Here is a 57,671-nt window from a genome sequence, read left to right as displayed (position 1 = left end):
GGCCGCTACTTCCTGATCAGCGAGGACCACATCGCGCGGTCCGACCGGTTTTTCGCGCGCCACGGCGAGATCACGATGTTCGTCGGCCGGCTGATCCCCGTCGTCCGCCAGCTCATCAGCCTCCCCGCCGGCGTGTGCCGCATGAACCTGCTGAAGTTCACGTGCTATACCGCCCTCGGCGCGGGCATCTGGGTGACCGTCCTGACCTGGATCGGCTACGAAGTGGGCCGCAACCAGGAACTCCTCCACCGCTACCTGAGCGATGCCACCCTGATCGCCCTCGGTGCCGTCGTCGTCATCGTGTTCGTCTACATCCGCGTCCAGAGGCGGCGCGCCCGCCGCTCGACCGCAGCCGGAGACGCCGACTGAGACGCCCCCGCGTCCGTGCCGACCGGCCCGCGCCTTCGGGCTTCGCCTGCGGTATACTGACGAATGCCCGCGGGGCACCATCCGAAGTGGAGGATGAGGACCATGCTATCGGCAGAATCCGGAGAGACGCTGCTGCAGATCGCCCGCCGGACGGTCGAGGCCGTTGTGCGCCGGGAGCGCGTGCCGGAGTTCGCCGTGGACGATCCCGAACTGGCCGGTGCGCAGGGCGCCTTCGTGACCTTGAAGACCGACGGCCGGCTGCGGGGCTGCATCGGGTGCTTCACGGCGGAGGAGCCGCTCTGGCAGGTTGTGCAGCAGAAGGCCATCGACTCGGCGACCAGGGACCCGCGCTTCCTGGGCACCCCGATACGGCCGGAGGACCTGCCCCGCCTGGAGATCGAGGTCTCCGTCCTCTCGCCCCTGAAACCCGTCCAGGACCCGATGAACGACATCGTATTGGGCACCCACGGCATCTACGTCACGGACGGCCGGCGCTCCGGCTGCTTCCTCCCCCAGGTGGCCACCGAGACGGGGTGGGACAAGCTGGAGTTCCTGCGACACTGCTGCGCCGGCAAGGCGGGCCTGCCGCCGGACGCTTGGCGCGACCCGCACGTGCAGGTGTCGGTCTTCACGGCGGAGGTGATCTCGGAGCAGTAGCCGCGGTGCAATCCTGCGATTGCACCATGTGCAGTCACGCAACGGCAGTGGCGGCCCCCGGCACCCGCTGCTCGGGCCCGCGCGCGGCCGCAAGTCCTCCCGGGATCACCGCATGCAGGCTTTCCCCACCGGACTGGTCATACGGCACGCGATTTGATGTATCACGTCGAATGCAGAGGAAACGAACAAGAATGACCTGGCGCAAGCACGCACCCTCGATCGCCACCCTGGGCAACCTGGCCGCCGGCGTGACCGCCTGCATGCTGGCCACGCGGGGCCGTGTCGAAGCCGGCGCGCTGATGGTCCTGGCGGCCGTGCTCCTGGACTCGCTCGACGGCGCCCTGGCGCGCACGCTGTCGGCCGAGAGCGATTTCGGCGCCGAATTGGACTCCCTGGCCGATGTCGTCTCCTTTGGCGTCGCCCCGGCCGTCCTGGCCGGGTCGCTCCTGCCGGAGGAGTTCGCCGGGATGGGCTGGCTGCTGCTGTTGAGCCTCCCGGTCTGCGCGGCCGTGCGGCTGGCGCGGTTCAACCTGTCCGTGGACCGGGGCGAGCACGTCGGGTTCGCCGGCCTGCCCTCCACCGGCGCGGGCGCGGGCGCCGCCAGCGCCATCCTGCTGCATTCCCACCTGCACCAGATCGGCGTGTTCGGCACAGGGGCGCTGCTCCCCTGGGCCATGCTGCTGCTGGCGGTCCTGATGGTCTCCCGCGTGCCCTACCGGCACGCCGGGCAGATCGTCGGGCGGCTGGGCCCCGTCCCGCTGGCGCTGGTCACGGCGACATTCATCCTGGGGTCGGCGCTCTGGCAGTACCAGTACCTGTTCGCCGCCCTCACCTGGGGCTACGCCCTGGCCGCCCCGCTGCAGGTGGCGCGAGAGAAGATCCGCGCCGTCCACCACGCCTGAGACGCATCTCGGCGTCACTCGAGGATCACCGCCGTCCCGTAGGCCAGCAACTCGGCGGCACCCGTTGTCACCGTGCTGGTGGCGAACCGCACGCCGATGATGGCATTCGCCCCGAGTTCCTCGGCGTTCTGTATCATCCGGTCCAGTGCCTGCTCGCGCGCCTCGCCCAGCAGCTTCGTATACTCGGGAATCTCGCCGCCGACCACGTTCCGCAGCACCGCCGTGATGTCCCGCCCGATGTGACGCGCGCGGATCGTGTTGCCGCGCACGATCCCGAGCGTCTCGACAACCCGCCTGCCGGCGACTGTCTCCGTGGTCGCAACGATCATCGTTTGACCCTCGTGGAATAGGGATCGGACCTGCAGACGGCCAGACGTTCACGCAGCACGGACACGAACAGTACGGCCAGCCCCCCCGCCAGGGCCACCCCGCCGATCTTCAGCACGAGCACCGGCCAGGAATCGCCGTCCAGGCTGTCGATCAGGCAGAACACCGCCCCCAGCAGCGCAACGGTCGCTCCGGCGGCGATCAGCACCCAGCCCAGGCGCCGTTCGAGCCGGTTGTACACCCCGCACCAGTAGCGGTCGAGTTCCTCGTCGGACGGCTCGCGAAACCCCATGTGGGCCAGCTCGTTCGTCAGCCGCATCAGTTGATCCATCTCCCGACGGCACCGGTCGCACCCGGCCAGATGCTCGTCCAGGGCGCGCTGTTGTTCCGGGTCGAGTTCGCCATCGATGGCCCCCGTGATGAAGGGGCGTGCATCTTCGCATTTCATGGCGCATCATCCCTGAGCGTCTCGCGCAGGGCCAGCCGGGCGGTGTGCAGCCGCGACATGACCGTGCCGATGGGTATCTCCAGCGCCGCCGCCATCTCCCTGTACGACAGCTGCTGGAAATGGCACAAAACGATGATCTCCCGATGGTGCGGCTTCAGAGCCATGACGGCCCGCCAGACCCGGTCACGCCGCTCGTTGCGCTCCGCCAGGAGGACGGGGTTCGCCTCGCCGGCCCCCGGGTGGTCGTCGGGAAGCTCGTAGGTCGGCCGGCGGGTGCGGCTCCGCAGACGACTCAGGCAGACGTTCCGCAGGATGGTCGCGTACCAAGGGTAGAAGGGCCGGTTCAGGTCGAACCGCTCCATGTGGCGCCACGCGCGCACGAATGCCTCCTGCGAGGCGTCCAGCGCGTCCTCATGGCTGCCCAGCAGCAGCAGCGCCGCGCCGGTGGCGCGCCCCGCGTATCGCCTCACCACAAGGCCGAACGCGTCCTTATCGCCCGCCTGGCAGCGCCTCAGCAACGTGCTCTCGCCCATCGCGTCAGGGGTATTGTCCGCTTGTCCCTCCATCAGACTTATACTCCCCGGGCGTGCGTCCTATTTGGCCCCATCTGTGCACAGCGCGGCTGCTCGGGCAAAATGCTACGCATTTCGGCGCGAGGTTTCAACACCCGCGAGAGGCCGCCGCAGGCCCTGCAGCCCCGCCGTGCGCACCGGCCGTCACTTGACGTGCATGCGATTCTCCCATTTAATGTCTCAGCTAAGGCGCGCGATCTTCGGGCGGCGGGAGCACGATGCTCGCAAAACTGCAAAGCATGGGCGTGTTCGGAATCGACGCCTTTCCCGTCGAGGTCGAGGTCTGCGTGACCCGCGCAGCCATGCCCCGCTCCACCATCGTTGGCCTGCCCGATGCCAGCGTCAAGGAGAGCATCGACCGCGTCCGGGCCGCCCTGCGCAGCACCGGCCATCTCCTGCCGCCCTCCGCCATCACCGTCAACCTGGCTCCCGCCGACCGCCGCAAGGAGGGCCCGGCCTTCGAGCTGCCGATCGCCCTGGGACTGCTCTCCGCCATCGACAGCGTCAAGCTGACATCCACCGAGGCCTACGCGGTCGTCGGCGAGCTGGCGCTGGACGGACGCGTCCGGGCGGTCAACGGCTGCCTCTCGATGGCCCTCCAGGCGCGCGCGCAGGGGTTCCGGGGCATGGTGGTGCCGGTGGACAACGCCAGGGAGGCCGGCGTCGTCCGCGGCCTCGACGTCATCCCGGTGAACCACCTTGCGGAGGCGGTCGGCTTCCTGTCCGGGGCGCAGGCACTCCAGCCCGTCCGCACGGACGTCGATCGCGTCTTCAGCGACGGCCCGTCGTACGACGTGGACCTGGCCGAGGTGCAGGGCCAGCACCACGCCCGGCGCGCCCTGGAGGTGGCGGCCGCCGGCGGGCACAACATGCTGATGATCGGGCCGCCGGGTGCCGGCAAGAGCATGCTGGCGCAGCGCCTTTGCACGATCCTGCCGCCGCTGACGCTCGAGGAGTCCCTGGAGACCACGCGCGTCTACAGCATCTGCGGCCTGCTGCGGCCGGGCACCTCGCTGATGACCGTGCGGCCCTTCCGCGCGCCGCACCACGGCGTGAGCAACGCGGGCCTTGTGGGCGGCGGCACGCATCCCCGGCCCGGCGAGATCAGCCTGGCGCACCACGGCGTGCTGTTCCTCGACGAGTTGCCGGAGTTCGCCCTCTCGGCGCTCGAGGCCCTGCGCCAGCCGCTCGAGAACGGCACGGTGACGATTGCACGCGTGCAGATGACCATCGCCTACCCGGCCCAGTTCATGCTCGTCGCCGCGATGAACCCCTGCCCGTGCGGCCACTACACCGACCCGCGCCGGCAGTGCCGCTGCACGCCGCGGCAGGTCCACAACTACCGCCGGCGCCTCAGCGGCCCCCTGCTCGACCGCATCGACATCCACGTGGACGTGCCGCCGCTGGAATACCGGGAACTGGCCGCCGCGCGGCCGGGCGAGCCGTCGGCTGCCGTGCGGGCGCGCGTGGTCGCCGCCCGGCGGATTCAGATCGAACGCTTCGCCGGCGACGGCGTCTACGCCAACGCGCAGATGCCCCGCCGCCAGGTGCGCGCGCACTGCGCGCTGGACGACGACGGCCGGCTGCTGCTGCGCCAGGCGATGGAGACGCTCGGCCTCTCGGCACGCGCCTACGACAAGATCCTCAAGGTCGCCCGCACCATCGCCGACCTCGAAGCCTCCGACCGCATCCTCCCCCAGCACGTCAGCGAGGCCATCAACTACCGGACCCTCGACCGCCGGCTGGAGTGAGCCGCCCCGCCGGCCGGCCGAAGATGCGGGCGGGGCCGAAATCGGGAACTGCGTCAGGACGAGGAGGCGTGCGATGCACGGCCGAGCGACCGGCAGGGGCTGCGGGCTGCTGATCGGGCTGCTGATCGGCGGGCTGGCTCTGGCGGCGGAGCGGGCGCCGGACCCGGTCCGCGTCTACTACGACCAGTCGCGCTCGGTCCGCTTCGCCACGTGCAAGGGCGCCAGGGAGTACTTCGCCGACGCCGTGGACCTGTCGCTGGCCGCCGTCTCGCCGGCCCGGATCGCCCCCTATGACGTCGTCGTCGCCTGCGAGCACCCGGAGCGCCGCTACGCCGCCGGCGAGGTCGAGGCCCTGCGCCTTTTCGTTGCGAACGGAGGCGGGCTGCTCATCTGCGGCACCGCCTCCGCTGCGCTGGCCGGCGCGTTCGGCATCGAGTTTACGGATGCGGCGGCGGTCGCGCCGCTCTCCTTCCACCTGTCGCCCCGCACACCGGACCAATGGACGGGCGCCGGCGCACGCATCGCGCCGCGCTTCGGCCAGCATCCGGTGATCGTCGACGCCGACGGGCAGCCGGTCGCCGTGGCCCTCAGCCCGGGCCGGGGGCGCGTCCTGGCCCTGAATGCCGACGGCCTGGCGCATCGCCTGCCGGACGCGGCGCACGCGGCGGCGCGCGGCCGGCAGCTCCAGGCCATGGCGGCATGGCTCGGGAAGGCGCGCGCAGGCGATCGCCGCCTGCCCCGGCCGGCCACCGGCCCCTTCGGCCTGCATCCCGGCGAGAGGGGAGTCACCTTCGGCGCCTTCCGCGTCCGCTACTCCGAGGTTCTGCCGGTGGAGACGGTGCAGATCATCGTCCGGACGGCGCCGCGCATCTACGCCGTCCTGGCGCGCGAGTACGGACACGGGGCGACCGAACCACGGACCATCTGGGTGCTGCCCTGCGCGGGCAGCGGCTTCACGTCCGGCCGCACGGTCGGCATCGGCGGTCTGGGCTCTCCGGAGGCGGTGGAGGCCGTGCTGATCCACGAGCTGTCCAATTCCCTCTGTGTGGACGCCCCGGTCTGGCTCGGCGACGGAGGGTTCTCCCGGATCATGCATTCACGAGTGCGGCAGCAGCTCGGCGGCGAGGCGGCCGAACGGGGCCGACGGGAGGAGGAACAGCTTCTGCAGAGATGGAGGGCCTATGAGGCCGAGCACGGCAACTACGACATCACCACGGGCACGAACTACCCCGTCGGCGCCGGCAAGCTCCTGAACGCCCTGAAGGAACTGGAGGAGTTGCACGGGCGCGACCTTCTGGCGAGGTACTGCCGGGCCGCCCGGCAATGGCAGGCGCCGCTCCGCGCGCGCCAGGTGGCGGCCATCGACAGGATGGCCTTCTACTTCAGCATCGCCGCCGGCCGCGACCTGTCCGGCTTCTTCGCCGCCCGGGGGTTCCCCGTGAGCCGGGCGTCGATGGCCGCCCCGCCGGGACTTCCCGGAGAGGCAGGCAACGCCCTTCCCAAACGCCCGCCGAACGGGTAGGATGCCGCTGCACGAGATCAATGGACAACGAGGAAGGATCCGTCCCGGCCGCGATGGCGACTCGGGATCCGACTGACCGCCCCGTGCGGCGGGGCGCCGGCTTCCGTCGGCCCGGCGCAGTACCGACCTTGCTGGCGGAGAGGAAGACGCATGGGAGCAACCCCTTTATGGCTCAGGAGATTGTGGAGGTCAGAGGACACCTGATTGACTCTCGGATCCTGCCCGGCATCCTCGACGTGATCATGGCCCACGAAGGACGCTTTGAGGTCCAGAGGTTCGACGTGGGCGCCACGGCCGAGGACTCCAGTTTCGCGCGGCTGCTGCTGACGCACGACAGCCCCAAGAAGCTGGAGACCATCCTGCAGGCCGTCGCGCGGCTGGGCGCCCAGCCCGTCGAGCGCCGGCCCGTCACGCTGAAGCCCGCGCCGCGCGACGGCGTCTTCCCCGAAGGCTTCTACGTCACAACGAACCTGCCGACCTCCGTGTACCTGGGCGGACGGTGGGTGCGCGTGAAGAACCCGCAGATGGACAGCGGCATCGTCGTGTCGGAATCCCCCCGCAGTGCGCGCACGCTCAAGATGGCCGATGTGCGCAAGGGCGACCGGATCGTCGTCGGGCGCGGAGGCGTGCACGTGACGCCGCCGGCACCCCGCCGCGGCCCGGGCGAGTTCGGCTTCATGACCAGCGACGTGTCCACCGAGAAGCCGAAGCGGGTGCTCATCGCCCACGTGGCCGCCATGCTACGCCAGGAGCGGGAGGCGGGGCGGCCCGTGCTCTGGGTGTGCGGGCCGGCGCTGGTGCACTCGGGCGCGGGGCCGCTGTTTGAGAAGCTCATCGCGGCCGGCTACGTGCAGGTGCTTTTCTCCGGCAACGCGCTGGCCGTGCACGATGTCGAGTGCGCGCTCATGGGCACCTCCCTGGGCGTGTCCATGCGCGAAGGCGCCGTCACACGGGCGGGCCACGAGAACCACCTGCGCTCGATCAACGCCATCCGCCAGGCCGGCGGCATCCGGGCCGCCGTACGCACAGGTCTCCTGCACAGCGGCATCATGCACGCGTGCGTCACGCATGGCGTCGACTTCGTTCTGGCCGGCTCGATCCGCGACGACGGCCCCCTGCCCGACGTCATCACGGACTCCGTCCAGGCCCAGCATCAGATGCGCCGCCGCTGCCGCAAGGTGGGCCTGGCCATCATGGTGGCGACGCTGCTGCATTCGGTCGCCACCGGCAACATGCTGCCCGCCTCGACGCGGGTCGTGTGCGTGGACATCCAGCCGGCGGCGGTCACCAAGCTGGCGGACCGCGGCACGGCCCAGGCGCTCGGCATCGTGACGGACGTGCAGCCGTTCCTGCAGTCGCTGCTGCTGGAGCTGGGTTGAGCGGTCCGGGTAATCCTGGCCGGGTTCCGGGCACGGGCGCCTCACGCCGTGGAGGGGCATGCTCCGTCGTGCCCGCCCGCGCATGTGGCCGGCCCGGCCATCCCCGGCCGCGACGGAGCACGGCCCTCCACGTGCACGCGCAGCCCCGGCCGCCGGACAAGGACGCCCGGCGCTACGCTTCTGGGGGGAGCGCACGACTGCCCTTGACAGGCCGACGGCCGCCGAAGTAGCCTGAGGCGAGGCCGGCGTCTCCGGCTTGATCCTGTGAGGTCCGCGACTGCATGGTCGGACAGCATCTCTTGCCTGCACGGAAGGAGCCTGCGATGAGGGCATTCGGCTCGGCTCTGGCCCTCCTGGTGGTTCTGGCCGGATGTTCGGCGACCGGAACCGTTCAGACGGCGCGTCGTCAGACGGGGCATTTCACGTTCGAGGAGAGAGGGGAGGTTGTCGGCCGGCTCTACCGGCTGGGACTCGAGAACGACCCGCGGCACATCGCGACCTTCTGCGAGGCCCTGCGGGACCGCAATCCTGGGGTGCGCGAGGCCGCCATCGCGCAACTGGTTTTCACGCACGACGAGACGGCCCTTCCGGCGGTGATCGAGGCGATGACGGACAGCTCCCGGCCGGTGCGGCGGTGCGCGATCGCCGTGCTGGAGCGGATCGGCTCTCCCGAGGCCATTCCGGCACTCACGGAGGCTCTGACCTACCGGCCGGCAGACTATGGGCCGAACGAGGACCTTCGCTTCGAGGAGCACTTCAACCGCCTGGCCGCCGCCCTGGCCCTTCACCGCCTCGGCAGCGAGGCCGGGCGGGCCACCGTCGTGGACTGCCTGGAGACCGCCGACCACAAGATGGTCCGGTCCATGGCCCTGAAGGCGGCCCTCTACATGGACCTCAAGGAGGCCATCCCCGCCTGCATTCGCATCGCCCGGGAGCAGGAGTTCTTCGGCGAGGACAGCCCGGGCTTCTTCGCCCTGCGCGCGCTCTGGCACATCGGCGACGAGCCCTCCCGGGAGGAGATCGTCCGGGTGGCCCTCGAGAAGAACGACGCCATCGGCATGCACGCGCCCATCTGGACGTTGGCGCTGCTGGTGAAGTTCGGCGATGAGCGGGTGGCTGAAGTCTTCAAGGAGTCCCTGGCGACCACGCGCGACCACGAGCATCAGTACCAGTGCGTGCTGGGCCTGGCGAAGTTCAAGCCCGAAGGCGGGGCCGAGATCATCGTGCAACGCGTCCTGCCCCCGAAGGAGTATGACGAGGAGACCGGGGCGGTGCAGTGGGAGCGCGAGTACAAGGTGTTCCAGATGGCCTGCGAGGCGCTGGGCGCCATCGGCGACAAGTCGGTCATCCCGGGGATCAAGCTCTGGTATGAACGCTACAGCCGGCCGCGCGACCACTTTTTCTTCCGGCTCCACCTGGCGTCCGCGCTGGCACGGCTGGAGGACCCCGAGGGCCTGGCGCATCTGCAGGAAGCCCTCCGCCACGAAGACGCCGCCGTCCGGCGCCTGGCCGCGCAGCTTCTGGCCGATCTCGGAGACCCGAGTTCGCTGCCGCTGCTGGTGGCGGCCATCGGCACGGAGACCGAGCCGAGCACGTTCCGGGCGATACGGTCCGGGATCGAGCGGTTCGGGCCCCTGCCGGCCCCGGTCGCCGCGCTGACCGAGCCCCCGGCCCCGCCGGTCCCTGAGGACACCTACGGGGAGTTCCGCTACCTGCACGGCTGGTTCGACGACTGCGCGACGGTCGAGGCGATGGAGCGCATCGCGGGCCTGGTGGAGGAACTGGCGGCCGAGGACGTGCGCTGGGCCTTCACGATCTACTACGCTCCGATGTCGCGCCACGACCACGAGTATCACCGCGTGCTCGTGCAGCGCTGCTTCGACCGCGGCGCCGAAGTCGCGAACCACACCATGTACCACAACCCGGACGGCCGGACCATCCGCGCCATGACGGATGACGAACTGCGCGCCAACTACGCCGGCTGCAACAACTGGCTGCGCGCCTACATCCTGGGTCTGGACAAGATCTATGGGTTCAAGGGCGGCGGCGGCGGCTTCCAGCGCCCGGGCGACGTCGTGCGTTCCCGGCGCGACATGAACCAGATTCGCAGGGAGGCGAACTTCAGTACGGACATCTCCACGCGCGTCAACGTCCCGACGTTCGCAGGCTGGGACCTGATGGCGCCGCCGTTCCATCCGGGTAGGGGTTACGGGGACTGGGCCGCCGGCATCGAGGCCCACCTGGCCAGCCCGCGCGCCGCCGGCGATCTGCGCTACGAGTATGACGCCGCCGACCCGCAGGAACGCATCGACGCCTTTGCCGCCAGCATCGAGTACTGGTACTTCCACCAGCCGACGACCGTCGTGCGGCTGTCCGGCCACGACTGGCCCAACAGCCCCTTCGCCGATCGTCCCGGCAACGAGGTGCACTGGGAGGTCCTCAGCGGGGCCATCCGGGAGGTGCTGCTGAACCGCCGGGAACGCTACCCGTTGCTGCGGGCCGTCAGCAACCTGGAACTGGCGCATATCTTCAACACGGGGGCGGACCCCTCGGACGTCCTCGCGCGGGAAGTACACCTTCAGACGATGCCCAGGTGAACGACGCATCCGGCACGGAATCGGGCGTCGCGTGACGCCGCCCTCCGCGCCCAGGTATGCTTTACATGGAACCACCGCATCGGCCGCGGGAAGGGCCCGCGGCCGGTGCGGGCAACCACACGGGTGGAGGATTCTGCTGTGCCGCAGAACAGGCGGACGCTTTTGATCGCTGGATTGGCCCTGGCGCTGTCTCTCCTGGCCGCTCCGGGCTGCGCGTACCTGGGAGATCGCTGCCGCGACGCGGCGCAGATCGCGGACCTCGGCGTGATGGTCTCTTCGGATCCCTATGCCGCGTTCTACGTCTGCGGCGCCGGCGTGGTGGCCTTCGGAGCCGGCAAGTGCGACGGCCAGTTCATCGGCTGGGGCGGCGACAGGATCGGGATGCAGAGGCACTACTACCGGACCCTGGGGCTCGGGCCGTGGAGCTACAGCGAGGTCGGCTGGGGCAACGAATACGACCCGGACAAGCCGGAGACCCTGCACCAGTGGTATGCCGGCATCCTCGGCTGGGTCGCCCGGCCCGAACGGCGGCCCGCCTACGGCATCTCCTGCATCCACTACCTGCACCTGGGTTGGTTCGGCCTCGGCGGCAACATACGCTACGGCGAGATCGCCGATTTCTTCCTGGGCTTTTTCAACTACGACCTGTGCGGCGACGACGACCTGAGGACGCTCGGTGAAGGCGACTGGCCGTGGTGGCGGGACAAACCTCGCCAGGGCCCGGTCTACCACCCGGTTCTGCCCTTCTGAGGGGGCACCAGGCCGCCGCGCTCGTCCCGGCGCACACATCCCGGCAGACCGGCAGCCCCGACGACGGGCTGCCGGTTCCTTTGCCGGTCACAGCGGAGGCTGATCGGCTCGGATGGAAGGCAGAACCGACACGGAGGTGCCGGCCGAGAATGCCCTCGGCCAGGTCGTGTCCCCCGCGCGCGCCTCCGATGCCTGGAAGGCCCTGGTCCTGCTGGCCGTCCTGGTCCTCACGACGGTCGCGGCCATGCTGCTGGGGCTCGGGCGCCGACTGCCGGAGCTGCAGGCGTGGATCCGCACGCTGGGGCCTGCCGCGCCGCTCGCCTACATCCTGATCCGCGCGGGCGCCGCCGTCTGCCTGGTGCCCGGGTCCGCGTTCAGCGCCGTCGGGGCGCTCCTGTTCCATCCGGTCGTCGCCTTCGTGTGCATCTCGATCGCCAAGACGCTGGGCGCCGCCGTCGCCTTCGTAATCGCCCGCTACCTGGCGGGCGAGGCGGCCGGGCAGTGGATCCGGCGCCACCCGAAGGCGTGCCGGCTGGACCCGCTCGTCCGGCTGCACGGCGCCTGCGTGGTCGCTCTGATGCGCCTGCTGCCCGTTGTGCCCTTCAACGTGCAGAACTACGCGTTCGGGCTGACGCCGGTCCGGTTCCCGACCTACCTGTTCTGGTCCTGGCTCTGCATGCTTCCCGGGGCGCTGATCGTCGTCGCCGGCTTCGGCGTCGTCGGCACGGTCATGGAGACGCACGAGGTGCCGTGGGTGAGGGTCGGGATCGTGTTCGGCGCGGCGGCCCTGATGCTGGGGATGGGGTTGTTCGCCTTCCTGAAGGTGCTGCGCCTCGCCCGGAAGGCGTAGGCCGGCGGCCTCGCCGGCCTTTCTCCTCCGGGTCCGGTCTCCTATAATGGCGCGCGGTCCGGACCCCTCTCCCTCGCGGAGACGACAGTCGGATGAGTATGGAAGCGAGGATCGCCCTGGCGGCCGTGGCGGCGTTCCTGGCGGCACTCGGCATCGGGGCCGTGGTTCTGCCGCCCGGACGCCACAACCCCCTGGACCGGTTCCTCATGGGGCTGGCCCGCAGCCTGATCCGCCTCCGTTACCGCGTTCGGGTCACCGGACTGCGCCAGGTCGCCGCACGAGGCCGGAACGCCATCCTGCTCATGCCGAACCACCCGGCCCTGATCGATCCCATCATGCTCACGGCCCTGCTCTTCCCGCGGTTCGCGCCGCGCACCTGGGCCGACGCCGACCAGGTCGACCGTTTCTTCATCCGCCGCGTGGCGCGCCGCCTCGGCGTGCGTGCGGTCCCGAGCATTGCGAAGCGCGGCCCCCAGGCACGGCCCCACATCGAACAGGCGCTGGAGGACTTCGCCTCCTGTCTCCGCGACGGACGTTGCGTGCTGCTCTATCCCTCGGGGCACGCCTACCGCGCGCGGACGGAGAACCTGCGCGGCAACACCGCCGCCGGTCGCATCCTGTCCCTGGCCCCCGACGCCCGCGTCGTGCTCGTGCGCACGCGCGGGCTGTGGGGCAGCCGGTTCAGTTGGGCCCACGGGCACCCGCCGGACGTGGCCGGGACGCTGCGATTCGGGATCGGCAGGCTGCTGCTCAGCGGCGTCTTCTTCGCCCCGAAGCGCCGGGTGACCATCGAGTTCGTCGAGCCGGCCGACCTACCGCGCGACGCCGGCCCGGACGCCCTCAACGCCTGCCTGGAGGCGTTCTACAACGCCGATGCGCCCGCCGCCACCTACGTTCCGTACACCATCTGGGAGCACGGCGGCACGCGCGTCATGCAGGAGCCCCGCCTGGGCGCCTCCGGCCGCGACACCGAGCACGTGCCCGAGGCAACCCGGCACATCGTGCGCGAGCACCTGCGCGAACTGACGGGCCTGCCGGACATCGGCGACGGCGACCACCTGGCACGCGACCTGGGGCTGGACAGCCTGGCGCGCGCCGAACTGATCGCCTGGGCCGAGGGCGAGTTCGGCCTGCCGGCCGGAGACCCGGATTCGCTCCAGACGGTCGCCGACCTGCTGCTGGCCGCCTGCGGCGACGCGGTCACCGCCGAGCCGGCGGAACTCAGGCCCATCGCCCGTGCGTGGTTCGCGCCCCGGCCGTCCGGCCGTGTCGAGCCTCCCGTCGGAAACACCATCCTGGAGGCGTTTCTTCACGCGGCGCACCGCTTTCCGGACCGACCGGTCATCGCCGACCAGATCACCGGTGTGAAGACCTATCGCGATCTGCTCACCGCCGTCTGCGCGCTCCGGCCGGAGATGGAACGCCTCGACGGCCCGCGCGTCGGCATCATGCTGCCGGCCTCGGCGGCCGCCTCGGTCTTCTACCTGACCGCCCTGTTCGCCGGCAAGACGCCCGTCATGGTCAACTGGACCACCGGCGCGCGCAACGTGGGGCATTCGCTCGACCTGGCCGGCGTCCGGCACGTGCTGACCAGCGGCGCTCTCCTGGCACGCCTGGCCGAGCGCGGGATCGACCTGAGCGCGCTGTCCGACCGCTTCGTCCACGCCGAGGACCTCGGCCGGCGCATCGGCACCGGCCGCAAGCTGCGGGCCGTCGTGGCCTCGCACACCGGCTGGCGCGCACTGCACCGCGTCCGGGCCCCCGAGCCCGCCGTGGTGCTGTTCACCAGCGGATCCGAGAGCCTGCCGAAGGCCGTGCCGCTGAGCCATGCCAACCTGCTGGCCAACATGCGCGACCTCCTCAACCACGTGGCCCTGCGGCAGACGGACAGCATCCTCGGCATGCTGCCGCCGTTCCACTCCTTCGGGCTGACGGTCACGATGCTGATGCCGCTCTGTACCGGGATCCCGGTCGCCTACCACGCCGACCCGACCGAGGCCGGGATGCTGGCCCGGCTCATCGAGGCCTACCGGCTGACGCTCATGGTCGGCACGCCGTCCTTCCTGCATGGGATCGTCCGCGTCGCCGATCCGCGCATGCTGAACTCGCTGCGCCTGGCCGTCACGGGAGCGGACAAGTGCCCCGAGCGCGTCTACGACGCCCTGGCCGCGCAGTACCCGCACCTGACCGTCCTGGAGGGCTACGGAGTCACCGAATGCTCCCCCGTCGTGGCGGTCAACGTCGAGGACGCGCCGGTGCGCGGATCGATCGGCAAGGTCCTGCCGTCCCTGGACTACGCGATTGTGAACATGGAGACTGGAGAGCGCGTGCGGCGCGGGCAACGCGGGATGCTCCTCGTGCGCGGCCCGAGCGTCTTCGGCGGCTACATGGAGTACGACGGCCCGTCGCCGTTCGTGTCCCTCGAGGGTGCCGACTGGTACAGGACCGGCGACCTGGTCAGCGAGGACGATGGGGGCGTGCTGACCTTCCGCGGCCGCTTGAAGCGCTTCGCGAAGATCGGCGGCGAGATGGTGTCGCTGCCGGCCGTCGAGACCGTTCTGGAGGCGCACTACGGCTCGGAAGGCGGCCCGGTGCTCGCCGTCGACGCCACCGCGGACGAGGGACAACCGGAGATCGTGCTGTTTGCCACGTTCGAGGTCGATCGCGGCGAGGTCAATCGGCAGATTCGGGAAGCCGGCCTGTCGGGCCTGCACAGCGTTCGGCGAGTCGTGCGTGTGGAGGAAATCCCTCTGCTCGGCACAGGCAAGACGGACTACCGGGCGCTTCGTCGGCAACTTGCGCCCTGCGATTCGGGACCGGGCGGCCCGGTCACACGTCCTTGATCGGCGGCCGCTGGCGCTTCGGCACCAGCGGGTCGTAGGTGAAGCCCTTCGTGGCCTTCTCGAACTCGGCGCGAACCTCCCCGAGCACAGCCGGCCGTGTGGCCAGGTCCCAGGCCGTGCCGGCCATCACCTCGGCCGTGCGCTGCATGCCGCGGTAGGCGAACGGAAGGTTCGTCTGGAACGTGTAGTCGCGGTGGTGCCCGCGTGTGCCCTTTGCCACGCAGGCCATCCGGAAGGCGCCCAGCGGCGTCAGCCACGACACGTTGCAGTCGTCCGTGCTGCCCTTCGAAGGCGTCTCGGGCATCTCCTTGCGGACGCCGGACTCGAACTCGACCTGCGGCAGCCGGTCCTTGATCCGGTCCCGGTCCGCCCTGGTCGCCCGCGGCGCGCCGAACAGCTCCAGGTTCTCCTGCACCAGCGACGCCAGGGGCGCGTTCGGCAGCCGGTCATAGACGCCCGCAAGGCGGCGCACCTTCATGCGCGTCTCCGTCGCGGTGGCGGCCCCCCTCGCACACAGCGTGAGGCGCGGGACGATCTCATCGACCTGCTTCCTGTCCTTGCCGCGCACGTAGTACCAGATGCGCGCATGCGCGGGGACCACGTTGGGCGCCCCGCCGCCCTCGCGCACGACGCAGTGGACGCGCACGTTGTCGGGGATGTGCTCGCGCAGGTAGTTGGCCGCCACGTCCATGAGCATCACGGCGTCCAGCGCGCTGCGGCCCCCCTCGGCCACTGCGGCGTGCGCCGTCCGGCCGAAGAACTCGTAGACCAGCGAGTCCATGGCCGCCCCGCCCATCGGCGATGCGGACGTGTGCGTGCCGGGATGCCAGGCCAGGCACGCGTCCAGCTCGCGGAAGGCGCCCTCCCGCGCCATGTAGACCTTGCCCGTCAACTCCTCCTCGGCCGGACAGCCCCAGAAGACGACCCGGCCCGCGCGCTCCTCGGCGGCCAACACGCGCGCCGCCGCCAGCGCCCCCAGCGCCCCACCGACGCCGAGCAGGTTATGTCCGCACCCGTGGCCGTAGGTGCCCGCCTTCAGGCCGCAGTCGGGCAGCGCGTCGTACTCTCCCAGCATGCCGATGGCGGGCCCGCCCCGCCCGGCCGTCGCCCGGAATGCCGTCGGCAGGCAGGCGAAGGGGAACTCGACGTCAAAGCCGCGTTCCCCAAGGAAGTCAGCCAGGAGCTGCGAGGATTCGAACTCCTGCAACGGCGGCTCCGCCAGTTCCCAGATGCGGCCCGCCAGCTTCCTCGCGCCGGCCGCGTCGGCCTTCACAGCCTTGCGTACGAGTTCCTTCTTCCGCGTGCCCGTCATCCGCGACCTCCCGTTGTCGGTACGATTCGGACGCCATTGTGCCCCGCCGGCGGCTGGGCGTCAAGCCGGGAGGCCACGCGGCATGCACCACCCTGAAGGCGCTCCGCAGGGCGTGGCCCCACAGCCGGGCGTGTCCGTCCGTGCATGTGTCCGTGCCCGCCCGCCGTTGAAAGCGCCTGTCGGCCCCCGTAGAATGCCGCGCCACGTCAGTGAACGTCCCGCCGCACAACTCGGAGCGAGATGACCATGGCCTCCATGACGCCGCGCGAGCGCCTCTTGACCGTGCTGTCCGGCGGTGTGCCGGACTGCGTGCCGGTATCACCGGACTTTTCGAACATGCTGCCCTGCCGGCTGACCGGCAAGCCGTTCTGGGACATCTACCTCTACAACGACCCCCCGCTGTGGCGGGCCTACATCGACTGCGCCAACCACTACGACGTGGACGCCTTCTTCGAGGCCTACTACATCGACCTGTTCGGCGACCGCCAGCCGGAGGCGTTCGGCTGGGAGCGCTTCATCATCGCGCGTGATGAGTCGCGAATCGTCACGCAACTCTCGCGGCTCGAAGACGGCAAGCGGGTATGGCAGCCCACGGCGGATGTCTTCCGCGTGGCCGACTCGCCCGGGTATCGGATTCCGCTCGAGAAGCTGGGATTCCCCCCGGAGCCCGAGCGCTACGAACCCGTGGAAGGAGTCAAGCCGGACATGGTCGGCCCCGACGTCGTGGGCCGCATCAAGGAACTGCTCGGCGACCGCGGCATCGTCGGCATCGGGCTGGCCGGCACGCTCGCGCTGGGCAACCCGGAGGCGATCTACAACTACTACGACAACCCCGACAAGCACGAGGAGTGGGCGCAGCAACGCATCGACGCGGTCGAGGAGAAGTTCCGCCGCCTGATGGAGTTCCCGGTCAAGCCGGACTTCTTCCTGTGCGGCGGCTCGGGCACGCTCGTGTTCCAGACGGTCGGGATCTTCCGCCAGCTCGCCCTGCCGGCCGTGAAGCGCGCCATTGAGCTGGCCACGTCCGTGGGCATCCCCACCCACGTGCACAGTTGCGGCCCCGAGGCGGCGCTCGTGAAGATCATGGCCGAGGAGACGGACCTGACCGTCATCGACCCGTTGGAGGAGCCGCCGATGGGCGACTGCGACCTGGCCGAGATGAAGCGGCTCTACGGCGACAAGATCGTTCTGAAGGGCAACCTGTCCACGACGGGCCTGATGCTCAGAGGGTCTGCGGACGACGTGCGCGCAACGGTCCGGCGCTGCATTGACGCGGCGGCGGAAGGAGGCGGTTACATCCTGTCGACCGGCGACCAGCTCGGACGCGACACGCCCGAGGAGAACATGCGCGCCATGGTCGAGACGTGCCGGGAATACGGGCAGTACTGACGGACGGGCACGGCCCTCGGGCCGTCAGGCCTCCGGCGATGCGGTCAGGAGGGCGTTCAGGAGGTGGAGCGCCCCCGCCTTGCTGGGGATGCGGCCGCGCACGGCGCTGTCCAGGTCCGTCATGGCGAAGGCGGGCACGGCGGAGCCGACGCACGACGGGCAGCCGTCCTCGCAGCCGCACTCGCGCACGACGCCGTAGGCCATCTGCATGAGCTGCTCGATGCGAGCCAGGCAGCGGCGCGCGTAGCCCATGCCCCCCGGATAGCGGTCGTGCAGGAAGAGCGCGTCGCGGCCCAGGCAGCGCGAGTCCACGACGGTGCCCATGTCCTGCGTGTCGCACATGACGAAGAACGGGGCCACCTCGACCAGCACGTTGGCCAGGCCGATCAGCGCCTCGCTCACAACGAGGCCCTGCTCCTGCATGCCGGCGGCGAGGGCCTTCGGCGGGCTGAACCACATGGCCACGGTCTCGAGTTCCTGCGGGGGCAGTTCGAGCTTCTCGAACCCCAGGCTGTCCCGCGAGTGGAAGCGGATCTTCTTGAACATGGGGATGGTCGTCGTGACGGTCACGTCGCCGAACCCGACCAGCCCGCCGCGCCAGTCGTCCTGCTGTTCGGTCTCGTCGATGCGGATCTGCGAGTTCTGGATCGACTGCGTGTAGTAGTCCAGGTCGCGGCGGGCGACGAAGGCGATCTTCTGGTCCAGGTCCAGCTTGTTCACGAAGTAGGTCTCGGCGCCGTGGATGTAGACGGCGTGGTCGTGCAACTGCGCAAGCGCGCTGATCTCGTCCATCGTGCCGATCACGCGCTCGCCGGCGGCCTCGTCCTGGATGGTATAGACGGGCCCGGCGATGTTGCGCAGGTTCACCTCGGCGGCCGGGTACTCCGAGCGCGCCCAGTACCAGCGCCCGTCGATATGCCGCACCGACTCGTCCTCGGCGAGCAGGTCGAGCATCACGGGGCCGTACGGGCCGAACGCCTCGGCCTCGTCGTCGCGCAGGGGCAGCTCGTGCGCGGCGCAGCGCACGTGCCCGACGGCCACGTGGGGGTTGTCGGGGTCCACAACGGCCTGCTCCGGGTTCTGCGCGAAGATGTAGCCGCTCTCGGCCATCAGGTACTGGTCCATGGGCGAATTCTGCGCGACCAGGAACACCAGCGAATCCTCCTGCCCGCGCCCCGCACGGCCCGCCTGCTGCCACAGGCTGGCGACGGTGCCCGGGTAGCCGACGAGGATGCACGCGTCCAGGCTGCCGATGTCGATGCCCAGTTCGAGCGCATTCGTGCTGGAGACGCCGAGGATTTCCTTGTTGACCAGACGGCGCTCGATCTCGCGCCGTTCCTCGGGCAGGTAGCCGCCACGATAGGCATGGACCGATTCGGCGAGTCGGCGGCTCACAGGCCGCAGCAGGTCGCGCACGTTCTTGAAGATGAGTTCGGCCGCCAGGCGCGTGCGCGTGAAGGCGATGGTCTGGATCCCCGTGCGCACGAGCGCGGCCATCAGGTGCACGGCCTCCCAGGTGGGGCTGCGCCGGTCGCCGCCGATGCGCCAGTCGTCGGGGCGGCCGCGGGCGGCCGTCTCCAGCGGCGGCGGGTTCCACAGCACGAACACCTTCCGGCCGCGCGGCGAGCCGTCCTCCGTCACCAGCTCCATCGACTGCCCCGTGATCCGCTCGGCGTGCTCTCGCGGGTTGGCGATCGTGGCCGAGCAGCAGATGTACTGCGGGGCGGAACCGTAATGGCGGCAGATGCGCTGAAGCCTGCGCAGGACATCGGCCACGTGCGAGCCGAAGACGCCGCGGTAAGCGTGCACTTCGTCGATGACGACGTACTTCAGGTGCGTGAAGAACCGGTTCCAGCGCGCGTGCTGCGGCAGGATGCCCTGGTGCAGCATGTCGGGGTTGGTCAGGATCACGTTGCCGCCGTCGCGCAGGCGGCGGCGCAGGTTCTGGGGCGTGTCGCCGTCGTAGGTGCCGGCCAGGAAGCGCACGTCGCGCTCCGGCATCTCGAACCGGCCGATGGCGCGCAACTGGTCCTGGGCCAGCGCCTTGGTCGGATAGACGTACAGCATCGTCGCCAGGCTGTCGTCGATGAGGGCTTCGACCACGGGCACGTTGTAGCAGAGGGTCTTCCCGCTGGCCGTGCCCGTGACGATGACTACGTTGCCCCCGGACCGCACGTGCTCGATGGCCTGGGCCTGGTGGCTGTAGAGCTGCTCGATGCCCTGCTTGCGCAGGGCATGCTCCACGGCGTGATGCATGCCGTCGCCCAGGGCGGCGAACACGGCCGGCCGGGCGGGCACCTCGTGGACGGACACGATCTGGTTCGAGTAGAACCGCTGCTTGGGCAGGCGCTGTATGAAGGTGTCGGCGTCCACGCTATGCCTGTTCATCCTCAGAGGGAGCGGCGGCGTCGGGCGTCCCGGCCGGGGGCCGTCTCGTGAGCTTCCGGGCGCGCGCCGCCAGGGAGTCGCCCAGGCGGATGGGCGCCTGCGCGCCCTCCGGTGCCGCTTCGTTCTGCACGCGCGGACGGCCCGGGAAGTCGACGGGCCGCCGGTTGCCGTGGTCCGTGATCATCCCGGGGCGCGGGGTCGCCTTCGGCGCGTTCGGCGGCAGGCCGTCGGGCCCCAGGTGCTTCGCCAGGCGCTTGCGCAGGTCGCGGTGGAACTCCGTGCGCCGCTGCCTGCGGGTCGCCGCGTCGGCGCGGTCCAGTCCCTCGCGCGGCTCGGCGTCAGGATACCGCGTCGCCACGCGCGGCTCAATCGCATGGAACACCGCCGGCTCGCGCATGCGCTCCAGCCGGCGCCCCAGCGCCTGCTCCAGCCGAGACGAGGCGGCCGCCTCGTCGTCGGACAGGGCGCCCCGCGCGGGCATCTGCAGCCGCGTGCCGTCGCCCAGAAGCCCCTCCAGGATCATCCGCGCGGCCGCCTTGCTCGGGATGGAGCCCTCGCCGCGCTCGACGTTCCAGGTGGTGTACTGCCGGAGCGGCTTGCCGACGCAGCACGGACAGCCGTCGTCGCAGTCGCACGTGCGCACGGCGTCCAGGACGGCCGGCATGATCTCGTGCAGGCGTTCGAACGCCTTCTCGGTGAAGCCCAGCCCGTGCGGATAGCGCTCGTAGACAAAGATGGCGTTCCACTCGCTGTTGGCGCTGCCGATCGAGTGCGAGAAGTCCAGGGTGTCGCACGTCATGAACGCCGGCAGCAGCATGCGCGTGGCATAGCCGATGCCGCGCAGCCCCGCGTGGGCGTCCAGGCCGGCGTTCCGCACCTGCTCCATAAGGCCCTCGGGCGGCACGAGCCAGAAGGCCATGGTCTCCAGAACGAAGGTCGGCAGGTCCAGCGCATGGCGCGAGACGGCGTCGAGCGAGTAGAAGTGGATGCGCTCGTACATGGACGTGCGGAAATAGGCCGTCACCTCGCCCCAGCAGGCGGTGCCCGTGCCGAAGGGCTTCTCGCGCAGGCGGTGGTCGACGTGGTGCACGTCTGTGCCGCCGAGGGGCTGGGTGTAGTAGTCCACCTCCACGCGCTTCACGGTGGCGATGTTCCGGTCCAGGTCGAGGCGCAGGACCCGGTAGGTGTCGCCCCGGTGCATGTAGATGGCGTCCGGATGCACGATCGGGGGCGCATCGAACCGGTCGACCTCCCCCAGGACCGCCCCGGTGTCGACGTCCTCGATCACGACGTTCGCCTCGGCGAAGTCCCGCAGCGAGACCTCGTGCTGCGGCGTCTCGGAGGCCGCGTGGTACCACAGGCCGTCGACGAGCCGCACCTTCCGGTTGCCCTCCAGCACCCGCAGGGCCAGCCGCGCGTGCGGACCGAACAGGTCCGCGCCGGCGTCCGGCAGCGGCAGTTCGTGCGCCGCGCAGCGCAGGTGGCCGATGACGACGAACGGGTTGTCCCGGTCCACGACGCCCTCCTCCACCGGCCGGCCGAAGATGTAGTCCGGCGTGCTCATCACGTACTGATTGACGGCCGTGTCGATCCCCACCAGGATCACAAGGGCGTCGCGATCCTGCCGCCCCGCCCGGCCGGCCTGCTGGAAAAACGACGCGAGCGTGCCGGGATAGCCGACCAGGATGGAGGCGTCCAGCGCGCCGACGTCGATGCCCAGCTCCAGTGCACGCGTGCTGCTGACGCCCAGAAGCTCGCCGTTGAAGAGCCGCCGCTCGATCTCGCGCCGCTCCTCCGGCAGATAGCCGCCCCGATACGGCGAGACCCGCTCCGCCAGGTGCGGCGCGTGCACGCGGAGCGTCTCGCAGACGTAGCGGTGGATCATCTCGGCCGTCATCCTGGCCTTCGAGAACGTGATCGTGGGCACGCCGTGCTGCACGAGCATCGCCATCAGCTCGTGGGCCTCCACGTTGGCGCTCCGCCGCGACCGCCACGCCCCGCTCCGCACGCGCGGCGGGTTCCAGAAGACGTAGGTGCGCCGGCCGCGCGGGCTGCCGTCCTCCAGCACCACGGACACGGGCCGGCCCGTCAGCACCTCGGCCAGCTCGCCCGGGTTGCCGATCGTGGCCGAGCAGCCGACGAACCGCGGGCTCGACCCATAGTGGCGGCAGAGCCGCCCGAACCGCCGCAGGACGTTCGCCATGTTCGCGCCGAAGATGCCGCTGTAGACGTGCAGCTCGTCCACGACCAGCCACCGCAGCGCGCCCAGGAAACGCCCCCAGCGGCCGTGCTGCGGCATGATGCCGCTGTGCAGCATGTCGGGATTGGAGAAAAGGACGGCGGCATGATCGCGCAGGCGGCGCCGCACGTGCGCCGGCGTGTCGCCGTCGTAGACGCCGGCCAGCACGTCCGTCAGACCCGCCGCGTCCAGCACGCGCCGGAACGACTGGAACTGGTCCTGGCAGAGGGCCTTCGTGGGGAACAGCAGCAAGGCCCCCCCGCCCTCGCCGCGGGCCAGCATCTCCAGGATGGGCAGGACGTAACACAGCGACTTGCCCGAGGCCGTGCCGGTCGTCACGAGCACGTCGCGGTCAGCGTCCAGCAGGTCGAGCGCGCGGGCCTGGTGCGTGTAAAGCCGCTCGATGCCCAGCGCATGCAGGGCGGCCCGCGACCGATCGGAAAGGCCGCGGCGGCGCTGGGCGAAGCGCGCCGGGCGCGGCGGCTCCTCGCGCACGTGCACCATCTGACCCCGGTAGGCGGGATCGCTGCGAAACCCGCGCAGGATCTCGGCGAAGTCCATGCCCCTCACCCGGCTTCCGGCGGCGGCAGCCTGACCATCAGCTCGGCCAGCGTCAGCAAGTCTTGCCGGTTGTGCTCCAGCACGTCCAGCATCTCCAGGGCGTTGCCCGTGCGCACGTACTCGTGGTAGGCCTCCGGGATCTCGCTGCCGGGGATGTCCGCCGTGCGCACGCGGCCGCAGATGCGGCGCTCCAGCGTCTGGAGACGGCAGTTCGGCAGGACGTCCCGCCAGATCCGGCGGCACACGTGCAGCAGGTCCAGATGCGCAGGGTCCGGGGCAAACGGCACGCCCACGGCGGCCGCCCGAACGCGCACGTAGGGCAGATCGAACGACTTGCCGTTGAACGACACGAGCAGGCCCCGCCCGCCGGCCGCCTCGGCGAAGTGGGCGATGACGGGTCGCTCCTCCGAGTAGTCCCGCGCGAAGAACTGCCGCACCACCAGGGCGCCGCCCTCACAGGCCATCGTGCCGATCAGGAACAGCGGCGTGCCGGCCAGACCGGTCGTCTCCAGGTCCACGAACAGCACGTCGTCCGGCCGCACGCCGTCCAGACCGCACGAGGCGGCGATCAGCCGCCGGATGGGCGAGCCGGCGTCCTGCAGGTGCGTCCGAAACTCGCCGCACAGGGCGCCCCAGGTCTCACAGGAACCGTCGAAGCGGCGCTCGATCACGTAGGCCGCGCCGCCCTGCGGGCAGGGTCGCGCGACGCCCGCCACCTCGTCCTCCAGACGCACGAGGCCACCGGCGACAAGGCGCCGCGGCCGGGCGGGCGTGGCGACCGGCAGATCCCGTCGGAACACAATGGGGTTCCGGCATCGGCGCTGCTCAGCGTCGGAACGGATGCGGCCCAGCCGACGGCGAATGCCGTCGATCTCCGGATCCGGCGGCGCGTCGACTCGTCTCCTGCCGTCCATGCGGCCTCCGACCGGTCCCGAACGCGACTGCATACATCTGACGGGGCTTCAGCATTGTACACCGCCCATCGGCGAGGCACAAGGAGAGCGTCGGTGCAGGCGTGTCGGAAGGCCGGCCAGGAGGATGCGGGGCGCCGACGTGTCCCTCCCGCGTCGGCGCCGGGATCCGGAACGGGGCCGCGTTATCCGCCGAGCTTCACCACGTTGACCGCACGGGGACCCTTCGGGCCTTGCTCGACCTCAAACTCGACCTCCTCGTTCTCGGCCAGCGTCTTGAACCCCATGCCGGTGATCGCGCTGTGATGCACAAACAGGTCCCTCGCACCGTCGTCCGGCGTGATGAACCCGAAGCCCTTCGTGTCACTGAACCACTTCACCTTACCCTTAGGCATTGCTGCACCCCTCAAAACAGTCCCGATGTTGAGCCGGCACGCGACACTGCATCGCTCGGCTCCCGGCGTCCTTCGTGCCTTTCCGTCGCATGCTGCCGGTCGACGTTCAGCAGTCCCGGCGAACCCCGGACCGTCCGGCGGGCACCGCGCATGCCGGTTCCACACCGCAGGGGGAGGGACCCCGGGGTGCCAACCGGACACAGGCATGCGCGTCCGCGCACGGGAGGGCCGCAACGCCCGGCGCTCCCGACTTCCACCGACGGCCTCGGGCCCCGACCGCACTGCTCCCTCACAGCAACGTGGTGCGACGGAGCACACCCGAGCGCCGACAAACGGGCGCATTATAGCCGTGATAGAGTTCCTGTGCAAGGAGCCAAAACGACGAGTCGCGGCAATCCGGTCAACCGGCAGGCGTGCACACGCGCGGCGGATGCCCGCGGCCGGGAATGGCCGCTCTACCCATTGTGATTCAGACGGCCGCGCTGTTCGCGCCGGGTTGCCCCGGGCGTCCCCGCCCCCGGGCGTTTCGCGCGCGGGGGGGCGGGCACGACGGCGCGTGCCCCTCCAACGGCGTGCCGGCCTCCCGCCGCCCGTGGCCGTCCGTTCTCGTCCGTGTGTGTCCGTGTGCGGTACAGGCGCGTATCCCTCCACCGCCGGGGCCTGACGCCTGCGTGCTTGTGTCCCGCCGGACGCGTATGCTATCCTGAGCCCCGGTCAGTGCCGTGGGGCACGGACCGCCTGGCGGATCGCCAGAGGGGGAATGAGCCTTGCTGCCGCTGCGCGACAGGAACCCGTCCGGCATCGTTCCCTGGGCGACCTACGCGTTCATCGCCGCGAACGTCGTGGCGTTCGTGTTCCAGAGCGCCCGGCCGAAGACCGAGCTGACGGAGTTCGTCCTGCAGTATGGATTGGTGCCGTCTCGGGTGACCGGCGCCCTGAAGGGCGAGGTGGCGTTCCTCGGCGGCGCGCTGGTGCCGGCGTTCAGCAGCATGTTCCTGCACGGCGACATCCTGCATCTCCTGGGGAACATGTGGTTCCTCTGGATCTTCGGGGACAACGTGGAGGGGCGGCTGGGTCATCTGCTCTACGTGCCGTTCTACCTGGCCTGCGGCCTGGCTGCCGCGGCGCTGCAGTATGTCATCGCGCCGAGCAGTCCGGTGCCGATGATCGGGGCCAGCGGCGCCATCGGCGGCGTTCTGGGCGCCTACATCGTCTGCTGGCCGGGCGCGCGGGTGCTGACGCTGGTCCCGTTCTTCTACTTCCTGCACTTCGTCGAAGTCCCCGCCATGGTGCTCCTGGGTATCTGGTTTCTGTTCCAGTTTCTCGAGGGCGCGGCCTCGCTGGGCGTCGCGTCGCAGGGCGGGGTCGCCTACTGGGCGCATATCGGCGGCTTCGCGGCCGGGGTGCTTCTGGTCAAGCTGCTGCCGGACGGGTCCCCGCACCGCGCCGCGACGCAGGCCCCCTGGCGGCGCTGACGGTCTCCCCCACTTCCCGCTTCGCCGAGGCATCACGTGCCGCAGCAGACGGACGGCATCATGCGCGGGGCCGGCATCCTGGCGGCCTTCACGTTCCTGAGCCGTGTGCTCGGGCTGGTGCGCGATGCTCTCTCGGCCGCCCTCTTCGGTGCGGGCGCCACCTGGGACGCCTTCAGCTTCGCCTTCCGGGTGCCGAACATGCTGCGGCGCCTGCTGGGCGAGGGGGCGCTCAGCGCGGCCTTCATCCCGATGTTCGCCGGGCGTCTGGAAGCCGGCGACCGGGAGGGCGCCGCGGCCCTGGCCGGGCGGATCGCGGGCGTGCTGACGGTGCTGCTGGGCGTCCTCATCGTAGCGGCGGAGGGCATCGTCCTGACGCTTCTGGTGTTTGCGAACCCCAACGAACAGTGGCGGCTCGCCCTCGGCCTGACGGCCGTGCTGCTGCCCTACATGCTGCCGATCTGCCTGGCAGCTCTGCTGGCAGCCGTCCTGAACTCGCTGCGCCACTTCACGACCCCGGCCCTGGCGCCGGTGACGCTGAACCTGGTATGGATACTGGCGGTGGGTTTCGTGGCCCCGGCTGTCTCGTCGGACCCCATCGTGCGCATCTACATCGTGGCGGCGGGCATCCTGCTGGCCGGGCTCCTGCAGCTGGCCCTGCAGGTCGGCGGGCTGCGTGCGGAGCGGTTCGTGTTCGCCCCCGTTCTGGCACCCGCGCATTCGGACGTGCGCCGTCTCGCCCGTGCGATGGGGCCCGTTGCGCTGGGCATGGCCGCCGTGCAGCTCAACCTGCTGCTCGACGGGGTGATCGCCCTGTCGCTGGCCGGCCCGGAGGACGGGGCTGCCCTTCGGCTCTTCGGGGCGGTCCTGGGCTATCCGATGCGGGTCGGGGCGAACAGCGTGCTGTATTACGGCAACCGGCTGATGCAGTTGCCGCTGGGCGTGTTCGGGATCGCGATCGCAACGGCCGCCTTCCCGGCGCTGAGCCGACACGCCGCGCGCGAGGACCGCGCCGCGTTCGCCGCCTCGCTCCGGCGCAGCCTGGGGCTTGTGGTGTTCGTGGCGGCACCGAGCGGTGTGGGCCTGATTGTCCTGCGGGAGCCCATCATCGCCCTGGTGTTCCGGCGAGGGGCCTTCACGGCGGCAATGGCCGACCGGACGGCGGCGGTGACGCTGGCCTATTCCACTGCGGTCTGGGCCTATTGCGCGGTGCACGTGCTCAGCCGTGCGTTCTACGCGCTGGGGCGGGCGGGGACGCCGGCGGCGGTGGCTGCCGTGGCCGTCCTGGCCAACCTGGCCCTGAACCTGACGCTGGTCTGGCCGCTGGCGGAGGCCGGCCTGGCTGCCGCCACGGCCGTCTCGGCCGTGCTCCAGGTTGCGGTTCTGTGGTGGCTCCTGCAGCGCGCGGGCATGACGGGCGACCCGCGCCGGCTGCTCGGCAGCATCGGCAAGACGCTGCTGGCCACGGGCATCATGGCCGGAGCGTGCCTGGCCGTGCTGGGCCGGCTGCCCGCCGCATGGTCGGTCGGGTCCCTCGGACTCAGGTGCCTGCGCGTCGTGCTGCCGACGGCGGCGGGCGGATCTGCCTTTGTAGCGGCCGCCGCCGTCCTGCGCGCCGAGGAGCTGCACGAAACGGCACGGCGGATGTTCCGCCGCACCTCGTCCACGCGCTGACGGGGGCACCTCACTCGAACAGCGGCGGTCCGGCCTCCGCACGCGCCTGTTCGCGCGCGGCCGTGGCGGAGGTCTCGGCGGCCGTCACCAGCACGACGGCCGTGCCCATGACCTGTACGTCCGGCTTGCCGGGGCGGGTCAGCACGATGTAGTGATCGGTGACCTCCGAGACCTCCCCGCCGACCGTCTTGCCGTTGACCAGCAGGATGCTCACCTGCCGTCCGAACCAGCCGCCTCTCAACACATTTCCCATCATGCCTCTCCGTGCATGCAGGCGTTCCGCCGTGCGTGCGGGCTCATCTGTCGCCTCTGGCGCGCAGGTAGTCGACGATGGCCCGGACGCTGGCGAAGTTCGCGATCTCGAAATCCGCATCCTCGAACGTCACGCCGAAGACCTCTTCGAGGCCGACCACGACCTCCAGTATCTGCACCGAATCGAGTCCGACGGCCTCCAGAAGGTCATCCTCCGTGCCGATCTCCTCCGGAGCGATGCTCAGGAAGCAGCGCTCGACGATGATCCGCTTCACTGCGTCTTCCATGGATTCGGTCATCCGGTCGTTCCCGTCTTCGAGCCGTGTCGGTCGCCCACAGGCTACCGCATGCCGGGGCGCTTGTGCAATCGAACGAGCCCACAGCCCTCATCGGGTGCGGCGGCCGTGGAGCGACGGCACCTCGAGGCGTTCCCAGCGGCAGGCGTCGTCCGGCGGCCCGTCCTCGGTCTCGAACATGTGCCGCCAGCGTTTCTTGAACAGCAGGCCGTGCTTGATGATCAGGTAGGTGTTCGGCAGCTTCTCGGTCCCCTCACTGGTGATGCTCTCCCAGTGATGCACCTCGACTGCCGGCTCATAGAGGGCCTGGTAGCCGTGCGCACGCGCCCGATAGCAGAGGTCCAGGTCCTCGTACTCGATCGGGTTGAACGCCTCGTCCAGGCCGCCGATCTCGGCAAACAGACGTCGGGGGAACACCATGCAGGCGCTGATGAGCGCCTGGCAGCGCAGCGGCCGGCTGAACTCCGGTTCGGCGCGGTCGCGCCCGCGCCCGCGGAACTGCACGCGCCCCGTGCGCGAGATGGCCACCCCCGCACACTGGATGCGATGCGGCGGAACCGGGTAGACGAGCTTCGGCCCGGCGAGCGCCCGGCCGCCTGCCCGTTCAATGGCGTCGATGAGGCCGACGGCCCATCGGGGGTCGACGGCCACCACGTCGTTGTCCATGAACGCGCAATAGTCGCCCGTGGCGCAGTCGACGCCCCGGTTGCGCGCGGTCGAGCAGCCGATGTTCGCCTCGTTGCGCAGGATCCGCAGCGTATGGCCGCGTTCGGCAAACGCCGCACTCCGGCCGGCCAGCCAGCCCCCGGTGCCGTCGGTGGATCCGTTGTCGACCGCCACCACCTCCAGCCGCACCCCCGTGGTCTCCCGCAGGCTGTTCAAACAGGCCTGCGTGTAGGCCAGTTGATTGTGCGCCAGCACGACGATGCTCAGGCTGTGCATCCTTGGGCCCTCTACATGGCCACGAGCACGGCCGCGGCGACCTCCTCCGGGCTGCAGCCGACGACCAGGGCCGCGCCGCCCAGCAGGGGCTCGGGGCGGCCTTCCACCCAGACCTCCACGCCCCCCTTCTCACCCCAGAGCACCACGTCGGCCGGGACGCGGCCGGACGAGACGGCCTCGGCCGCCAGTGCGCATTCGAGCGGGAAACTCGCCGCGAAGACGTTGCCGACGAACGGAGCGGCGCCGACCTTCGGCACCTGCGAGAAGCGCCGCAGAGCCAGTCCCTCCGCCTGGGCGGCCGGCGAGTCCTCGGCCGGGGCGCCGCAGCACGCCACCAGCCCCACGTCGCCGTCCCACATGGCCGCCTCGGCGATGGCGGCGTCCACGGCCGCCTCCAGGGCCTCGGCCATGCCGGCCGCCGTAGCGGCCCCGCCCGTGCCCATGCAGACGACGGAAGCCAACTCGCAGAAGGCATATCCCTCGCGCCGCTCGACGGAGTCCTGGGTCTCCAGAACGAGGAAGGCGGCCGCCTGACCGGGCGGCAGATTGCCCGGCGCCCCCTGCCACATCCGCTCCAGCAGTTCGGGTGCGACCGCGTCGGCCCCGCCGGCGAGGATCATGTCCGCCTGGCCGGCGTCGAGCGCCATCAGGGCGCCCTGCAGCGCCTGCGCGCCGCACAGCCGGCCGCCGCAGACGTTCTGATGGACGCCCGCCAATGCAAACTCGATGGCCAGCAGGCTGGCCGTCGTGTTCGGGTATGCGTGCGAGAAGAGCACGGGCGAGGCCAGGCGCATGCCCTTCTCGTCGACGGCCCGTCGGAAGGCCTCCAGAGTGTCCAGGTTCCCGAGGGAGTTCGCGTAGTGGAGGCCGCACAACAGGGGGTCGACCTCGTCCGGCTCGACGGCGGCGTTGTCCAGCGCCATCGCCGCGGCGGCCAGGGCGCAGCGCGACTGCGTGTCCAGGTATGGCCGCCGGGTCTCCAGGAAGTCCGCCAGGTCGAAGGGGGGCAGCAGCAATGGCCGCCGGGGAAGCTCCCGCTGCGTCCGGTCCGTGCGCCGCACGATGCTCCGCTCGGCCAGCACGCGCGCCAGGTCCTCCACGTTGTCGGCCAGGCCGGTCAGAACGCCCATGCCGCTGACGTACACGCGGTCGGGGTGCACGGGGGCTTCCTCCATGGCTACTTCCCTTCCCCGTTCCGATGGCCATCGGCGCGGCGAAACACGACGGCGGCGTTCGCCCCGCCGATGCCGGCCGCGTTGTTCAGCACGGCGGACACGTCGGCCCGCCGCACCGCTCCCTGCACGACGTCCACCGCGCAGTCGGGGTCGCGCGTCTCGAGGCCCACGGTCGGCGGGATGATGCCCCTCGTCAGCGTCCGGACGCAGGCGATCGCCTCCAGGGACCCGGCCGCCCCCATCGCGTGTCCGATGCTGCCCTTGATGGACGTCACCGGGATGCCCGCCAGGGCGTCATCGAACACGGCGGCGAGCGCGCGGGCCTCGGCCACGTCGTTCAGCTTCGTCGCCGTGCCGTGCGCGTTGACGTGATCCACGTCGGACGGCTCCAGGCCGGCGTCGTCGAGCGCCATCTGCATCGCGTGCGCCAGGCCGCTGCCCTCCTCGTCCGAATGCGTCAGGTGGCAGGCGTTGTTGTTGACCCCGGCGCCGGCGACCACCGCCAGGATGGCCGCGCCGCGCTCGCGCGCGTGCTCCTCGGTCTCCAGCAACAGGCAGCCCGCCCCCTCGCTGAATGCCGTGCCGTTGCGGGCGCGGTCGAACGGGCGAACCCCGGCCGGCCGGCCGCCCCGCGGCGCCGCCATGACCCTCAGAGCCGAGAGCCCCGCCCAACTGAACCGGTCCAGACTGTCGTAACCGCAAGCCAGCCCGGCCTCCGCGCGGCCGTAGCGTATCAGCTCCAGCAGGTGCGCGATCGCGGCGTTTCCGGACGCGCACGAGAGCGACAGGGACGCCACCAGGCCGCCGGCGTCCAGACGCCCGGCCAGCGCGGCCGCCTCGGCGCCGAACGGGCCGGAAGCCGCCGGCCAGGGGGCTTCGCCGCCGGCCAGGAGGCTCACGATGGCCTCCTGCGGCCCGAAGTTGCTGCCCGTGACGACGGCCAGCCGGCGACGGCACTCCTGCGGGAAGCCCGCCAGCGCCTCCCGGCACGCACGCAGGGCGAAGCGCGCGCCCCTCGAGAGGCCGCGGGACTCGTCCGCCTCGGTGTCGAACCCCTCGACCTGCCCGGCCAGGCCGTAGGGCACGCCCCCCAGGGCGAACCGCGTCAGCGGCCCCAGCCCGCACGCGCCGCGCCGCAGTCCCTCCCACAGCGCGTCCACGCCGACTCCCAGGCAGCAGACCGCCCCCATGCCGGTTACGCACACCCTCGTCGTGGTCACGGTCGGGGGCCTCCTCGACGGTGCAACTCCTCCTGGACGTCGTGCACACGCACCACTCGGCCGCAGCGCGCGCAGAGCGCCTCCAGGTCGATACCCACGCGCCGCGCAAGGCGCCGCGCGGCGGGCGTGGCCCGCGCTGCGCCCGGCCCCGCCCCCTCGTCCGGCGTGATGGGCGGGCGGCCGGGGGCGGCGTCGCCCCCGCCCAGGAGGGCGTCGCGGTAGGCTTCCAGCACCGCCCTGTTCTCTTCCTCGACGTCCGGGAGCGGTTCGTCCGGCGGATCGCTCAGCAGGGCCAGGACGTATCCGACCGGGACGACGCTGCGCGCGGGCGCACAGAGCCGGCGGCAGGTGGCGGCCACGTCCGTCTCCAGCTCGAACGTGGCCTTGTCCGTGATGATCTCGACCACGGGCTGCCCCGCCTCGACCGGCTGGCCGGGCGCCACCAACCACTGCGCGATGGTTCCCTCGTCGACGTTGGGGTCGATCCTCGGCATCAGGAGCCTGTGGACCATGACATTCCTCGGCGGGGGCGGCCACGAACGGAGACACGCACGCTGATATCGATTATAGACGAGTCCGGCGGGGGCTCACAAACGCGCCGGGCACCGACCCGGGGCCCGTCGCCCCGCCCGGTGCCCGACAACGGATGCGGCAGTCAGGCTCAGCCCCCGAACGCGCCAACACGCTCGGCGGCGTCGGCGGCTGCCTTGCGGGGGACCAGGAACACCTCGACCCGGCGGTTCTCAGGCACGTCGGCGGTCGGTTCGTGCGGCGCGACCCGGGGCTCATTCGGCCCGAAGCCGGCGACGAACGCCCGGGACGGGTCCAGGCCGATGCCGATCAGGTAGCGCATCACGCTCAGCGCGCGCATCGCGCCCAGGTGGTAGTTGTCCTTCCAGCCGGACCGGCTGATCGGCACGCCGTCGGTGTGTCCGTCGATGCGGATCATCTGCTCCGGATGGTCGCGCAGGTAGCCCATGAAACGGTCCAGCGCGGCAGTGGCCTCCGGCGTCAGCTCATCGCGGCCGGGGGAGAAGAGTATGTCGCTCTCGAAGCGCACGAAGTTGCCTTCGGGGCGCTGGTCGACGTCGACGCCGTCCATCGCCGCCAGAAGACGCTTCAGTTCGAGCGCCTGCTGGTGGGCCTCCTCTTTCGCGCGGCGGACCCCTTCGAGTTCGCGCGCCATCGTCTGCCCTTCGCGCGTCGCCTTGTCGAGCAGCGCCTGGAGGGCATCGGCGCGGGACTTCACCTCGCGGTTCTCTTCGAGCAGCACCGCCCGCTCGGACTGGAGGCTGGCCACCTGATCGGCAAGGCTTGCGTTCTGATTCCTCAGTTCCCGGAGCTGCGCGCAACCGGTGAGCCCGATGAGACCGATCGCCATCGCCACCGCACCCAGTCGTTTCAACATGGGAACCTGCTCCTCTGCATATCGAAGCTTCTGCACGCCGGCCGGACCCCGTCAGGAGCCGAAACGTGCCCAACTCGTCAGCCCGGTTGTGAAGGCCGAGCCGTTTTCCACGACGAACAACATGCTGACGGCCAGGACGATCAGGGCGATGACGAGCAGTGCCACGAAGGCGCCGCCGATCTGCTCTTCCGCGCCGACCGGTTCGGCATACGGCACGGCGAACTCGGCCCCCGCGCCGAAGTCCTCGCCGAGATCAGCGCTCGGCGCACCCAGCACGGTGCCCAGATCGCTCTCCTCGTAGGTCGGCTCCTCCATCGTAGTGATCTCGGCCGTGATGTCTTCGGTGTCGCCGAGGGCGTGCGTCGTGCCCGGTTCCTCGTCGATGTCCATGATCTCGCTGAGCAGGTCCTCCTCGGCGACATCCTCCTCGGCACTCAGGTCGAGCATGTCGGTGACGATCGCCGGCTCCTCCGAGTCCTCGGCCGGTCCCGCTGCGCCTGCGGCAGGCTCCGCGGCCCCCTCCAACTCGATCGAGTCCGACTCGAGAGCATCGGTGAAGTCGAAGAAGTCCTCCGCGCTGGACTCCTTGGCCTTCTCGCGTCCTTCACCCTCGATCAGCAGGTCGGTGGCCATGGCGTCGGCGCTGGCGGAGGCCTCGGCCCCCTCCAGCTCGAACTGGTCGTCTTCCTCCAGGATCTCCGTGTCGTGGTCGGCCGCCCCGCCCGCCTCGTCGTCCGCCAGCACGACCGTGGCCAGGTCGCCGGCCCCGAACGCCTGGTCGCCTTCCAGCACGACCGTGTCGAGCGCACCGGCACCGCCCGCACCTTCCTCGTCCTCAAGGATGACGGTGCCCATCTCTCCTTCGGCCGATCCGCGACGGCCCTGGTCGAGCATCTCCGTGATCGGCTCCCTGCCGGCACCGTTCGCCGAATCCAGAAGCTCGGTGCCCGGTTCCTGGCCACCGTCGTCCTCCATCACGGTCGGGCTCTTCTCCATGTCCCGCTTGATGTCCTGCACCTCGGCGATCCGGAACTTCGTCTCGCCCTCCATGACGTGCTCGGTCAGCCGCCCCTCGCGGATGAAGGCATTCAACTGGCTGCGGTTGACCTGGAGCTCCTGAAGTGCCTGCTCGTAGCTGAGATAGCGGTCGCTGACGGTCATCGCTCGTCTCTCCCATGCAAAACCACGGCGCCCGGCTCTCTGCGCCGGTTCCCAGGAATCCCGGACTCGATGAGTATTATAGCAATCGGTCGAGTGGATGCAAACCCTAAGTTGCCCGTGGCCGATCGGCACTCCGGCCGTAGACGCGCGCCGGGTCGAACACCCGCTCCTCGCAGACCTCCAGTTCCCCCGTCGCCGCGTTCAGGCGGCGGTAGTAGCAGGTCCGATATCCTGCGTGGCAGGCGGCCACCTCCTGCTCCACGAGGAACAGCAGGGAGTTGCCTTCGCAGTCCGGACGCACCTCCAGGACCCTCTGCGTGTGCCCGCTCGTCTCGCCCTTGAGCATCACGCGCCCTTGCGAGCGCCGGAAGACGTGCACCAGCCCGGTCTCCAGGGTGAGACGCAACGCCTCGCGGTCCATGTAGCACAGAACAAGGACCCGCCCCTCCTCGGCGATCACCGCGGGGATCAGGCCGTCCTTGAACCGCAGCACCTTGAGCAGAGCGTCCATCGCCAGGTCCTCCTCGGGGGTGTTCTGCCATCATGGTAGGGCCCCGCAGGGGGGGAAATCAATGGGCACGTGCACGGGCGGGCTCGGCGGCCTGCTCCCCGGCTTCGCCGACGGGCACGGACGCACCCCCGGGCGCCCGGGCGCGGTGTCCCTGCCTCCCGGCCGAGGGCGGCCGCGCGATCCCTGTGTGTGTGTGTGTGTGTGTGTTGAGACGGCCAGAGTCACTTGCACGAAGGCGGCCGTTCTCCTATAGTCCCTACATAGAGGAAGGTGACACCGTACATGTCCAGCGAGGCCCTTCAGTCGAGCGTTCTGGTTCTGAACCGCGGGTTTGTCCCCGTGCGGCTGACGACGGTCCGCCGGGCCGTGTGCATGCTCTTCGACGACACGGCCGAGGTCGTGCTGATGGAGGACGGGCATCTGTCCTTCTACGACTTCCGGACCTGGGCGGAGGTCAGCGAGTTCCGGCGCGGGCAGCCGCCGGCGGACGATGAGACGGAGTGGATTTCGACCGTGAGCTGCGATCTGCAGGTCCCCCGCGTCATCCGGCTTCCGGCCTACGACCGCTTCCCGCGGCGCCACGTCGGGTTCAACCGTCGCAACATCTTCGCCCGGGACGAAAACCGCTGCCAGTACTGCGGCCGGCGCTTCCCGACGAGCGAACTCAGCCTCGACCACGTACTGCCCCTCTCGCGCGGCGGGCTGACGGACTGGGAGAACATCGTCTGCGCGTGCACCCACTGCAACAAGCGCAAGGGCGGCCGCACCCCGGCCGAGGCGGGCATGCAGTTGACGCGCCGCCCCGTCGAGCCGAAGTACAACCCGATGATCCGCCTCAAGCTGCGCCGGCGGAAGTATGATTCGTGGAAGCAGTTCCTGAACGAGGCCTACTGGTCGGTTCCCCTCGAGTAGGCCCCCCGGCCGCTCCCGCGCCCTGCCTCAATCGGGGCAGTACTCGGGCTCGGGCCGGTCGCTGACGCGCGGCCGGCGCCCTGCGGCAATCGCCCGCACCTCCGCCCGCAGTCCGTCCAGCTCGTCCCTGCCCACGAGGATCGAGTAGTCCAGCTCGGTCCGGTAGGTCGCCCCGGCCGGCACGCGGACGACACGCCCCTTGCTGCGCTCGAAGCCCCGTCCGTTCGGGTAGTCGGTCCCGGGCTCCAGCGCGGTGACGTAGCCGTCGACCTCTGCGGCCGAGTTGCGCCAGAGCGTCAGGGCAGGCAACTGATCCACCGAGTAGCGGATGGAGGCGGCCAGGGCCTCCGCCGGGTTGAGCAGCCCCACCAGGGTCCGTCCGCCCGCTGCGGACAGCACGCGCATGTAGTAGCACTGCTCGGCGAATCCGGCGGTCGGCGGCCCGTAGACGTTCCACGTGCCGATGTCCTCCGCCGCACGCGCGTCGCGCGGGCAGACGTGTTCGACCGGCGCAACCACCTCCGTGCCGGCCGCCAGGACGGGCGCGCCGTAGTTGCAGTGGTAGAGCAACTCCATCTCCTGGGTCTCCGCAGAGACGTTCCGGACGACGTCGCTGACGCGGAACGTGCGCGACCCCGGGACGGTCGACAGCGTCGTCGCCAACTCCCAGGACGGCCCGAACATCCGCGCGTCCCGCAGTTCGCCGACGACCGACAGCTCATAGGGCGGCTGCAACTGCACGCGCAGCCGAACGCGGTTGGCCGGGCAGTTGGCGATCGTGCCGTGCAGGGGCAATGTCACGCGCTTCTCGGCTCCCGTATTCGTACGGATCAAGTCCTCCCCCGGGGCGCCGTTGTAGGACAGCCCGCACCGGCACACGAACTCGCTGAACCCGGCGACCCAGCCCAGACCGCCCTGCGTCTCCTCCCGGACGAACGCCGGATGCACGACCTCGCGGACCGGCCCCTTCCAGGCCAACGCGGCCTCGTCGGTGAATGCCTCCAGGATGCCCATGCCGCGGGTCGGACACACCACGACGGTCATGCGCCCGTTGTCAATGCGGACCACGTCGACCCCGTGCTGCTTGCCGCCGACCAGGGTGGTCTTCTCCATCACCCACGGGGGCCCGTCGTAACCGATGAAGCTGCCGGCGGACAGCTCCTGCTCGTCCAGCCAGACGCCCTCGCCGGAGTCCGTCAACACGCACTGGAAATACGACGCCATTCGGAATCCCTCCCGTTCGGCTCCGCAGTCGCGCGGTCCCGGCCGGCTATAGCCGTCCGGAGCGCAGGATACTCACAATCAGCCACACGCCGAGCACAAGGCCGAAGAGCAGGCCCACCAGCCCCAGCAGGCTCACGCGCCAACCCAGGACGCTGACGGCGCCGATCTCCGCGCCGAGCAGGCTTGAGGACGCGATGATGATCGCGGCCAGGATGATGCTGAGGGACAGGCGGTTGCCGGTCTGGTCCAGCTCCCGCAGCCCCTTCTCGAAACCCTCGTGACGGACCCTGAACTCGATGTCGCCGCGCTGCAGCTTCTGCAGACCGTGGCGCAGCGCACGCGGGACGTCGGAGACCAGGCTCCCCAGTTGATACCCGCCGGCCATCAGCATGCGGCGCATGCCGACCAGCGACAGCTTCTGCATCAGCAGGCTCCGCCCGTAGGGCGCCGCGAGCGTGCCGATGCGGAGGCCGGGCGACAGGCGCATGACGGTGCCGCTGACGGCCACCAGCGCCCGCCCCATCAGCACCAGGTCGCGCGGTATCTCCGCGTGGTAGCGGCGGATCACGTCCATCACGTCCTGGAAGGTGTGCTGCAGGTCGAGCCGGTCCACCGGCACGCTGCTGTAGCGCTCCAGCAGGACCACCAGTTCCTGGCGGAACTCCTCGGCCCGCTCCTCCGAGACGCGGCTGATCTCGGCCGCCACCTCGGCCACCAGCTCCGGCTGCCCGCCGCCCAGGGCCATCACGCAGACGCCCAGGCCCCTGCGCAGGCGGGACCGGACGTGCCCGACCATGCCGAAGTCCAGCAGCGCCACCCGGCCCTGTTCGGTCACAAGGATGTTGCCGGGATGAGGATCGGCGTGGAAAACGCCGAGGATGAACACCTGCTTCAGGTAGGCGTCCATCAGGGTGCGCGCGACCGCCTCCCGGTCGATGCCGGGCCGCTGCGGCTCCGTCAGTATCTCGCTGACGTGAACGCCCTCCATCCGGCGCATCGTCAGGACCCGTGCGGTCGTGAAGTCCCAGTAGACCGCCGGTATCTCGATGCGGTCGTCATTCCGGAACTGCTCCCTCAGCCTGTGCGTGTAGGCGGCCTCGGCCATGAAGTCGAGTTCGCGGCCGATGCCCTGCGCAAACTCGTCCACGAGCATGGGGAGCCGGAACGGCCTGAACTCCTCGACCCGGTCCGCCTGGGCGGCCAGGAAGGTCAGGATGGCCACGTCGTCCTGGATAACGCGTTCGATGCGGGGCCGTCGCACCTTGACGACGACGGGGGTGCCGTCGGGCAGCACCGCGTCGTGCACCTGGGCGATGGAGCCGCTCGCCCGGGGCTGTTCGTCGAAATCCCTGAAGACCTCCTCCACCGGCCGGCCCAACTCGCCGGCGACGATGGAACGGGCGGCGTCCCCCGCGAAGGGCGCGACGTGGTGGCAGATGCGCTCCAGCTCGCGGATGTAGTGCGGCGGCAGGATGTCCGGCCGCGTGGCGAGCGCCTGGCCGAACTTGACGAACGTCGGCCCCAGCTTCTCCAGCACCGTGGCCAGGCGGGCCGGCAGGTCCTCCGGCGGCTCGTCCTGCACCTGCACGGGCAACCGCAGACGGGCCGGCAGGTAGCGCAGCAGATCCATGCGACCCACCAGGAACCCCAGCCCGTGCGAGGCCGCCGTGCTGGCGATCTGCGCGACCCGACGCATGCGGCGCGGGCCCTTCAGGACGGAGCTGATCCTCACCATACACCCCCTCGGGGGCTGACGATACCCGGCCCTGCAAAGCCGCCCCGATGACGCGCGCCCGTGCGCACGCGGCGGCGGTTACGTCTCGGGCTGCGGCTCCACGTCCGGCGGCTCAAAGGGCTCCGGGGCGCGGCCGTGCTCCAGCTCCCAGAGCCTGAGGTCTCTGCTGAAACGATAGCAGGCGCTGCCCATGGCCACCGCGAGCCCCGGCACTCCGTCCAGGAAGCCGGCGCGGGCCACGTAGCTCTTCAGGAATACCAGCGGGGGCTTGCACAGCAGGGCGCGCCACGACGCCCGCTTTCCCTGGGCGAAGCGCCCCCGCGCCGAGATGTCGGCGTAGCGGCACGATCGCTGCAGGTAGTCGCTCACCCCGCCCGGGTAGCTCAGGTGCAGGATGTCGCCCGACAGCTTCCTGACGCGCCCCTGCACGACCGCCTCCGGATGCGGCTCGGTGCCCACGATCTGCGCGCAGACGCGCCGCATCAGGCGGAGCTTGTGTTGAGGATACCACCCCCCGTGCCGGATCCAACGGTTCAGGAAGTAGGTTGCCCGGGGGAAGGCCAGCCCGTCCCATTCGTCCCGCTCCGGCCCGGCCAGGTGACTGCGAATCTGGTCGAGCGCCGCCCCGGTCAGCCGCTCGTCGGAGTCCAGCCACAGGACCCAGTCGCCCGTCGTCTGCTCGAACGCGTAGCGCGTCTGGGCCACGTGGCCCTGGAACTCATGCTCGATGATCCGGTTGGTGTACTCGGCGGCGATGCGGCGGGTCGCGTCGTCGCTGTGCGAGTCGACGACGACCAGTTCGTCCACCCACTTCATGCTCTCCAGGCAGTCGCGCACGACCTCCTGCACGTTCTGGGTGATGACGAACCCGGAGATGCGCTGTCCGTTGATCACACGCTCACCTGACGAAGGACTGACGGCCGCCCGCACTCACAACAGGCTGTGGTAGATGCGATCCACCAGCTCCATGGTCTTGAGCGAGTCGCCCAGGTGGCTCTCCGGCAGCGTGCCCTCGCGCACGCACTCGATGAACCGGGCGCTCTCGTCGCGGAAGCCGCGCGCGATGACGTACGCGTCCCCGCCCCCGATCTCCGCCGCGCTCACGCGCCGCGGCTCGTCGTTGTCGTCGGCGTAGACGCGCATGTCGCTTTCGAGGTCGACGTGCGCCGCCAGGCCGCGCGCGTGCAGCTCGAACTCCAGCAGCCGCCGGCCGGAGGTCCAGGTGGACTCGAACACGCCCGTAGCGCCGGATTCGAACCGCATCAGGGCGACGAACAGGTCCGCGCACCCCATGTGCACGGAGCGCACCTCGCTGACGACGTCGCGCACCTCGCCGCCCAGGGCGCGGATCAGGTCCACGGCATGGATGGCGTCGCACGTGAGGACGTCGACGCCCTTGGTCTCGTGGTAGCCGTACAGGTTCAGGCCCCAGGCGTTCTTGTAGAAGCGGCAGATGATCAGGTCGCTGCCGCCCCGCTCCCCCGCCACGCGCAGCGCCTCCCTGACCAGCGGGGCGTAGCGGCGCTGGAAGCCCACCATCGTGATGCAGCCGTGTGCCTCGGCCGCACGCGCCAGGAACTGCGTCTGGGCCACCGTGATCCCGGGGGGCTTCTCCAGGAAGACGTTCAGGCCCCTCTTCAGGCAGTCCAGAACGACCGGGTAGGCCGGCAGGTGGGGCAACACCACGTAGACGCAGTCCGGCTCGGCCTCCTCGAGCATCCTGCCGTAGTCGTCGTACCCCGCCGGGATGCCGTACTGCTCGCAGACGGCGCTGCGGCGCTCGGAGGAAAGCTCGGCCACTGCAACGATCTCGGCATCGTCCAGCATCGCCAGGGACGGGTAATGGACCCGACACGCGTGGCGGCCGGCGCCGATCATGGCCACTCGGACCTTCCTGCCCATCGTGTGCTCCCTCGTCTGCCTCACGTCGTCTCCCACAGCGTGCGCGCAGTATAGCGCCCGGGACGGCACCCTTCAACGCGGGGCCGGCGCGGCCTGCGCGGAAGCCGCCCCGGCGCCGCTGAGCAGCAGCAGTTCCTGCGCGGCCGCGTCCCCGGGCTCGAGTTCCAGGACCCGCTGCGCCAGCTCGGCAGCCCGTTCGCGCCGCCCCAGAGGGCCGACGTAGAGCTGCCCGAGCAGCAGCATGGCCCGCACGTTGTCCGGCTGCTGCTCCAGGAACCGCTCGAGCGTCTCGGCCGCCTGCCGGTGGCGGCCCAGGGCCAGCATGTTCGCCGTCATCCGCTGCAGGGCCACGGTCGAGGACGGCTCGACGCGCAACGCGGCCTCGTAATGGAGGATCGCCTGCTCGGCCTGCTGCATCTCCTCCAGGATCCCGGCCAGCTCGACGTGCAGAACGGGATCGTCCGGGCTCGACTCCAGTGCGCGCGCGACCGTCGCCGCTGCGGCCTTCGGCAGGCCCAGGGCCATGAAGACGGCCGCCGCCTGCACCACCGGCCCGCGCGTCCCGTCGTCGAAGAGGCTCCGACAGACCAGCGGGCCCGCCACAAAGCGCGCCAGCGCCGCCGCGCCCTCGTCCCCGGACAGCGTGCCGAGCGCGCGCAGCAGGTGCCACGTCTGCTCGCCGTAGACGCCGTCGAACCCGTGCAGCGCGAGCGCCCGCTGCACCGTCGACTCGAAGCGGAGGCGCTCCAGAAGGCGTCCGGGACCGGCCAGTCGGTGCTGGGCCAGCAGTGCGAGCGAGACGGGCCAGACCCGCCCGGCGGCCCTCGGGGCGAAGGCCGGCATCCGTCGCGGCCGCGCCATGGAGTCCACCCGCGCGCCGTCCAGCAGTCGGGCGATGTCCCCCGAGTCCCCCGCATACCCGCAGATCAGGTCCATGGGCTCATAGAGCCCCGCCCCGGTCAGATGCGGCTGGAGCGAACGCAGTTGCGTGTAGCTCAGCGACAGGTCCTCCCCGGCCACCACCACCGCGTCCAGGCCGGCCAGGTAGACGTGGAAGGTCGGGAACACGTCGCGGACCGTCGCCAGCGCGTCTCGAAGCGCATCCGGCTCGAGCGTGCCGACGGGGAGCCACAGGCCGAACACGCCGCCCGGCCGGAGGCGCGCCCGGACGGCCAGCAGGGCCTCCCGGCTCAGGACGGACAGGGGGCTCCCGGGCCCCGAGATCGGCCCCGGCCCGCAGACGATCCGGTCGAAGTCCCGCCCGCCGCCGCCCCGCCGGAGGTCCACAGGCCGCAGGTGCTCCGGGCGGGTCAACGCCCGCGCGCAACGCCACGTGGACGGCAGCACCGGGGCCACGACGCCGGTCGCCCCGCCGGGCTCCCCGTAGGCGAACGGCAGAGCGACGGCGAGGGCCAGAGATGCCTCGATCGAGCCCTCCGCGCCGGCCCCCACCAGGTAGGCGTTGAACAGCTCGGCCACGGCCGTGCCCCGTCGCGCCCGCGCCGTCAGTCCCGCGGCGTCGAGGGTGTACTCGAAGGCGTCCAGCGAGACCGGCTCCGGCTCCCCGTCCTGCCCGCCCGCCGTCTCCAGCGCCATAACGTGGCGGATGCCGAGCAGCCCGCACTGGGGATCAGCGCGCCAGGCCCAAACGACGGCCCCGACGGCCAGCAGGCCGCCGCACACCAGGAACACCCGCGTCGCCGCCCGCGCCGCGCGCGCCGCCTCGGCCGCTGCCACCACGAACGCCACGGCCGCCAGCACGACCGAGACGAGCACGGCCGCCGCGCCGTGACCGGCCAGCAACCCCGCCAGCGCCGCCCCGAAGGCCGCCGCCCCCAGAGGCGCCGCCGTCCCATGGGGGCCCGCTGCGCGCCGCGCGGCGGTGGCCATCGCGCCCAGGACGCAAGCCATGGCCCAGAACGGGAAGTAAGCGCCGGGCACGAGCAGCGACGCCGGCGTCTGAAGCGCCGCCGGTTCGCTCAGGATGAGCGCCGGATAGAGGAAGAACGAATACCCGTTCAGCAACGCAAGGACGAGCAGCAGGCCGGCCGCACACGCCCCGGCCGCGCGCATCCTCACCCCCTGCCCGCGCAGGCCCGTCCAGAGCAGCCCACCCAGGACGAAGGCCACTCCGAGGTCGGCGGCCGCGTATCCGCAGGACCGCGCCGCGGGGACGTAGGCGCGAACCAGGCCCGCCGCCACTGCGCCCCATGCGACGGCCCGGAGCAACGGCGCGAGGGCCGGGGGCTGCGGGTCCGACTCCTCAGGCCCGGGCGCCGGCATCGTGCGGGAGCGCGCGGCGAAGGCAGCCGCCGCAGCCGCCACGGCGGCAACCGTCACGGCCGGAAACACGCCGACCGCGCCCACAATGCCCGCACTCCCGGCGCCGAACCCGACCAGCGCCCCCGCGAGCGCCCAGGCGTCGAGGCGCCGCGCGCGGCAGACGTTGGCCAGCACCCACGCGGACGCCGCCGCGCCGAGCAGGCCCAGCCCCACCTCCGCGTGCACGTGGACCCCGAAGGGAGCCGCCGCGAAGGCCGGCCAGAGCACAGCGGCCAGAACGGCGGGCGTCAGGCGGCGCGCCCGGCCGGTCAGGCAGGCGACGCCCACGCCGACGGCCGCGCCGGCCGCCAGCGTCGCGGCGGCCAGTCCGGCGGCGGCCCGCACGCCCACGCCCAGGAACTCGAAACGGTGAAGCGTCACGAACGCCGCCAGTGCGGCCGTCACGCCCGTCAGGAAAACCGTTGTGTGCTCAGGCTCGCGCAATCCTGTCCGCCCCGCCCATATAGGGTCTCAGAACCTCGGGCACGGCCACCGAACCGTCCGGCTGCTGGTAGTTCTCCAGTATAGCGATCAGTGTGCGGGGCAGCGCCAGGGCCGAGCCGTTGAGGGTGTGGGCAAACTGCGGCGCGCCCCCGGCTTCGGCTCGGAAGCGGATGCCGGCGCGGCGGGCCTGGAAGTCGCGGAAGTTGCTGCACGAACTCACCTCCAGCCATTCCCCGCAGCCGGCCGCGTAGATCTCCACGTCGAACTTGCGGGCGGCGCTGAAGCTCAGGTCGCCGCTGCACATCTCCACCACGCGATGGGGCAGCTTCAGCCGGCGGCACACGTCCTCGGCATCGTTGAGAAGCTCGGCCAGTTCCTGGTCGGACCGGTCGGGCCGGCAGATGCGGACCAGCTCCACCTTGTCGAACTGATGCCCGCGCTTGATGCCTCGGACATCACGGCCGGCGCTCATCTTCTCGCGCCGGAAGCACGGCGTGCAGGCGACGTAGCGCAGCGGCAGGGAGCCCTCATCCAGCGTCTCCTGCGCGTGGAGGTTCGTCAGGGGGACCTCGGCGGTGGGGATCAGCCAGAGGTCGTCCTCGGCCTCGTGGTACACGTTGTCGGCGAACTTGGGGAGCTGCCCCGTGCCGACCAGGCAGCGCCGGTTGACCATGTAGGGCGGGTAGACCTCGACGTAGCCCTTCTCGCGCACGTGCAGGTCGAGCATCCAGGCAATGAGCGCGCGCTGGAGGCGGGCCCCCTGGCCCATCAGCACGTAGAACCGGGACCCGCTGAGCTTGACGCCGCGATCGAAGTCCAGGATGCCGAGTTCCGGCCCGAGTTCCCAGTGGGGCCGCGGCGCGAACTCGAGCGCCGGCAGCTCTCCCTCCGAACGCACCACGACGTTCTCGGTCTCGTCCGCCCCGGCGGGCACGTCCTCGTCCGGCACGTTGGGGATGCGGAGCATCAGCTCATCCAGGTCGCGGCGGACGTCGGCGGCCTGCACGTCGAGCACCTTGATCTGCTCGCCCACTCGCCGCATGGCCGCGATCTGCCCGTCGCGCTCCTCCCCGGCGGCCATGCCGGCGATCTGCTTCGACCGTCGGTTGCGCTCCGCCTTCAGGGCCTCGACCTCCGTCGTCAACGCCCGCCACTGCAGGTCCAGCTCGAAGGCACGGTCGATCAACGCGGGGGCGTCCCCGACCTTCCGCATCGCCTCGCGGATCCGTTCGCGGTCGTCCCGGATCAGTTGCATGTCGATCATCTCAGGGCGCTCTTCTACTCGTCGCCGAAGGAAGTGCCCACCGCCCGGGCCGCCCGGACGATCTGGCTGTCGGGCTCCACGAGCCGCTGGCGGTTGGCCACGTGGCTGAGCGGCACGGGCACGATGCGGGTGCCCTTGCGGCCGACCATGACGTCCGTGTGCCCTTCCATGGCCTCCACAAGCGCCGCATGGCCGAACTGGGTGGCGAGCACACGGTCGCAGGCCGTCGGCGTGCCGCCGCGCTGCATGTGGCCGAGCACCACCGCCCGGCTCTCGGTGGCCGTGGCGGCGTCGATCTCGTGCGCCATCCAGACGCCGATCCCGCCCAGGCGCATCTTGTGGTGCGTATCGGCCACCTCCTGGCGGATGACGTATTCGCCGCCCGGCAGGCGCACGCCCTCGGCGACGACGATGATGCTGAAGCGCTTCCCGCGCCGCGCCCGGTCCTCGACCACCTCGAAGACACGCTCCATGCGGTAGGCGATCTCCGGGATGAGGATGATGTCGCCGCCCCCGGCCATCCCCCCCACAAGCGCCAGCCAGCCGGCATGACGCCCCATCGTCTCCAGCACCATGGCCCGATGGTGCGACATGGCGGTCGTGTGCAGGCGGTCCACGGCCTCGGCCACGATGTGCACGGCGGTGTCGAACCCGAACGTGACGTCCGTGCCGCAGATGTCGTTGTCGATCGTCTTCGGGACGCCCACCACGCGAATGCCCTTCGCCGCCAGATCGTGCGCGATGCTCAGCGTGCCGTCGCCGCCGATGCAGAAGAGCACGTCGATCCCGGCGTTCCGGAGGTTCTCCACGCACCGGTCGGACAGGTCCTGAGGCTCCGAACCCCCGGCGCCCTGGGCCACGTACTTGAACGGATGGGCCGTGTTCGACGACCCCAGGATCGTGCCGCCGACCGTCAGAATGCCGCTGACGTCGCTCTCGGTCAGTGGGATCATGCGGTTCCGCACCAGGCCGTCGTATCCGTCCAAAATGCCGAAGGCCTCCAACCCGAACTCGAAGATGCCCGTCTTGACCACGGCCCGGATGACGGCGTTCAGCCCCGGGCAGTCGCCCCCGCCGGTCAGGACGCCGATGCGCCGGATGCGGGTGTCAGTCGCCATTCGCTCTCTCCTCAGATCTCCTGTGTGGTCGAGCCCGCCTTCAGCCGTGCAACAGGTGCACGCCCTCCTCCAGCAGCCTCAGGACCTCCTCCGGCAGCCGGGGATCGTGCTCCAGCCCCGGCACGTGCAGCGCGACCCCTCCGGACGCCCCGCCGGGAAGCCGGCAGCCGGGCCGCATGTCCGTCACGTAACCGATCCAGCCCTCGACGTCGAGCCGAGCCGTCTCGTCGGCCGCGGCCAGCAGCACGGGCCGGCCCTTCAGCACGCAGACCGAAAGCTCCGCGCCAGCCTCCTCCCGCGCACACCGGGAGGTCTCCGCCCACCACGCATGCCGGGCGGGCTCCAGGGCGAGCAGCACCACGCGCACGCCGCCCATGGCACGCACGTTGGCGGCCTGGCGGCGCGCGTCGGTTCGGGTGTCCTCCTCCCATCGCCGCACCGCCTCGTCGAAGCGCGCGATCATCTCCCCGTCGCGCTCCTCCATCAGCAATCCGACGGCGGCGGCCATCTGCTCGGCGTCGGCCCTGAGCGCGGCCAGCACCCGGCTCGCGCCGTCGCCCCAGGCGCGGCGCTCGCGCCCCGTGAGGTCGTCCCGCGCCAGCCGCACCAGCCGCTCGGCGTATGCGTCCGACGGTGCGCAGAGGGTCCGGCGCACGAGTTCGGACGCCGTCACCGCGCCGTCGCCCACGCACAGGTTGCCCTCGCCGATCAGATGCGCCACGGCGCTGCGGTCCTCGGGCGCCCAGCGCGCACCGCTGAACCAGCGCATCGGGCGCCCGGCGGCGCGCAGCCGGTCCATCAGGACGGGGCGCACGGGCCGTCCGTCCCAGTCCAGCGCAAGCAGCGAGTGCCCGCAGAAGGCCAGGTCGTAGCCGCGCGGGAGCTTCCGCTGCATCTCGGGACGGAAGAACTCCGCCACCACGTCGCTGCCGAAGACGAGCACCTCGGCCCGCCCGGCGGCCGCCCGGCCGGCCAGCGCACCCGCAACCGCCCCGTCGACATCCGGAGTGCAGACGATCACGGCGAACTCCTCGCTCATGCCGGTCCACCGCCTCCGTCCGGGACGCCTGGGGTCACACGCAGGGAAACGGCATTGTAGTGGATGGGGCGGAGACTTTCCACCTGGGGACCGCGCTCAGGGCGCCCGGCCGCAGCGGGCGGCGTAGTCGCGGACGGCCTGCTCCTGCTCGGGCGTCTCGATGGAGCCGGGACGCGCCTGCCGGACGCGCGCGATCGCCCGGCCGGCCCCCTCGCCCCTGTGGACCAGGTAGCAGGCCAGCATCGTGCCCGTGCGCCCGCGTCCCGCCACGCAGTGGACAACCACCGGACGCCCCTGCGCGAGGCGGCCGTCACAGAACCCCACGAAACGGTCGATCTCCTCCGGCCCGGGAGCCGTGAAGTCCACGAGCGGAAGGTGCAGATACGCCAGCCCCGCCCGCTCGGCCACGCCGTGCTCCCAGCCCTCGCCGCAAAGGCACACGACGGCGCCCACGCCCCGGGCCCGCAGTCCCGCCGCATCGGCCTCCGGATGTGTGGGCCAGGCCATGCCCGCCAGTTCGCCCGGAAGCAGCCAACTGAAGCCCCGGATCACGTCGGCCTCCCGTGCCCCGCGCCGAGCAGGTCCCTGAGCATCGCCTCCACGTCCTCCATGGGAAGGCCCATGACGCCCGTCACGCTGCCGGAGAGCCGCTCGACGTTCGGATCGTCCGCCTCGATCGCGTAGGCGCCCGCGCGGTGCAGTGGGTCGAATCCGGCCAGGTACTCGGCGATCCGTTCCGCCGACATCGGATACATGCGCAGAACGGCCTCCGCACAGGCCGACCGCGACCGCCCGTCCGGATGGATCACGTGGACACCGGTGATGACCGAATGGGGGTTGTGGCTGAGCCGGTGCAGGATGCGCGCCGCGTCGTCCAGGTCGGCGGGCTTCCCGATCACGTCGCCCCGGCAGACGATCAGCGTGTCCGCGCCGATCACCAGGGCGTCCGGCCGCCGGGCGGCCACCTCGGCCGCCTTCCGTCGCGCCAGCTCCACGGCCCGTTCGCGGGGATCGTCCACGGAGACCGACGCCTCGTCGACCTGCGGCGCAACGACCTCGAAGCGGGTCAGCAGGCCGCCGAGCAGTTCCCTGCGCGTGGGCGAGGCGCTGGCCAGCACGACCGGCATCGGGGGGTCAATCGTCTTCGGCGCAGGCAAGCTCCGCGTCCCCGGCTCCAGAGGTGCAGTGAGCCGACGGGCGCGCCCCGACCGGGCCGGCGGCGGCCGGCGGCGTCGCGCTCCCCGCACCCGCCGCGTGCGCCTCGAGCCTGCGTCGGACCCGTTCGGCCGATGCGGCGCACGAGGCCCGCCAGTTGCCGCCGGTGGGTGCGGACCGCTCGGCGCGCTCGAACGCCTTCGCCGCAAGACTGAGCCGGCCCAGCTCCTCGTACGATTCCCCCAGCCCCGACCAGACGAACATCGGCAAGGCGCTGAACGGGACGGCGTTGTAGAAGACCCGGTCGCCGTCCCGCCTCTTCCCCTCGGTCAGCTTGTAGCACTGCCCCGTCTGTTGCACGTACATCTCCACCTGCGCCAACCCGGAGTGGACGTACACCGCAAGCGAGCGGGTCCGGCCCTCCAGTCGGGTCTCGGGATAGGCCGCCATCAGATACTGCCAATAGTAGACGACCTCCGCCGGGCGACGGTTCCTGCGCGCAGTCTCGCCCAGCACCCACAGGGCGTCGTCCGCCCAGTCACTCTCGGGCCACTCCTTGGCGATGCGCACCAGGTCCGCGCACTGTGTCTTCGCATCCGCGTCCGGCTCGCAGGCAAGCGCAAATACCTCGGCGGGATCCTCCACAACCGGCACGGCCGGGCCGGGCGGCCCGGTCGGCCCCCCCGTCAGCAGCATGAACGTCAGAACCAGTGCCGCGTGGCCGCACGCCATCCGATGGCCCTTCCTCAACGCATTGTGCGTTCCCGACTTGCGGCATACTATAGTCGCTCGTCCCCCCTGGGTCAACCGGTTCCTGGGCGGCGGCCTGTGCGGCAGGGACGCACGCACGGACACGCCCCCGCGCACGAGGGAGCGTGCGACACGGACCTACACGGACCGACACGGACGCACACGGACGCACACGGACCCGCACACGCCCCCGCACGCGAGGGAGCGTGCCGGTGGAAGGCCGCGCCCCGTCGCGGCCGGGGGGGCGTGGGGCGGCACGCCTGCACGGAGTGGCCCGCCGCGCCGCTGCCTTGATTGCACACCGGGGCCCGCGCTATGATGCAGCCGTCGATCCCCCTTGTCTGCAGGAGATACGGTCGTGCGGAGGTCTGCGCTTCTGCTTCTGCCATGCGTTGCCGTCTGCCTTGCGGGCTGCCTCACGGTCCGTACGACACGCCCCGAGCCGCCCGACGTTTCTGCTGAGCCGGCCCCGGCCGATCCCCCGGGGGAGTTCCTCTCGGCTGTGGGCACGGCCCCGGAAGGGGCGGCTTCGGACTCGGCAGCGGCCATGGCCGACGTCGAGGCGCGGGACCGGCTGCGGGACGCCATCGGCGAGTATACGCGCGGCGTCATCGCCGCCTTTCTGGCATCGGAGGCGCAGTATCCGCCGCCCTCCGAGCCTCTGAGCGCGGAGTTGTCCGACATCCTCCGTACGGAGGTGGCGGCCGGGCTGCTTCGCACTGCGCAGCCGGAACGGGTCTGGCAGGAGCCGGACGGCCGGGTGCACGTGCTCTACAGCCTGCCCATTGCCCGGGTGAACGCCGAGATCGCCCGGAGGACACGCATGGTCATCCCCGACGTCAACCCTTTCGGCGCGGGTGCGGACCGGGCCATGGCGGCGCTCGACGACTACCTGGACGCCTCGCTGGCCGAACGCCTGACGGCCGCGGCCCGAGCCCGCCCGCAGCCGCCGGAGGTCCTGCCGGACGAGAGGACGCCCCGGTGGCTGAAGACGGGCACACACGCAGACTATCCTGCCGAGCGGTACTATAGTGCGATCGGCCTGGGAAAGGACCTCCCGTCGGCCGAGGCCTCCGCACGGTCCGAAGTGGCCCTGCGCCTCAACGCCCGGGTCGACCGCCTGCTGCCCGCCCTCCCGGACACGCCGGCCGGGGCGGCCCTGGCGGCCGAACTGCAGTGGCTCGAGACCGGATCCCTTCGGTTCCGGGCCGACGATCTGCCCGGGCCCCGGATCGCGGAGCGCTGGTATGACGCCGTGACGGACACGCACTACACGCTGGCGATCCTCGGGGCCTCGCATGCCTCGGACGCCCTGAGCGCGCGGGCCGTGACCGCCTGCGAGGCGGCCGAAGGGCTCCTGGTGTCGGCGCGCAACCACCGTCGGGCGGAGAACTTCACCGCCTCCCTGCGGGCCTACGGCGAGGCCGTGGATGCAGCCCAGCAGGCGGTGGTCCTGCAGGTGCGGGCCGCAGCCGTCGCGCCCGAACCGCTGGGGCAGATCCCGGCCCCGCAGCCCCCGCCGCCCCTCCAGCAGGCATGCGGCGAACTCCGGTCACTTCTGGAGGCGTTCCGGCTCGAGGTCGTCCGGGGTGACCTGCAATGGGTCCAGCCCGGCCGGCCGCCGGCACAGGAGATCGCGCTCAGGGTCTCGGCGGGCGACCCCGCCGTGCCCGTGCCGGGGTTGCCGGTGCGCATGACGGACGCTCAGACGGGGCGCGTGTGGGCGGAGGCCGCCTCGGATGCCGACGGAATCGCGGCGCTGCGCATCCGGGACGCGCTGCCGCCCGAGCCCACCCGCGGCGCCCTGCTGGCGGCAATCGACGTGGAGGCGGCCGCTCTGCCGGCCGTCGCCCGACGCTTCTCGCTCCCGCCGACGGAGATCGCCTACGCCGTGCGCTCGCGTGCGAACGTTCGTCTCGTCCTCCTTCTGGAAGAGGAGACGGCCGCCGGACGCGGCTCTGCCGCCGAGGCCGCCCGCGAGATGGAGGAGGCTCTGACGCGGGAGGGGTTCCGTTTCGTGAGCGGGGAGGACGTGCGCCGGCACGTCCACGTCGCGGCCCTTCGGCCCGACTCGGACGACGCGGCGATTCATGAGGCGCTCGCGCCCCTGCGGGAGTGGCTCGGGCCCTACCGGTGCGCGCTGGTTGTCCTCGGGGAGTTCCGCCCTCAACTGGCGGAGACGTCGCCGGTCGAGGAGGGCCGCCTGGTGTTCGCACGCTGTCCGTGGCGGATTCGGGCGGTCGACACCGAGCTGCCCGGGGACCGGCCGACCGTGCTGGACCTGTCGGACACGGCCACGGCCGCCTACCTGGGCGACGAGGCCGAGGCGCTCCGCCGGGCGCGGACCGAAGGCCGCCGGCAGGCCGTCGGCGCCGTGGTCGAGGCGTTGCGGGAGCGCTTCGGGCCGCCCTGACCGGGCGTGGCGGCGCTCAGGTGACCTCCTCGCAGGGCAGCAGAAAGGCCTTGACTCCTTCCCTGGCGAGCCTCGTGCGCAGCTCGCGAATGCCGTCGAGGACCTTGCGCGCCGTGTCCTCGTCGGTGACGACGGCCAGGACGTCGTTGGCCTTGGGCCAGACGTGCGTGCCCAGGTGCGGCCCGCTGGACCGGCCCTTGCCGTAGACGCGCGCCCACTTGGTCCAGCCCTCCGCCCCGGCGGCCGCAAGGACCTTGCCCACCTCGTCGTCCAGGGCCTCGTTGTAGGCGATGAGCACCAGCTTCATGTGCGGCTCCCTATCGATGGTTGGCGGGGCGGGCGCGGCTCTCGAAGATGCTGTAGATCGTCGGCACGAGCACCAGGGTGACCACGGTCGAGACCAGCAGCCCTCCCATGATCGTGGCCCCCAGGGGGTTCCACGTCTCGGAGCCCTGCCCGGACTTGAAGGCCATGGGCGCCAGGGCGACGATCGTGGTGGTCGCCGTCATGAGCACGGGCCGCAGGCGCGAGCGCCCGGCTTCCTGAACGGCCTCCATCATGTCCAGCCCGCGCGCGCGGAGGATGTTGATGTAGTCCACCAGCACGATGGCGTTGTTCACCACCACTCCGATCAGGAGCAGCGCCCCCAGGAACACGACCATGCTCAGGGCATAGCCCCCGAGGAAAAGCACCCAGAGGACGCCGATGAAGGCGAAGGGGATGGAGAACATGACCACGAACGGGTGCATGAGCGATTCGAACTGCGAGGCCATGACCATGTAGACGAGGATGACGGCGATCACCAGCGCGAGGGTGAGCCAGAAGAAGGTCTCGCGCATCTCCTGAACCTGCCCTCCCATGCTCACTTCCAGCCCCTGCGGGATGTCCGCCTCGGCCACGATCGCCTGGACGTCGGCGGCCACTTCGCCCAGGGATCGGCCGTGCACGTTGGCGTCGACCCGGACGATGCGGCGCTGGTTCTTGCGCTCGATCTCCAGCGGCCCCAGTTCCCTGGTGACCTCCGCAACGTTCTCGATACGGACCAGTTCTCCGCTCGGAAGGCGCACGGCCAGGTGGCCCAGGCCGTCCAGGCGATCGCGGTCGGACTCCTGCAGGCGCACGAAGATGTCGTACTCGTCGCCGCCGACGCGGTAGTAGCTGGCCGTGCGGCCGTAGACGGCGATTCGGACGGCGTCGGCGACATCCGAGACGTTCAGGCCCAGCGACGAGGCCTTGTCGCGATCGACCCGCACCCACGCCTCCGGCGTGGGATCCTCGCGGGAGACGCCCACATCCATGGCCCCGGGCACGGCCGCCATCCTGGGCAGGAGCCAGGCCGCGAAGCGGTCGACCGCCTCCAGGTCATCGCCCCGGATCTCCACCGCCAGGGCCCGCCCGCCTCCGCTGGCCAGCCCCGACATGGCGTCCTGCATGTCGATGCGGTAGTCGACGATTCCATACTGCGGAGCGAGGCGTTGGATCCGCTTGCGCAGGGCGTCGCCGACCTGCGCCACGTGCCAGCCGCGGTCCTCCCGGGGCACCAGCCGCATGCCGAAGCTGCCGACGTGGCTCCCCGCGTCGCCGGACATCGGGGAACCCTCTGCGGACGTGCCGCACCGGGTGAAGATGGCCAGCATGTGCTCCTCCGGAATCTCCTCGAGGATCTCCGCATAGACGGCCTCGAGGGCTTCCGCCGTGCGCTCGACGCGGGTGCCGACGGGCAGCTTGATGGACCCCTGGATCATGGCCCGGTCCTCCTCCGGCATCAGCTCGAAGCCGATGGCCGGCACGAGCGCCAGGCTGCTCATCAACAGGGCCAGCACGGCCAGGATGACGATGCCCCGGTGGCGCAGGGACCAGCCCAGGACGCTCGAGTAGGCGTTGGCCAGCCCATCGAACCCGGCCTCGCTCATCCGGAAGAACCAGCTCTCGCGGCGGCCGTCGCCGTATCCGCGTGTGAGCAGCCGCGAGGCCATCATGGGCGTCATGGTAAGGGCGGTGAACAACGAGGCGAGCAGAACGGCGGCCGCCACCACCGCGAACGGGGCGAAGACGATCCGCGCGATGCCCTGGACGAACAGCAGCGGGAAGAAGATGCACAGCGTCGTCAGGGTGGACGCCACGACCGCCATCCCGACCTCGGTCGCCCCGAAGATGGCGCCCTCGCCGGCGCTCTCCCCCTGCTCGCGGTGGCTGGCGATGTTCTCCAGCACCACGATCGCGTTGTCGACCACCATGCCGATCGCCACGATCAGTGCGAACAGCGTGAGCATGTTGATCGAGTAATCCAGCATGTACATGACCACCCCGGCCGCGATCAGGGAGAACGGGATGGCCAGCCCGATGATGAGGGTGCCGCGCACCTGGCGCAGGAATACCAGCACCACGACCATCGCCAGGGCGCCGCCGATCAGGAGCGTCGCCACCAGGTCATCGACCATCCGCTGGATGTCGTCCGACCCGTCCATCACGTTCACGACGGTCACGTCGGCCGGCAAACGCCCGCCGGCCAGGATGGCGTCGAGGCGTCGGCGCACTTCCCTGGCCGTGGAGACGGTGTTGGCGCCCGACTGCTTCTGCACGAAGAATATCCCGCCGGGCAGGCCGTTGATGCGCACGTCCAGGTCCATGTCGCGGAATCCGAACGTCGCGCGCCCGACGTCCTTCAGGCGCACGATCGCTCCGTCGCGCGCCCGCACGACGATCTCGTTCATCGGCTCGACCGTCTCGAACTCGCCGGGAACGCGGGGCAGGTAGTCGGTGTCGCCCATCTTGATGCTGCCGGCCGCCGCCTGGTAGTTCTCGCGAGCCAGGGCCCCCGCCACGTCGGAGGGCGTCAGGCGATGGGCGGCCAGGAGTTCGCGGTCCAGGTCCACGTTCACCTGCCGCTGCAGGGGCGTGATGACGGTGACCGCCGCCACGCCGGGCGCCCCCTCAAGGGGGTTGGCCACCTCGTTCTCCAGGATGTCCTCCAGTTCCGCGTAGGACTCGTCCGCGTAGACGCCGTAGACCATCACGGGGAACTGGTTCATGTCCAGCTTGAAGATGCGCGGGCGCTCCGCCTCCTCCGGCATGAGGCGCAGGGTCATGTCCACCGCGTCGCGCACGTCGTTGGCTCGGGCCTCCAGGTCCGTGCCCCAGTCGAACTCCAGGCTGATCTGCGAACTTCCCTCCTTCGACGTGGAGAAGCTGTTCTTGAGGTCCTCCACCGTGGAGAGCACCCGTTCGAGCGGACGGGTGATCTTCTCCTCGATCTCCTCCGGCCCCGCGCCCTCATAGGGCGTCATGATGGTCAGTATGGGGATCTCCATCTCGGGAAAGAGATCCAGGGGCATCTGGAGCAGACAGAAGGCCCCCACCAGGATCACGCCGAGAAACACCATCAGCGTCGTCACGGGGTTGCGCACGGAGACTTCGGGCAGGTTCATCGACCGTCCTCCACCTCGACCGGCACCACGGTCATGCCGTCCCTGAGCAACTGCTGCCCGCGCACCACGACGCGATCGCCCGCGCGCACGCCGCGCACGACCTCGCTGAGGGGGCCCTCCTGCAGGCCCGTCTCCACCTCACGCACGTGGACCTCGCCGTCGTTGACTACGAAGACCTCGCGCCGGTCGCCGTGGGTCACGATGGCGGTGTCGGGCAGGACGGGCACGGCCACGCGTTCGTCCAGCGCCAATCGCGTGCGGGCGTACATGCCGGGCTTGAGCTTGCGTTCGGCATTCGGCACCCGGATGGTCACCGCGACCGTGCGCGTGACGGAGTCCAGTTCCGGACGCAGCCGGCTGACCGTGCCCTCGAACACCTCGCCCGGATAGGCGTCAACCTCGACAACGGCGCGCGTCTCGCCGGTGCGCAGTCCGGCGTAATGGCGGCCGGCAACCCCGCCGGTGATCTCCACCTCGGAGATGTCCGCCAGACGGAACAGCGGCGTCCCGGGGCCGACGAACGCGCCTTCGTCCACGTGCTTGCGAAGGACCACCCCGGCGAAGGGGGCCGCAACGGTCGCGTCGGCCACCGCCACCCGGGCCTGCTCCAGCACCGCCTGCGCCTGGACGATCTGCGCCTCCGCCTGCCTGACCTGCGCCTCGGCTCGCGCATACGCGGTCACGGCCTGGTCAAGCTGCTGCTGCGTTCCTGACCCGCCCCGGCGCAGTTCCTCCCAGCGCGCCTTCTCGCGCAGGGCGTCGGCGGCGTTCACGCGGGCGGCCTCGTGTACCGCCCGGGCCACCTCCAGCGCCGCCTCGGCCGTCCGCACCGCCGCTGCGAGGTGCTCATGCTCGATGACCGCCACCGTCTCCCCCGGCCCCACCTCGACGCCCTCCTCGATCGGCGCGCCGTCCGAACGCCTCAGACGCTCCAGCCGACCGGCGACCTTCGGCACGATCTCCACGCTCTGCAGAGCGCCGACCTCGCCCGTGACCCAGACGCTCACGGAGACCGATCCGAGCGACACGGTCCGGACGGCCACCTGCGGCGGGCCGGTCTCCCCGGCCGCCGCCGGCGCCTCCTTCGCGGCCGCCTCCCGCTCCCCGACAAGGCGCATGCCCTTCCATCCGCCGAACAGGATGACGGCCAGTGCGACAACCCATCCAACGACCTTCAGTATCTTCTTCATTGCGAAACCTCTTGAACCTCGTCGGCGGCAGACGCGTCATCCGGTGAGAACTCCGCGATCCGGCCCGGGCGGAACTCCGTGTCCTCCGGCGCCGTCGAATCGTCCGAACGCGGACCCAGTATGCCCATGGCGCGCTGCAGGTTCAGCCGCGCCAGTGTGTGGCTGTAGACGGCCTCGTAGTAATAGCCCTGCGCGCGGGTCAGCGCCGCCCGGGCCTCGGTGACGGTCACCGCCTCGGCGATGCCCTGGCGGTATTCCACCTCGGCCAGGCGCACGGCCTCGCTCGCGCGGCTCAGGTTCATGCGCTGGGACTCGACAAACTCCTCGGCGTCCTGCACGCTGAGAACGGCCTGCTGCAACTGCTCCAGCACCCGCTCTTCGGCGTCGGCCAGTTGCAGCTCCCGCTGCCGCAGCCGGGCTTGCTCCTGGGCGATGCGCCCCTCGCGCCCGAACCCGTCGAAGAGCGTCCAGCTCGCCGAGAGCCCCGCCGTCCAGAGGCCGCCCCAGCGGTCGCGCGCGGGCACGACCGGGTCGGGACGCGCCCATTCCTGGCGGAACCAGGCGTCCACCATGGGCCAGTACCGGCCCTGTGCGATCCGCACGGCCTCCTGCTGCATCAGGATGCCCAACTCGGCCTGATACAGGTCCGGGCGGTTCCGGTAGGCCAGGCGCACGGCCTCCTCCGCGACGGGCTTCAACCGGGTGTAGGTCAGCACGTCCGAGAGGGTCACCTCGCTCTGCTGCGAGGCGCCCATGCTGCGCAGAAGCTCCGTCCGGGCCACGTGCACGCGGTTGCGCTGCTGGATCATGGCCGCCTCGAAGTTCGATACGTCCACCTGGGCGCGCAGCACGCCGAAGTCCGACACGACGCCCTGCTGGCGCTTGATCTCCACGTCGCGCAGATGGGCCCTGGCCGACTCGACGGCGTCGCGGTTCACCTCGTAGAGATGCTGGGCCAGCAGCACATCGCAGTAGGCCTTCGCCGCGTCGTAGATCACCGACTGGACGGCGCCGCGCACCTGCTCGTCGGCCAGCAACGCGTTCCACTGCGCCGTGCGGATGCCCGCCAGCACGGCGCCGCCCCGGAAGAGCGGCTGGCGGATCTCGAGCCCCGTCGAGTAGTTGTTCACCTGCCCGGGAGCCGGCACCTCCTCCAGGCGGACGTAGGCCGCCGTGGCCGACAGCGTCGGCATGGCGCCCGCATACGCCTCGGTGACCATGCCCGCGGCCACCAGGCGCTCCTGCACGGTGACCTGGAGGGACTTGTTGTAGGCGATCGCCACCTTCAGGGCGTCTTGCAGGCTGAGCGCCCCCGTCAGGTGCGGCTTCGATTCCTCCTCGCCGTTGCGCACGCTCTGCCACCGGCGATACGCCTCGCTGCGGCGCGAGTGCAGGCTGCCCCGCATCTCGCCCCGGTATGCGCACCCGGCCGGCCAGACCGCCAGCAGACACAGCGCGCACCATCCGACGGCCCGAATCCGCCGGAACGCCAACAGCCTGCTCCACGCCCTGCTCATGGACAGCGCTCTCGATCTCAGCATTCCGAATGCTCTGTCCGCCTCGGACATCGCCATAGCGTCCCTCGATTCACCGATGCACGACCTGACGTGGGTCTGAGAACCGCCGGCCCCCGAGTCTGCGGCGGACGAAGCGGCCCGTATTCTCCACTCCTCCGCTGCCCGTCAGCAAAGCCCCGCCCCTATGGAGCACCCTCGGCGGCCTCCATGCGGGCTTCCTCTTCGCCGATCAGCCGAAGAAGCTCGTCGAAAATCGCCTGCCGCTCCGCGTCGCTCAGCGCGAGTGAATGCAGCATCTCACTCAACAGAAGCCCTTTGGCGGCAAGGAAGATCACGCGGACGAATGCCGGGCGGAGGCCCTCGGCCTCCATCTCCTGGAACATCTCGCGTTGCTCGCTTCTGATCCCCTCCAGCAGCCCGGGGTCATGGACGCCGGCGGCCAGAAGGGCCGTCGCGACGCCCTTCAGCTCCCCGTGCCGGAGGGCCTGCAGCGACCGCGCAAGCGCCTTGAGTTCGCGTGCGGGGCTGGGCGGCAGCTTGGCGACCTCCTCCTCCTGAACCGCCTCCATCGCCTCCGTCAGGCGTTCCACCATGCCCGCAACCAGCGACTCCTTCGTCTGGAAGTGGTACAGCAGACCGCCCTTGCTGATGCGCGCCCGCTCGCTGACGGCGTCCATGGTCAGATGGGCGGGCCCCTTCTCGCGAACCAGATGCGCCGCGGCCTTCAGAATCGCGTCCCGTCGGCTCTCCTTCGGGTGCATCATCGCCTCCTCTCGGACCGGTCGCCGTTCCCGCCGGCGCGCACCTGAGTCTTACTATACCGTCCGGACGGTATAGACGCAAGTGAATCGCCGACGTCCCCGACAGCCGACCGCCCCCGCCGCTTGTGGACGTCCGTGCGCCCCGGTATCATCCCCCAGAGGTGCCGGGCGCTCCCGGCACGTTCTGATCCTCCCGCGCGGGCGGCGCCTCCGGCCGGCCCCGC

At 70.8% G+C, this 57,671-nt stretch carries 48 protein-coding genes (1 of these 48 only partly in view); 15 read left to right on the top strand and 33 right to left on the bottom strand.

Going from position 1 to position 57,671, the window contains the following annotated elements; translation table 11 throughout:
- The 3 genes from GXY85_05040 to pssA all read left to right on the top strand — a co-directional run.
- On the top strand, positions 1-369 hold the 3' portion of the coding sequence (locus GXY85_05040; protein NLW50196.1) for a DedA family protein. Its footprint begins 189 nt before the window's first position; the window shows 369 of its 558 coding nt (coding positions 190-558); the start codon falls outside the window, past its left edge; it ends in the stop codon at positions 367-369.
- 102 nt (positions 370-471) lie between these two features.
- Positions 472-1,026 (top strand): AmmeMemoRadiSam system protein A, encoded by a 555-nt coding sequence (gene amrA / locus GXY85_05035; protein NLW50195.1) that lies wholly within the window; start codon positions 472-474, stop codon positions 1,024-1,026.
- Between the two features lie 191 nt (positions 1,027-1,217).
- On the top strand, positions 1,218-1,928 hold the full coding sequence (pssA, locus tag GXY85_05030) for a CDP-diacylglycerol--serine O-phosphatidyltransferase (GenBank protein ID NLW50194.1): 711 nt from the start codon (positions 1,218-1,220) through the stop codon (positions 1,926-1,928).
- A gap of 14 nt (positions 1,929-1,942) precedes the next feature.
- On the opposite strand, the gene GXY85_05025 is transcribed toward pssA, so the two are convergent.
- The 3 genes from GXY85_05025 to GXY85_05015 are packed head-to-tail and all read right to left on the bottom strand — an operon-like array spanning position 1,943 to position 3,269.
- Entirely contained in the window at positions 1,943-2,257 is a 315-nt protein-coding gene (locus tag GXY85_05025) for a YbjQ family protein (GenBank protein ID NLW50193.1), read from the bottom strand.
- Complete coding sequence (locus GXY85_05020) at positions 2,254-2,703, bottom strand: hypothetical protein (GenBank protein NLW50192.1); 450 nt, start codon at positions 2,701-2,703, stop codon at positions 2,254-2,256. Before GXY85_05020 ends, GXY85_05025 begins: the two co-directional genes overlap by 4 nt.
- Complete coding sequence (locus GXY85_05015; GenBank protein ID NLW50191.1) at positions 2,700-3,269, bottom strand: sigma-70 family RNA polymerase sigma factor; 570 nt, start codon at positions 3,267-3,269, stop codon at positions 2,700-2,702. The genes GXY85_05020 and GXY85_05015 overlap by 4 nt, the downstream gene beginning before the upstream one ends.
- A 224-nt stretch (positions 3,270-3,493) precedes the next feature.
- Here GXY85_05015 and GXY85_05010 point away from each other — a divergent pair, with 224 nt between their 5' ends.
- The 7 genes from GXY85_05010 (at position 3,494) to GXY85_04980 (ending at position 14,967) form a co-directional block, all read left to right on the top strand.
- Positions 3,494-5,026 (top strand): YifB family Mg chelatase-like AAA ATPase, encoded by a 1,533-nt coding sequence (locus GXY85_05010; GenBank protein ID NLW50190.1) that lies wholly within the window; start codon positions 3,494-3,496, stop codon positions 5,024-5,026.
- A 73-nt stretch (positions 5,027-5,099) separates the two neighbouring features.
- Entirely contained in the window at positions 5,100-6,548 is a 1,449-nt protein-coding gene (locus GXY85_05005; protein NLW50189.1) for a hypothetical protein, read from the top strand.
- A gap of 167 nt (positions 6,549-6,715) precedes the next feature.
- The gene (locus GXY85_05000) at positions 6,716-7,927 is read left to right on the top strand and encodes a TIGR00300 family protein (protein ID NLW50188.1); all 1,212 of its coding nucleotides are present in this window, start codon (positions 6,716-6,718) and stop codon (positions 7,925-7,927) included.
- 323 nt (positions 7,928-8,250) lie between these two features.
- Entirely contained in the window at positions 8,251-10,524 is a 2,274-nt protein-coding gene (locus GXY85_04995) for a hypothetical protein (protein ID NLW50187.1), read from the top strand.
- 162 nt (positions 10,525-10,686) lie between these two features.
- Positions 10,687-11,274, top strand: coding sequence for a hypothetical protein (locus GXY85_04990; GenBank protein NLW50186.1), 588 nt, complete (start codon positions 10,687-10,689; stop codon positions 11,272-11,274).
- 112 nt (positions 11,275-11,386) lie between these two features.
- Complete coding sequence (locus GXY85_04985; GenBank protein ID NLW50185.1) at positions 11,387-12,124, top strand: TVP38/TMEM64 family protein; 738 nt, start codon at positions 11,387-11,389, stop codon at positions 12,122-12,124.
- Between the two features lie 92 nt (positions 12,125-12,216).
- A complete protein-coding gene (locus GXY85_04980; protein ID NLW50184.1) occupies positions 12,217-14,967 on the top strand; it encodes an AMP-binding protein in 2,751 nt (916 codons plus the stop codon).
- Here the strand turns inward: GXY85_04980 and GXY85_04975 are convergent.
- A complete protein-coding gene (locus GXY85_04975) occupies positions 14,954-16,279 on the bottom strand; it encodes an amidohydrolase (GenBank protein ID NLW50183.1) in 1,326 nt (441 codons plus the stop codon). The two genes, GXY85_04980 and GXY85_04975, sit on opposite strands and share 14 nt — an antisense overlap.
- 897 nt (positions 16,280-17,176) lie before the next feature.
- Here GXY85_04975 and GXY85_04970 point away from each other — a divergent pair.
- Entirely contained in the window at positions 17,177-17,668 is a 492-nt protein-coding gene (locus GXY85_04970; protein NLW50182.1) for a hypothetical protein, read from the top strand.
- A 24-nt stretch (positions 17,669-17,692) separates the two neighbouring features.
- Here GXY85_04970 and GXY85_04965 read toward each other — a convergent pair whose 3' ends face one another.
- From GXY85_04965 to GXY85_04950, 4 genes are all read right to left on the bottom strand, one after another.
- A complete protein-coding gene (locus GXY85_04965; protein ID NLW50181.1) occupies positions 17,693-20,041 on the bottom strand; it encodes a DEAD/DEAH box helicase in 2,349 nt (782 codons plus the stop codon).
- Between the two features lies 1 nt (position 20,042).
- Complete coding sequence (locus GXY85_04960) at positions 20,043-22,856, bottom strand: DEAD/DEAH box helicase (protein NLW50180.1); 2,814 nt, start codon at positions 22,854-22,856, stop codon at positions 20,043-20,045.
- A gap of 5 nt (positions 22,857-22,861) precedes the next feature.
- Positions 22,862-23,770 carry a hypothetical protein gene (locus tag GXY85_04955; GenBank protein NLW50179.1) on the bottom strand — a complete coding sequence of 303 codons (909 nt, stop codon included), beginning with the start codon at positions 23,768-23,770 and terminating at the stop codon, positions 22,862-22,864.
- Between the two features lie 182 nt (positions 23,771-23,952).
- Positions 23,953-24,162 (bottom strand): cold-shock protein, encoded by a 210-nt coding sequence (locus GXY85_04950; GenBank protein NLW50178.1) that lies wholly within the window; start codon positions 24,160-24,162, stop codon positions 23,953-23,955.
- A gap of 767 nt (positions 24,163-24,929) precedes the next feature.
- Here GXY85_04950 and GXY85_04945 point away from each other — a divergent pair.
- The gene (locus GXY85_04945; protein ID NLW50177.1) at positions 24,930-25,637 is read left to right on the top strand and encodes a rhomboid family intramembrane serine protease; all 708 of its coding nucleotides are present in this window, start codon (positions 24,930-24,932) and stop codon (positions 25,635-25,637) included.
- A gap of 36 nt (positions 25,638-25,673) precedes the next feature.
- A complete protein-coding gene (murJ, locus tag GXY85_04940; protein ID NLW50176.1) occupies positions 25,674-27,308 on the top strand; it encodes a murein biosynthesis integral membrane protein MurJ in 1,635 nt (544 codons plus the stop codon).
- Between the two features lie 10 nt (positions 27,309-27,318).
- Here the strand turns inward: murJ and GXY85_04935 are convergent, their stop codons facing one another.
- The 9 genes from GXY85_04935 to GXY85_04895 all read right to left on the bottom strand — a co-directional run bounded on the left by GXY85_04935 (position 27,319) and on the right by GXY85_04895 (position 34,273).
- Positions 27,319-27,561 carry a hypothetical protein gene (locus GXY85_04935; GenBank protein NLW50175.1) on the bottom strand — a complete coding sequence of 81 codons (243 nt, stop codon included), beginning with the start codon at positions 27,559-27,561 and terminating at the stop codon, positions 27,319-27,321.
- A 43-nt stretch (positions 27,562-27,604) separates the two neighbouring features.
- A complete protein-coding gene (locus tag GXY85_04930) occupies positions 27,605-27,847 on the bottom strand; it encodes an acyl carrier protein (protein NLW50174.1) in 243 nt (80 codons plus the stop codon).
- Positions 27,848-27,946: 99 nt separating this feature from the next.
- Entirely contained in the window at positions 27,947-28,798 is an 852-nt protein-coding gene (locus GXY85_04925; protein NLW50173.1) for a glycosyltransferase family 2 protein, read from the bottom strand.
- A gap of 11 nt (positions 28,799-28,809) precedes the next feature.
- Positions 28,810-29,973 (bottom strand): hypothetical protein, encoded by a 1,164-nt coding sequence (locus tag GXY85_04920; protein NLW50172.1) that lies wholly within the window; start codon positions 29,971-29,973, stop codon positions 28,810-28,812.
- 2 nt (positions 29,974-29,975) lie between these two features.
- Entirely contained in the window at positions 29,976-31,193 is a 1,218-nt protein-coding gene (locus GXY85_04915; GenBank protein ID NLW50171.1) for a beta-ketoacyl-[acyl-carrier-protein] synthase family protein, read from the bottom strand.
- Positions 31,190-31,705 carry a hypothetical protein gene (locus GXY85_04910; protein ID NLW50170.1) on the bottom strand — a complete coding sequence of 172 codons (516 nt, stop codon included), beginning with the start codon at positions 31,703-31,705 and terminating at the stop codon, positions 31,190-31,192. Before GXY85_04910 ends, GXY85_04915 begins: the two co-directional genes overlap by 4 nt.
- Positions 31,706-31,854: 149 nt before the next feature.
- The gene (locus GXY85_04905; GenBank protein NLW50169.1) at positions 31,855-32,601 is read right to left on the bottom strand and encodes an OmpA family protein; all 747 of its coding nucleotides are present in this window, start codon (positions 32,599-32,601) and stop codon (positions 31,855-31,857) included.
- Between the two features lie 51 nt (positions 32,602-32,652).
- Entirely contained in the window at positions 32,653-33,762 is a 1,110-nt protein-coding gene (locus GXY85_04900) for a hypothetical protein (protein NLW50168.1), read from the bottom strand.
- A 106-nt stretch (positions 33,763-33,868) separates the two neighbouring features.
- Positions 33,869-34,273: a phosphoribosyl-AMP cyclohydrolase gene (locus GXY85_04895; protein NLW50167.1), complete on the bottom strand. Its 405-nt coding sequence runs from the start codon at positions 34,271-34,273 to the stop codon at positions 33,869-33,871.
- A 282-nt stretch (positions 34,274-34,555) separates the two neighbouring features.
- Between GXY85_04895 and GXY85_04890 the strand changes: the two genes are divergently transcribed.
- A complete protein-coding gene (locus GXY85_04890) occupies positions 34,556-35,185 on the top strand; it encodes an HNH endonuclease (GenBank protein ID NLW50166.1) in 630 nt (209 codons plus the stop codon).
- Between the two features lie 27 nt (positions 35,186-35,212).
- Here the strand turns inward: GXY85_04890 and GXY85_04885 are convergent, their stop codons facing one another.
- The 11 genes from GXY85_04885 to GXY85_04835 all read right to left on the bottom strand — a co-directional run bounded on the left by GXY85_04885 (position 35,213) and on the right by GXY85_04835 (position 48,120).
- Positions 35,213-36,409, bottom strand: coding sequence for an aldose 1-epimerase family protein (locus tag GXY85_04885; protein ID NLW50165.1), 1,197 nt, complete (start codon positions 36,407-36,409; stop codon positions 35,213-35,215).
- Between the two features lie 46 nt (positions 36,410-36,455).
- Positions 36,456-38,144 carry a phosphotransferase gene (locus tag GXY85_04880; protein ID NLW50164.1) on the bottom strand — a complete coding sequence of 563 codons (1,689 nt, stop codon included), beginning with the start codon at positions 38,142-38,144 and terminating at the stop codon, positions 36,456-36,458.
- Between the two features lie 78 nt (positions 38,145-38,222).
- Positions 38,223-39,038 (bottom strand): glycosyltransferase family 2 protein, encoded by an 816-nt coding sequence (locus tag GXY85_04875; protein ID NLW50163.1) that lies wholly within the window; start codon positions 39,036-39,038, stop codon positions 38,223-38,225.
- A gap of 36 nt (positions 39,039-39,074) precedes the next feature.
- Positions 39,075-40,070, bottom strand: a complete 996-nt coding sequence (locus GXY85_04870) for a Gfo/Idh/MocA family oxidoreductase (GenBank protein ID NLW50162.1) — start codon at positions 40,068-40,070, stop codon at positions 39,075-39,077.
- A 48-nt stretch (positions 40,071-40,118) separates the two neighbouring features.
- Positions 40,119-42,812 carry a tetratricopeptide repeat protein gene (locus GXY85_04865; protein NLW50161.1) on the bottom strand — a complete coding sequence of 898 codons (2,694 nt, stop codon included), beginning with the start codon at positions 42,810-42,812 and terminating at the stop codon, positions 40,119-40,121.
- Complete coding sequence (gene serS / locus GXY85_04860; GenBank protein NLW50160.1) at positions 42,799-44,076, bottom strand: serine--tRNA ligase; 1,278 nt, start codon at positions 44,074-44,076, stop codon at positions 42,799-42,801. Before serS ends, GXY85_04865 begins: the two co-directional genes overlap by 14 nt.
- A 14-nt stretch (positions 44,077-44,090) precedes the next feature.
- The gene (locus GXY85_04855) at positions 44,091-45,194 is read right to left on the bottom strand and encodes an ATP-dependent 6-phosphofructokinase (GenBank protein NLW50159.1); all 1,104 of its coding nucleotides are present in this window, start codon (positions 45,192-45,194) and stop codon (positions 44,091-44,093) included.
- Positions 45,195-45,234: 40 nt separating this feature from the next.
- Positions 45,235-46,233 (bottom strand): hypothetical protein, encoded by a 999-nt coding sequence (locus tag GXY85_04850; protein NLW50158.1) that lies wholly within the window; start codon positions 46,231-46,233, stop codon positions 45,235-45,237.
- 96 nt (positions 46,234-46,329) lie between these two features.
- Positions 46,330-46,740 (bottom strand): protein phosphatase, encoded by a 411-nt coding sequence (locus GXY85_04845; GenBank protein NLW50157.1) that lies wholly within the window; start codon positions 46,738-46,740, stop codon positions 46,330-46,332.
- A gap of 41 nt (positions 46,741-46,781) precedes the next feature.
- Entirely contained in the window at positions 46,782-47,390 is a 609-nt protein-coding gene (gene maf / locus GXY85_04840; protein ID NLW50156.1) for a septum formation protein Maf, read from the bottom strand.
- Positions 47,368-48,120 (bottom strand): hypothetical protein, encoded by a 753-nt coding sequence (locus GXY85_04835; protein ID NLW50155.1) that lies wholly within the window; start codon positions 48,118-48,120, stop codon positions 47,368-47,370. The genes maf and GXY85_04835 overlap by 23 nt, the downstream gene beginning before the upstream one ends.
- A 565-nt stretch (positions 48,121-48,685) precedes the next feature.
- Between GXY85_04835 and GXY85_04830 the strand changes: the two genes are divergently transcribed.
- A complete protein-coding gene (locus GXY85_04830) occupies positions 48,686-50,551 on the top strand; it encodes a hypothetical protein (GenBank protein ID NLW50154.1) in 1,866 nt (621 codons plus the stop codon).
- 16 nt (positions 50,552-50,567) lie between these two features.
- Here GXY85_04830 and GXY85_04825 read toward each other — a convergent pair whose 3' ends face one another.
- The 5 genes from GXY85_04825 to GXY85_04805 all read right to left on the bottom strand — a co-directional run bounded on the left by GXY85_04825 (position 50,568) and on the right by GXY85_04805 (position 57,447).
- Positions 50,568-50,858, bottom strand: a complete 291-nt coding sequence (locus tag GXY85_04825; GenBank protein NLW50153.1) for a hypothetical protein — start codon at positions 50,856-50,858, stop codon at positions 50,568-50,570.
- Between the two features lie 10 nt (positions 50,859-50,868).
- On the bottom strand, positions 50,869-53,979 hold the full coding sequence (locus tag GXY85_04820; GenBank protein ID NLW50152.1) for an efflux RND transporter permease subunit: 3,111 nt from the start codon (positions 53,977-53,979) through the stop codon (positions 50,869-50,871).
- Positions 53,976-55,169, bottom strand: a complete 1,194-nt coding sequence (locus tag GXY85_04815; protein ID NLW50151.1) for an efflux RND transporter periplasmic adaptor subunit — start codon at positions 55,167-55,169, stop codon at positions 53,976-53,978. Before GXY85_04815 ends, GXY85_04820 begins: the two co-directional genes overlap by 4 nt.
- A complete protein-coding gene (locus tag GXY85_04810) occupies positions 55,166-56,710 on the bottom strand; it encodes a TolC family protein (GenBank protein NLW50150.1) in 1,545 nt (514 codons plus the stop codon). Before GXY85_04810 ends, GXY85_04815 begins: the two co-directional genes overlap by 4 nt.
- 158 nt (positions 56,711-56,868) lie before the next feature.
- Positions 56,869-57,447, bottom strand: coding sequence for a TetR/AcrR family transcriptional regulator (locus GXY85_04805; protein NLW50149.1), 579 nt, complete (start codon positions 57,445-57,447; stop codon positions 56,869-56,871).
- Between the last annotated feature and the right edge of the window lie 224 nt (positions 57,448-57,671).

The organism is Candidatus Brocadiaceae bacterium, from assembly GCA_012728835.1.
Classification (GTDB): Bacteria; Planctomycetota; Brocadiia; order SM23-32; family SM23-32; genus JAAYEJ01.
This window is presented reverse-complemented; position numbering and strand designations above follow the sequence as displayed.

Bases quoted from the DNA above. Each gene is read 5' to 3' on its own strand.
- amrA (NLW50195.1), top strand. From the start codon at position 472: ATGCTATCGGCAGAATCCGGAGAGACGCTGCTGCAGATCGCCCGCCGG.
- pssA (NLW50194.1), top strand. From the start codon at position 1,218: ATGACCTGGCGCAAGCACGCACCCTCGATCGCCACCCTGGGCAACCTG.
- GXY85_05025 (NLW50193.1), bottom strand. From the start codon at position 2,257: ATGATCGTTGCGACCACGGAGACAGTCGCCGGCAGGCGGGTTGTCGAG.
- GXY85_05020 (NLW50192.1), bottom strand. From the start codon at position 2,703: ATGAAATGCGAAGATGCACGCCCCTTCATCACGGGGGCCATCGATGGC.
- GXY85_05015 (NLW50191.1), bottom strand. From the start codon at position 3,269: ATGGAGGGACAAGCGGACAATACCCCTGACGCGATGGGCGAGAGCACG.
- GXY85_05010 (NLW50190.1), top strand. From the start codon at position 3,494: ATGCTCGCAAAACTGCAAAGCATGGGCGTGTTCGGAATCGACGCCTTT.
- GXY85_05005 (NLW50189.1), top strand. From the start codon at position 5,100: ATGCACGGCCGAGCGACCGGCAGGGGCTGCGGGCTGCTGATCGGGCTG.
- GXY85_05000 (NLW50188.1), top strand. From the start codon at position 6,716: ATGGCTCAGGAGATTGTGGAGGTCAGAGGACACCTGATTGACTCTCGG.
- GXY85_04995 (NLW50187.1), top strand. From the start codon at position 8,251: ATGAGGGCATTCGGCTCGGCTCTGGCCCTCCTGGTGGTTCTGGCCGGA.
- GXY85_04985 (NLW50185.1), top strand. From the start codon at position 11,387: ATGGAAGGCAGAACCGACACGGAGGTGCCGGCCGAGAATGCCCTCGGC.
- GXY85_04980 (NLW50184.1), top strand. From the start codon at position 12,217: ATGAGTATGGAAGCGAGGATCGCCCTGGCGGCCGTGGCGGCGTTCCTG.
- GXY85_04975 (NLW50183.1), bottom strand. From the start codon at position 16,279: ATGACGGGCACGCGGAAGAAGGAACTCGTACGCAAGGCTGTGAAGGCC.
- GXY85_04970 (NLW50182.1), top strand. From the start codon at position 17,177: ATGGAGTTCCCGGTCAAGCCGGACTTCTTCCTGTGCGGCGGCTCGGGC.
- GXY85_04960 (NLW50180.1), bottom strand. From the start codon at position 22,856: ATGGACTTCGCCGAGATCCTGCGCGGGTTTCGCAGCGATCCCGCCTAC.
- GXY85_04955 (NLW50179.1), bottom strand. From the start codon at position 23,770: ATGGACGGCAGGAGACGAGTCGACGCGCCGCCGGATCCGGAGATCGAC.
- GXY85_04950 (NLW50178.1), bottom strand. From the start codon at position 24,162: ATGCCTAAGGGTAAGGTGAAGTGGTTCAGTGACACGAAGGGCTTCGGG.
- GXY85_04935 (NLW50175.1), bottom strand. From the start codon at position 27,561: ATGGGAAATGTGTTGAGAGGCGGCTGGTTCGGACGGCAGGTGAGCATC.
- GXY85_04930 (NLW50174.1), bottom strand. From the start codon at position 27,847: ATGGAAGACGCAGTGAAGCGGATCATCGTCGAGCGCTGCTTCCTGAGC.
- GXY85_04925 (NLW50173.1), bottom strand. From the start codon at position 28,798: ATGCACAGCCTGAGCATCGTCGTGCTGGCGCACAATCAACTGGCCTAC.
- GXY85_04920 (NLW50172.1), bottom strand. From the start codon at position 29,973: ATGGAGGAAGCCCCCGTGCACCCCGACCGCGTGTACGTCAGCGGCATG.
- GXY85_04910 (NLW50170.1), bottom strand. From the start codon at position 31,705: ATGGTCCACAGGCTCCTGATGCCGAGGATCGACCCCAACGTCGACGAG.
- GXY85_04905 (NLW50169.1), bottom strand. From the start codon at position 32,601: ATGTTGAAACGACTGGGTGCGGTGGCGATGGCGATCGGTCTCATCGGG.
- GXY85_04900 (NLW50168.1), bottom strand. From the start codon at position 33,762: ATGACCGTCAGCGACCGCTATCTCAGCTACGAGCAGGCACTTCAGGAG.
- GXY85_04895 (NLW50167.1), bottom strand. From the start codon at position 34,273: ATGGACGCTCTGCTCAAGGTGCTGCGGTTCAAGGACGGCCTGATCCCC.
- GXY85_04890 (NLW50166.1), top strand. From the start codon at position 34,556: ATGTCCAGCGAGGCCCTTCAGTCGAGCGTTCTGGTTCTGAACCGCGGG.
- GXY85_04885 (NLW50165.1), bottom strand. From the start codon at position 36,409: ATGGCGTCGTATTTCCAGTGCGTGTTGACGGACTCCGGCGAGGGCGTC.
- GXY85_04880 (NLW50164.1), bottom strand. From the start codon at position 38,144: ATGGTGAGGATCAGCTCCGTCCTGAAGGGCCCGCGCCGCATGCGTCGG.
- serS (NLW50160.1), bottom strand. From the start codon at position 44,076: ATGATCGACATGCAACTGATCCGGGACGACCGCGAACGGATCCGCGAG.
- GXY85_04855 (NLW50159.1), bottom strand. From the start codon at position 45,194: ATGGCGACTGACACCCGCATCCGGCGCATCGGCGTCCTGACCGGCGGG.
- GXY85_04850 (NLW50158.1), bottom strand. From the start codon at position 46,233: ATGAGCGAGGAGTTCGCCGTGATCGTCTGCACTCCGGATGTCGACGGG.
- GXY85_04845 (NLW50157.1), bottom strand. From the start codon at position 46,740: ATGGCCTGGCCCACACATCCGGAGGCCGATGCGGCGGGACTGCGGGCC.
- GXY85_04835 (NLW50155.1), bottom strand. From the start codon at position 48,120: ATGGCGTGCGGCCACGCGGCACTGGTTCTGACGTTCATGCTGCTGACG.
- GXY85_04830 (NLW50154.1), top strand. From the start codon at position 48,686: ATGGCCGACGTCGAGGCGCGGGACCGGCTGCGGGACGCCATCGGCGAG.
- GXY85_04825 (NLW50153.1), bottom strand. From the start codon at position 50,858: ATGAAGCTGGTGCTCATCGCCTACAACGAGGCCCTGGACGACGAGGTG.
- GXY85_04820 (NLW50152.1), bottom strand. From the start codon at position 53,979: ATGAACCTGCCCGAAGTCTCCGTGCGCAACCCCGTGACGACGCTGATG.
- GXY85_04815 (NLW50151.1), bottom strand. From the start codon at position 55,169: ATGAAGAAGATACTGAAGGTCGTTGGATGGGTTGTCGCACTGGCCGTC.
- GXY85_04810 (NLW50150.1), bottom strand. From the start codon at position 56,710: ATGCTGAGATCGAGAGCGCTGTCCATGAGCAGGGCGTGGAGCAGGCTG.
- GXY85_04805 (NLW50149.1), bottom strand. From the start codon at position 57,447: ATGCACCCGAAGGAGAGCCGACGGGACGCGATTCTGAAGGCCGCGGCG.